Genomic DNA, 57,671 nt, shown 5'->3' with positions numbered 1-57,671 from the left:
CTAAAGACATAACCGAAACATCAACACCGACACCAACCCCAGCATGACCACCTAATGATATTAGATCTCCACTGGCAGTAATATCAATTGACGATGTTCCATATGAATCATCATGCCAAACGTCATATAATAATTCATATAAATTATACAGACCTAAAGGATCGATTAGCATAACGGGATTTAACGTATATCTGTACAAATTCCATCCCCCCCTCAACCTAATAGGATCCTGCGTAATATACCTTCCCTGCTTAGGGTTATAATATTTGTGACGGTTATAATACAGCCCCGTCTCCTCATCATACTGCTGTCCCGGAAGTCGAATGAGCTGCACCATATTGTGCGGGTTATTTTCACGGAGCACATTTCCCCACGCATCATATTCCGCTTCCCAGTCAATGGTCCCGTCCTGGCTGTCCAGTGCCAGCCATGGTCATAGCCGGGAGCTGGCTCATCTCTTATTCAATCCTTTTATTCAGGGATATCGACATTCTGTTTGAGATTTGTAGGTATCATCTTCAATTGGTGAAGAGCGGTATTTTTGACTATATTCCGCAGCCAATATTGTTGCATCTTTCATTTCTTCACTACTCATTTTACGAGTAAGCAAGTTAAGTTTATTTTCAGCATTTAGCGAACCATTAATAAAAGCAATATAATACCATGCATAGGCTTTTTTATAATCGACCGGTGCCTCTCCGTCGTTTTCCGTATAAAATGAACCAAGATTATTCTGTGCAGGAATATACCCCTGACATGCTGATGCTTCAACTAGTTGTAAAGCTTTCTTCTGATCGTCAGGATGTCGTCCCAAACCTCTGCCATAAAAAGCTCCCAGTGAATTTCTTGCACTCATAGAGCCGAGATTAACGGCTTTCATATACCAATCTTCGGCTCGTTTATTATCAGTTGGGATGCCATTTCCATCACTATATATATTCCCCAAGTTATTCATTGCTGCAGTGTTGTTATATTTTGCTGCCTTTGTATACCACTCTATGGCTTTATTGGTGTCTATCGGTACACCTTGCCCATTTATATACATGTTGCCAAGAATAACCTGTGCCCTTATAATATTTTGCTCGGCTGCTTTGTGATACCACTCGACTGCCTTTTGATAATTCAGGGTTACTCCTCTGCCATGCCTGTATGCATTACCAATATTAAACTGTGCGATGCCATATCCTTGTTTTGCTGACTCACTGTAAAGAGCAAATGATTTCTCATAGCTTTTGCTTACACCTTGCCCCGTTTCGTAGCAAAAGCCTAGTTCAGAAAGTGCAGATGGCTTACCTTGTTTAGCTTGCTTTTCGAGTTCTCTAATATTCTGGCAATTAAATAAGTTGTCTGTTTTTTTATCTTCGTGAGTTGATTTATAATTCGTATTAATGAAGTGATACATTATCAGTATAAATGCTGTGATGCCGAAGACCACTAGATACAATAGGGTGTGTTTTTTCATTATATGGCTCTTATATATGACTCATTGTTTTTGGCTGTAGGAAGATAAACTATCGATAAGAAAATCTGATATTTTTCCTTGAAAAAAACCAGAGTTTTTATTTAAAAAAGCTTTTGTGCATGTCAAAGTTAAATTTTTCATATCAGTTTCTTTCTCAACAATCAGAGCACTAGCTACATCATTGACACAGGCTGCACTTCTTTCCACAACTTCGATTGATGAGGCGGTTCCAAGCTCTAAAGCACTCATGCTAATAAGAGGGGCGCCTACGCTTACCCCAAATACAAACTCAGATAATGGACTATAAACATTATGCATTGTTTCCATATTATGTCTGACATTTTCTGCATCTCCTGGAGATAGATGAGCCACAGCTGAATTTATAGCGCCACAGTAATCAGCGTACCCTTTACCAAAAGATTCAATCCCCTGTAAGCCTAATGGGTCTGTGTTTGTAACAGGATTTAAAGGATATTGATATAAATTCCATCCCCCTCTCAACCCAATAGGATCCTGCGTAATATACCTTCCCTGTTTAGGGTCATAATATCTGTGACGGTTATAATACAGTCCGGTCTCTTCATCGAACTGCTGTCCCGGCAGGCGGATGAGCTGCGCCAGATTATGCGGGTTATTTTCACGGAGCACATTTCCCCACGCATCATATTCCGCTTCCCAGTCAATGGTCCCGTCCTGGCTGACCAGTGCCAGCGGCAGACCCCGGTGGTCGCAGTGGTACAGATGCATTTTTCTCTCTGGTGTATATTCCGGTTCTATCTGGTTTTGTATCTGCTCAGGCGTCAGCCCGCACTGCGCCAGCCATGCCCGGTTTGCGTCGCCGAGCTCTCCGCGCTGAAGCTCCGATTCCATGTTATCCACCTGTGCCACCAGCTCCGGCGGGAAGGTCACGTTCGCTTCCTGCTGAAACTTATCTGCCAGCGTGCGGCGTGCCGTTTTAGCCAGTTCAGCACACTGTGTTTCCACCCGGACGAGCGGTGTGAAACTGCCCGGCAGATATATGGTCTGGATGCGCTGAGCATTCGTCTGTGTGGCGGCCAGTCTGTCGCCGTCCCAGCCGTACCACGTTACCTCCGGGGTATTACACTCTTCTCCTGCCCAGACCCGTTTACCGAGGCGGCGCCCCATCGGGTCACAGACATAACGACTTTCCCGTAACACTGTTCCCTGTTGTTCACAACGGTAATGCACCAGCCGGTGCTGGTTATCGTAGCGATAGTGGTGACTGTAGCTGCCGCCGTCGCGGATGCAGCGCTCATCTTTTTCCGTCAGTCTGCCGTGTTCGTCATGATGGTAAAAGAACTCTGCGTCTTCACTGATGCGGTTACCCTGCCACCGTGCGGGCAGAGACGGATATTGTTCCCGGTCAGTCACCCGGTTGCCCGCCGGGTCGGTCATGAAGCCTTCGTTGGTGTCTGCGGGAGTTAAATGCACTCGGATCAGCCGTCCGGCGGCATCATACCGGTAGTGGTGTTGCTGAAGGGGACCGATGATGCGGACCAGCAGCCCGCTGTCGCTGTAAGCGTAGTCCCGGCTCAGTGCCGGCAGGTTCAGCATGTGGTGCTGTAACTGCCCGGCAGGGCTGTATGCCGTGGTCTGTTCGTAAGTCCCGAACGTGCGCTGCGTCTCCCGGTGCAGCCGGTCGCGGGTGAAATCGACCAGCGGCGTGTCACCGAGTTTCAGCCCGGCAATATAGCCGGAGCCGTAGGTGAGCCACTCCACTGGCGGGAGAGTGTCGGGGGTGGTCCGGGTTGCCACCCCTCCTGAATAATCGTGTCCGGTGACATGCTGCCACAGCAGCGCCCCCGTTCCGGGATGCTGCACCGTCTGGCGCTCAAGAGTTATCCGGCCCTGTTTGTCATACTCATACTGTACGGCGACACGGTGCCCGTCACTGAGGTGGCTGACTTCTGTCAGCCAGCCACGTTCACTGTACTGCCACTGCTCTGCCTCCGCATCGTTCACGGTGCGGTGCGTCAGATGGTCCGATTCATCGTAGTGCCACAGGGTGACGAGACGTTCATCCTCACTGCGGACAAGCTGTCCGTTGATGCTGTAGTGATAACGCTGCGTCCTGCCGTCAAAGCCTGTTTCCTGCGTCAGCCTGTCCATCAGGTCGTAATGAAAGGTGGTACTGGCCCCGTTCTCATTAACAAGCCGGATGGTACGCCCGGCTGTGTCGTATTCCATCCGCCGTGTCAGTCCGCCTTCGGTGGTGCTGACCGGACGTCCGGCCGCATCGTACTCTGTGGTTTGTCTGCTGCCGTCCGGGTGAATCACGGCCGTGAGGTCGCCCGCCAGGCTGTACTCGTATCGCGTTTCATGACCCTGAGCATTTTGCCGGCGAATAAGCCTGCCCCGCTCATCGTAAACGCGGTGCTGACTGAGGCCTTCTTCCTGATAAATGGCAGTCATCTGCCCGAACCGGTTATATTCATACCGGGTCTGGTAGCCGGAACAGTCGGTCAGGGTCAGCAGTTGCCCGTATCGACTCCAGGTCATGTGCTTTTTACTGCCGGTGTCATCTTCAACCGCAGAGGGCATTTCACTGTGCGGATCATCATAAAAATAACGGGTGATATCTCCGCTGCGGGACTTTTCCTGCATCAGTCTTCCGGCGTCGTCGTATTTCTGTTCGCTCTCCCGTCCGTCAGGCCAGACTGTGGACGTTAGCTGCCTCTGGTTACTGTAATAAAATTGTATGGTTCTGCCATCGGGACTCACAATGGTATCCACATTGCCGGAGCCCACATTCAGCCGGTATTCGGTCTGGCGACAGGCAGCATCAGTCGTCGCCACCATGCGTCCCGCGTGGTCAAATTCCCGCGAAATCATACTGCCGTCGGCTTTTTCTTCCCGGACGATCCGCTTTAATCCGCCCTGGCCTTCGGTGTGCAGCACCTCGCGACGATTCAGACAGTCAGTAATGACGACGGCATGTTTTTTATATTCGTAGCGATAGCTCAGGCCTGCCGGGTTGTGTTGCTCCACCACCAGGCCGGAGGCGTCATAGCCGTAGGTGATCTGTGGGCGACCGGCGTGCTGGTGCGCGGTCATGCGCCCGGGGTGATTATCGTCGTAGATAAAACTGCGCACCTGTGTGCCTGAGTGGTCGTACACCGCCGACAACTCGCCACGCGGGGTGTAGGTATAGCGGGCCAGGGGTAACGCCGGGAGATTCTCCGGGTATTCCGGATCGAGCGTCAGCCACACTGCTTCAAGGCGAATACCGTTGTCTTCGCCATAGCCGGAGAGTGGCATTGTCTGTGGATAATCCGGGCTGCTGACGCCGGAAGAATCCGTCTGTTTATGCGCGGTTGCCGCCCTCTGCGCCTGTGAGGTCAGCGTCAGCCGGAAACGCCTGCCTGCGCCATCGGTAACGGCGGTGATGTTGCCGGTAAATATCCCGTCCAGGTCGCGGTGAAACGCAAGCGTGCGACCGAAGCAGTCCGCCAGCCCGGTCAGTATCCGGTATGGCGGGAGTGGGGCCGGCAGGGGTTCACCCGCTTCCGGTATGCGTTCAGGCCAGCCGAGTATCCACCACGGCCCCTGCGCGCTGTTGGTTGCCAGGTAAAGGTGCTGACTTAACCGCAGGTTTTCCGGCAGAGCCTGCCACAACACGTGCAACGTATTGCTTTCATGCAGTCTGGCCACGCCGCCACGCGCCAGCCAGAGGGACTCACTGCGGCTGAAGGCAGTTTCTCCGGGCAGCAGCGGTTCAAAGTGAATACTTCGCCCGCCATTGTCGTTGAGGATTAGCTCTTCATCACATATCTGTAAGCGGATATCGAAAGGGGCTTTCCAGCCGGGGCCGAGGATACCCACCGGCGCGGGTGTCCTGGTCTGATAGCTGCTGTATGAGCGGGAAAAAATAAACGGCAGGGGCCCCGGCAGGGCGATATCGGTTTCACCGGGCTGCACTTTGGCTCCCAGCAGCGGATTCACCGGGTTGCCGGAAGTTCTGCCGCCGGGGCAGACCGAGCAGGCCACTCCGGTGGGGGCACCTATCATCACGCCCAGGGAGCCCTGCACAACCGGGCCGCCGTACTTCGTCATATCTCCCATCCGGGCTGCCGGTTTTCCGCTCATTTTCAGTTCCTTCTGTTACTTTTATTCCGGTGTTTTGGGCCAGATAAACAGCATCTGCTATTTTGTCTCAACGCGGGTTATGGCGTTTATTACTCAGGTGCTTTGGGGGGACTCTTGCTGACACCGCAGTTCCAGTTAACTACCGGCCCGTCGCCGCTGATGGTCTGCGCACCCTGAAGGTTTATCGCCGTACCGTTCAGGAAGATGCTGCCATCCTGCGTCAGTACCAGCCTGGCCTGACCGCAAACCAGCTCAAGGTGTTCCCCGGCGCTGTAGACCGCCACTTTCCCGGTGCTTTCCCGGCGGGTTTTCCCCACCGAAAAGGTGACGTTCTCTCCCACGCTGACGTCATACCCTTTTCCAACCAGAAGGGATTTCTGAATACCCACCTGCGAGGACTGCATCAGTGCCACGGAGGTATTCATCACCCCACCCACGGTGGTCTGGTATGCCACCCCAACTGACAGCGCACGAACAATGCCTACCGTTTCGGCCTGATTAAGTCCGACGGTGACAGACTGGTTCTGTCCGATGGTTTCCTGCTGATTCTGCACCACCGTCTGCAACTGATTCTGTTTAACGGTAATGACCTGATTGGCGCCGATGGTTTCCGTGTGGTCCACTTTCACGTCGGTGGTGCGGTTGTTCAGCACCTCAGTGTCCATGTTCTTCTGCGCATGGATATACACCTGCTCGTTGCCCGTCGCATCCTCAAAGCGCAGTTCGTTAAACCCGCCGCCTTTGTAGGTTTTCGAGCGGATGGTCATCTGTGTTTTCGTCCCCGGCAGGCTGCCCGGTGAGCGGTTATCCTGATGATAGGTGCGCCCCATAATGATGGGCTGGTCCGGGTCACCGTTGAGGAAGTCGACAATCACCTCCTGGCCCACGCGCGGAATGGCCAGATTGCCGAATCCCGCACCGGCCCACGCCTGTGACACCCGTATCCAGCAGGAGCTGTCTTCGTTTCCCGGGCAGTAGCGGTCCCAGTGAAAACGCACCCGGACACGGCCGTGTTCGTCACAGAAGATTTCTTCTCCCGCAGGACCGGTGACGATGGCGCTCTGCGGACCATCGACGACGGGTTTGGGGGGCGGGAAGGGACGCCAGGTCCGGTCAGCCGGTATCACGTCGAAGGCATTGCTGAGCGTGGTGCCTTCCCCCTGGTGGCCGTGCTGTGCCTGTGGCTGCTTCCCTTCCAGTACCGAGCCGGTGACCTGCCATTCCCGGTTCAGTGCCAGTGAAGGGTGGCCGGTCAGGGTGAAGCGTTTTCCGGGCCACAGCTTCGGGGAGTTGCTGATGCAGGTCGCCGTTTCAGCATCATGCCGGTGGCCTTCAGCCTGATAGCGGGCAAAGTCCTGTCCGTGCTGCACATCCTTGAAGCGTCCCGGGTAATCGAAGATTTCATACTGGCTGCGCTGGCCATTCAGGTTCCGGGCGTGGTGGCTGAAGTAACCGGGCCATCCCGGGGTTTTGAAGGTGTAATCCTGGTTTTCCACCGATGAAGGGCGTATCTGCGCCTGGTAGCGGAACGCACTGATGCATTCGGTGGAGGCTTCGCGGATGTTCGGGTTAAAGGGCAGGGAGCCGAGGGTGGAGACACCGGCGACATCATCACAGAGCACCAGCGTCTGGCCGGGCCCGGTCGGATGGAGCCAGTCGAAGAAGAAAATGCCCTCTTCGGCCCACAGGCGGGTCAGAAAACCGAGGTCGGTCTCTCCGTACTGCACGCAGAACTCCCGCGCCGGATGGGATTCATAAAAGGAAGGTACCCAGTCAGTGACGCCGTTTTCCGCGAGCAGGGCGGAGGTGATGGTCTGAATATCCTGCTGCTGAAAGATGCGGAAATTCTGACGCAGGCCGCAGCGCCAGAGCGGGGAGGAAAGGGTCAGGTGATAATTCATCTGCCAGTCATTGTTTTCCCCGGTCTGCATTCCGGTGATGATACCGTGGAGGTAGCGTTGTGGAGCGGTGCCCTGCCAGACGGTAAGGGTGGCGTGCTTTTCAAGGAAATCCGCTGCGGAGAGGTCAGGCTGGTCGCCGGCAATATCGACACTGAGTGAAAAGGGGATGGAGAGGCTATGGTAAAGGGTGAAGCTGACAACGGCGGTTGCAGTTTCCGGCAGGCCGTCCACCTCCAGCGTAAAGCGCAGTCCCTTCAGCGACATAATGGCTTCTCCATAATATAAACAGGGAAAACCTTAGCGCTGAATCTGATGGGGAAAAAGTGATTATCCGGATAAAACCCAAAACCAGGAATTTATAAAGGAATGTATAAACTGAGTTAATGAAATGAGGTGATACATTGAACATTATGGTGGTGACGATGTGGAGGCAGATAAGGCTGTGATCTTCTTGCTGAAAACAGTGCCATCAAAACTGAAACCAGCATTTGCATCGGGAACGCGAGAAAATTAACTGCACAACTACGCACTAAAACATACAATAAAAACCCGCATTAACAGGCAGTTAATGCGGGTTAGTGAACGTTCACGGACGAGGATGGACTAAAACTTACTTACCAATACAGAAACTGGAGAAAATCCGTCCCAGCAGATCGTCCGACGTAAACTCCCCGGTGATCTCACTCAGATTTTGCTGCGCCAGGCGCAGCTCTTCCGCCAGCAGTTCACCCGCCCATGCACCGATCAGCTGCGCTTTACCCTGAACAAGGTGGTTCGCCGCCTCTTCCAGGGCCTGTAAATGACGACGACGCGCCAGGAAGCCGCCTTCCATGCTGGTGTCGAAGCCCATACTCTGTTTGAGATGGTTACGCAGGTCGTCCACGCCTTCGCCGGTACGGGCCGACAGGCGGATCAGTGAGTGACCATTCACATCGCTGATGCCCAGCGTTTCGCCTGTCACATCCGCTTTGTTGCGCACCACTGTGATGGGTAGTTTTGCTGGCAGACGGGCGATAAAGTCAGGCCAGATCTCCGCCGGGTCAACGGCAGCAGTGGTTGTGCCATCCACCATAAACAGGACGCGATCGGCTTGCTCGATTTCCTGCCAGGCACGTTCAATACCGATACGCTCCACTTCATCACTCGCATCGCGTAACCCGGCGGTATCGATGATGTGCAGCGGCATCCCGTCGATATGGATATGCTCGCGCAGCACGTCACGCGTAGTCCCGGCAATATCGGTCACGATCGCCGCTTCACGGCCCGCCAGGGCGTTCAGCAGGCTCGATTTCCCGGCGTTAGGGCGACCGGCGATAACGACCTTCATCCCTTCGCGCAGCAGGCTTCCCTGGCGTGCTTCGGCGCGTACTGCGTCGAGGTCTGCCATCACGCTGTTAAGCTGCGCTTCGATTTTGCCGTCCGAAAGGAAGTCAATTTCTTCGTCAGGGAAGTCGATAGCGGCTTCGACGTAGATCCGAAGGTGAGTAAGTGCTTCCACAAGGTGGTTCACTCGTGCGGAAAATGCACCCTGGAGCGAGTTCAGCGCAGAGCGCGCAGCTTGCTCAGAGCTGGCGTCGATCAGGTCGGCAATTGCCTCGGCTTGCGCCAGATCGAGCTTATCGTTCAGAAACGCACGCTCTGAAAACTCACCCGGCTTTGCAATACGCAGACCCGGCAGGGTCAGAATGCGTTTTAACAGCAGATCGAGGATAACCGGACCACCGTGACCCTGTAGTTCCAGCACGTCTTCACCGGTAAAGGAGTTCGGGCCGGGGAACCACAGCGCAATGCCCTGGTCCAGCGCAGTACCGTCGGCATCTTTAAACGGCAGATAGTCGGCATAGCGTGGTTTTGGCAGTTTGCCCAGCACGGCTTCGGCAACTTCACGTGCCTTGAGGCCGGAGATGCGCAAAATACCTACACCACCGCGTCCCGGTGGGGTTGCCTGGGCGACGATAGTGTCGTTATGGCTCATGGTTTGTCTCTTTGTAAATGTGAAAAAGGCGGTCTAATGACCGCCTTCTCTGGCATAACTCTACCGTGAATACTCGAAATAATTCAAGTTGCAGGAAGGCGGCAAGTTTGTGCGCCCCAGGAGCTTACTGAAGTAAGTGACTGGGGCAATCAAACGCAGCCAACGCGCCTGCGGCTTGAAGAATGAAGAGTATTAGGACTTTTTCTTTTCGCGGCTATGCAGGCCACGTTTTTCCAGACCACGGTAAATCAGCTGCTGCTGAATAATGGTTACCAGGTTGCTGACGATATAGTACAGCACCAGACCTGACGGGAACCACAGGAAGAACACGGTGAAGATGACCGGCATAAAGGTCATGATCTTCTGCTGCATCGGGTCGGTCACAGTGGTAGGCGACATCTTCTGGATGAAGAACATCGTGATACCCATCAGGATCGGCAGGATGTAGTACGGGTCCTGTGCAGACAAGTCATGGATCCACAGTGCGAACGGTGCGTGGCGCAGTTCAACGGAGCCCATCAGCATGTAGTACAGCGCAAGGAAGATTGGCATCTGAATCAGCAGCGGGAAGCAACCACCCAACGGGTTCACTTTCTCTGCTTTATACAGGGCCATCATTTCCTGGCTTTGACGCTGTTTGTCATCGCCCAGACGCTCACGCATTGCCGCAATCTTCGGCTGCAGCATACGCATCTTCGCCATGGAGGTGTACTGCGCTTTAGTCAGCGGGTACATGATGCCACGAACGATAAAGGTGATAACGATGATGGAGAAGCCCCAGTTACCCAGGAAGCTGTGGATGAACTTCAGCAGCTTAAACAGCGGCTGAGAGATGAACCACAACCAACCGTAATCTACGGTCAGATCCAGGTGCGGTGCGACAGCGGCCATTTTGTCCTGGATTTCCGGGCCGACCCACAGGGTGCTGCCCAGGTTAGCGGTTTGACCCGGCTGAACCAGTACAGGCTCGGATTTGTAACCGATAGCTGCAATGCCGTTGCCCAGGTTAGCGGTATAGAAGTTGTTAGTGCCTTCGTTACGCGGAACCCATGCAGTCGCAAAATACTGTTGCAGCATCGCAACCCAACCGCCTTTAGCGCTAACGTTCAGGTTTTCGTTATCGGCGATGGTGTCGAATTTGTATTTCTCGTACTTCGCATCAGGCGTGGAGTATGCCGCGCCACGGAAGGTATGCAGCGCAAAGTTGCTGCTTCCGGTATCGCGATGTGTAGGCAGATTGATGGACTGCTTCAGCTGGCCAAAGGTCGCGAGTTCCAGTGGTTTTTCACCGGTGTTCTGCACGCTATAGCCCACGTTCACTGAATATTCACCGCGTTTCAGGGTGAAGGATTTGGTGAAGGTGTTGCCCGCAGCATCAGTGTAAGTCAACGGGATCACGAGTTCGTTTTGGCCATCAGCCAGAACAAACGTATCTTTATCGACGTTATACAGCGGACGCGGACCGTTCGCCGGGTTATCTGGGCCGTCACGACCGGTCAGGCCGCTCTGAGCCTGGTAGATAAACTCAGGCGTGGTTTCAAGTAACTGGAACGGTTCGTTAGATTTCAGTTCTTTTGGGTAGGTTAACAGCAGCGCCTGCTCAACATCACCACCACGGGTGTTGATAGTCAGCTCAAGCACATCGGTCTTAACCGTAATCTGTTTCCCCTGGCCACTGGCCGGCACGCCCTGGTCGGCGGCGCTACCCGCTGCTGTGGTCGTTGTCTGCGTGACCTGCTGTTGTGGTTGAGGATTTTTATCCTGCTCCCACGCCTGCCAGATCATGAAAGACACGAACAACAAAGCGATGATAAGAAGATTGCGTTGCGAATCCATCGTTAGTGTTCTCTGGTATCAAATGGCCCTGGGGGGACGGGATCGTCTCCACCTGGGTGTAAAGGGTGGCATTTTAATACGCGTTTCACCGTCAACCAACTGCCTTTTATCACACCAAACCTGCGCAATGCCTCAATTCCGTAGCTTGAGCATGTTGGTGTGAAACGACAGTGCGGCCCGAGTAGCGGACTAATCAGGCGTTGATAGACCCGAATGAGGGCTATCAGGACCCGTGAGCCAGGCGACAGTGGCGGCGCCATAATTTTTCCAACGCTTCCGAGAGAGCACGGTTATCGAGGTCGGCAACCCCTTTTTTTGCCACCACCACGAAATCCATAGACGGGAGTTCATGCTGACGTAAACGGAAGCTCTCACGCGTCAGACGTTTAATCCGATTGCGTTCGTGCGCGCGCTTAACGTTTTTCTTGGCGACAGTTAGACCGATGCGGGGATGCCCCAGCGAATTTTGGCGGCCGAGGATGGTGATTTGCGGCGTGCCAGCCCGTTGTGGCTGCTGGAAGACGAAAGTGAAATGAGTGGGAGTTAACAAACGTAACTCCCTGGGAAATGCTAGCTTAACCACTCAGGGGTTAGCTTTATTACTTGGAAACGGTCAGACGAGCGCGGCCTTTAGCACGACGACGTGCCAGAACCTGACGACCATTTTTAGTAGCCATACGAGCACGGAAGCCGTGAGAACGGTTGCGCTTCAGTACAGACGGTTGAAAAGTGCGTTTCATGGCGATTTCTACCTAAACTTGAATAAATTCACTGACTTTTGCGTTTACCCGAACGAGTTTCGAACGACTAACGCCTCAGCGTGGGTGATTAAAGAGGCCGGATTGTAATAATTGTACACTCCGGAGTCAATTCTCTTTCCTTAATTCCCGCGTATTTTCGCACGTTTTCGCGTGGAAAATGAACAGCGTTCAACGCGGGGAAGCCGAGCTTTACGCGACGGGTGGGGGATTATACGACCTCCCCGGTAAAGCGCAAGGATCGTCCAGGATCTTCGTTAGATCATTTAAGCAAAAAATTGTCTGTACTCATTAATTTTTCCAATATGCGGGCTAAATCGTGGGGCACTCCCGTCAGGATCGATTACACTTACCCGGTTTCGGATCTTCCTGTGGATAAATCGGGAAGAATCTGTGAGAAACAGAAGATCTCTGGCTCAGTTTAGGCTATGATCCGCGGTCCCGATCGCGATCCCAGGATCCTGGTCTGGATAAAATTGCAGATAGCAATTCGCACATCACCCTTTTGCACAGGGTCTTGTCGATGTGTGCCAACAATCATGAATATTCAATAGTTTTCTTTATATTGTTCGAGTGGAGTCCGCCGTGTCACTTTCGCTTTGGCAGCAGTGTCTTGCCCGATTGCAGGATGAGTTACCAGCCACAGAATTCAGTATGTGGATCCGCCCATTGCAGGCGGAACTGAGCGATAACACGCTGGCTTTGTATGCGCCAAACCGTTTTGTGCTCGATTGGGTAAGGGACAAATACCTCAATAACATCAATGGACTGTTAAATGATTTCTGCGGATCAGATGCTCCGCAGCTGCGCTTTGAAGTGGGAACAAAGCCAGTCACGCAAACCGTTCGTGAAACGGTAAATGTGGCGGTACCTGCGCAAGCGGCGCCAGCTCCTGCTCCTCGTGTTGCCCCTGCGGCGCGTCCGGGCTGGGATAACGTTCCTGCTCCGGCAGAGCCAACCTACCGTTCTAACGTCAACGTTAAGCATACGTTCGATAACTTCGTTGAAGGTAAATCGAACCAGCTGGCGCGTGCTGCGGCTCGCCAGGTTGCTGATAACCCAGGCGGCGCGTATAACCCTCTGTTCCTGTATGGCGGCACGGGCCTGGGTAAAACCCACCTTTTGCACGCTGTCGGCAACGGCATCATGGCGCGCAAACCGAATGCGAAAGTGGTGTATATGCACTCCGAACGCTTCGTTCAGGACATGGTGAAAGCCCTCCAGAACAATGCGATCGAAGAGTTTAAACGCTACTATCGTTCCGTTGACGCACTGCTTATCGATGACATTCAGTTCTTTGCGAATAAAGAACGTTCACAAGAAGAGTTTTTCCACACCTTTAATGCGCTGCTGGAAGGTAATCAGCAGATCATTTTGACCTCGGATCGCTATCCAAAAGAGATCAACGGTGTTGAAGATCGTCTGAAATCCCGTTTTGGCTGGGGCCTGACCGTGGCGATCGAGCCACCGGAGCTGGAAACCCGCGTTGCGATCCTGATGAAAAAAGCCGATGAGAACGACATTCGCCTGCCGGGTGAAGTGGCGTTCTTCATTGCCAAGCGTCTGCGTTCCAACGTACGTGAGCTGGAAGGGGCACTGAACCGCGTCATCGCCAATGCCAACTTTACCGGCCGCGCGATCACTATCGATTTCGTGCGTGAAGCGCTGCGCGATTTGCTGGCGTTGCAGGAAAAATTAGTCACCATCGACAATATTCAAAAGACGGTGGCTGAGTACTACAAAATCAAAGTGGCAGATTTGCTGTCTAAACGTCGTTCCCGCTCGGTGGCGCGCCCGCGTCAGATGGCGATGGCTCTGGCAAAAGAGTTAACCAACCACAGTCTGCCGGAGATCGGCGATGCGTTTGGTGGCCGTGACCATACGACCGTGCTGCACGCTTGTCGTAAGATTGAGCAGTTACGCGAAGAAAGCCACGACATAAAAGAAGATTTTTCCAATTTAATCAGAACATTATCATCGTGACGCTATGAAATTTACCGTTGAACGTGAACATTTATTAAAACCGCTGCAACAGGTGAGTGGCCCATTAGGCGGCCGCCCAACGCTGCCTATTCTTGGAAACCTGCTGCTTCAGGTTGCGGATGGTACGCTGTCGCTGACCGGCACAGACCTGGAAATGGAAATGATCGCGCGCGTTACGCTGACTCAGCCGCACGACGCGGGCGCGACCACTGTTCCGGCACGTAAATTCTTTGATATCTGCCGCGGGTTGCCGGAAGGCGCAGAAATCGCTGTACAGCTGGAAGGCGACCGGATGCTGGTACGCTCTGGCCGCAGCCGTTTTTCGCTCTCTACGCTGCCTGCCGCAGACTTCCCGAACCTGGACGACTGGCAAAGTGAAGTTGAATTCACTCTGCCTCAGGCGACGATGAAGCGTCTGATCGAAGCGACCCAGTTTTCGATGGCGCATCAGGATGTGCGTTATTACTTAAACGGCATGTTGTTCGAAACCGAAGGCGAAGAGCTGCGTACAGTCGCGACCGACGGTCACCGCCTGGCGGTGTGTTCGATGCCGATTGGCGATTCCCTGCCAAACCATTCGGTGATCGTGCCGCGTAAAGGCGTGATTGAGCTGATGCGTATGCTCGACGGCGGCGAAACTCCGCTGCGCGTGCAGATTGGCAGCAACAATATTCGTGCCCATGTCGGCGATTTTGTCTTCACATCCAAGCTGGTTGACGGTCGTTTCCCTGACTATCGCCGCGTATTGCCGAAAAATCCGGACAAAACGCTGGAAGCGGGTTGCGATATCCTCAAGCAGGCCTTTGCCCGTGCGGCCATTCTCTCTAACGAGAAATTCCGTGGCGTGCGCCTGTATGTGAGTGAAAACCAGATCAAAATCACCGCGAACAACCCGGAACAGGAAGAAGCAGAAGAGATTCTGGACGTCACCTATGCCGGGACCGAGATGGAAATCGGCTTTAACGTCAGCTACGTACTGGATGTGCTAAATGCACTGAAATGCGAGAATGTACGCATTCTGCTGACCGACTCCGTTTCAAGCGTACAGATTGAAGATGCAGCCAGCCAAAGCGCGGCGTATGTTGTCATGCCAATGAGACTGTAATGTCGCTCACCCGTCTGTTGATCCGCGACTTTCGCAATATCGAAAGCGCGGATCTCGCTTTATCCCCTGGCTTTAACTTCCTGGTTGGCGCAAACGGCAGCGGCAAAACCAGCGTGCTGGAAGCCATCTATACGCTCGGCCATGGCCGGGCGTTTCGCAGTTTGCAAATCGGTCGCGTGATTCGCCACGAACAAGAGTCCTTCGTTCTGCATGGGCGTTTACAGGGCGAGGAGCGGGAAACCGCCATCGGCCTGACCAAAGACAAGCAGGGCGACAGCAAGGTTCGTATCGACGGCACCGACGGCCACAAAGTGGCTGAACTGGCGTTGCTGATGCCGATGCAGCTGATTACGCCGGAGGGGTTTACTTTACTCAACGGCGGCCCCAAATACAGAAGAGCGTTCCTTGACTGGGGATGCTTTCACAACGAAGCCGGTTTTTTTAATGCCTGGAGCAACCTGAAGCGTCTGCTCAAGCAGCGTAACGCCGCGTTGCGCCAGGTCACGCGTTACGCGCAGCTGCGCCCGTGGGATATGGAATTGATCCCGCTGGCGGAACAAATCAGCCGCTGGCGTGCCGAATACAGTGCAGGGATCGCCGAAGATATGGCGGACACCTGCAAACAGTTTTTACCTGAATTTTCTCTCACCTTCTCCTTCCAGCGCGGCTGGGAGAAAGAGACGGATTATGCGGAAGTGTTAGAGAGAAACTTCGAGCGCGATCGCATGTTGACCTACACCGCACACGGCCCGCACAAGGCGGATTTCCGCATTCGTGCAGACGGTGCGCCGGTCGAAGATACCTTGTCGCGCGGGCAGCTCAAGCTCCTGATGTGCGCGCTACGTCTGGCGCAGGGGGAGTTTTTAACCCGCGAGAGCGGGCGACGCTGCCTGTATCTGATAGATGATTTTGCCTCGGAACTTGATGACGCGCGGCGCGGGCTGCTTGCCAGCCGCTTAAAAGCCACGCAGTCGCAGGTTTTCGTCAGCGCCATTAGCGCTGAACACGTTATGGACATGTCGGACGAAAATTCGAAGATGTTTACCGTGGAAAAGGGTAAAATAACGGATTAACCCAAGATTAAATGAGCGAGAAACGTTGATGTCGAATTCTTATGACTCCTCCAGTATCAAAGTCCTGAAAGGACTGGATGCGGTGCGTAAGCGCCCGGGTATGTATATCGGCGATACGGATGACGGCACCGGTCTGCACCACATGGTATTCGAGGTTGTGGATAACGCTATCGACGAAGCGCTCGCGGGTCACTGTAAAGACATCGTGGTGACTATCCATGCGGACAACTCTGTCTCTGTCACCGATGATGGCCGTGGCATCCCGACCGGTATTCACCCGGAAGAGGGCGTATCCGCTGCGGAAGTGATCATGACCGTCCTGCACGCAGGCGGTAAATTCGATGATAACTCCTATAAAGTTTCCGGCGGCCTGCACGGCGTAGGCGTATCTGTGGTTAACGCCCTGTCGCAGAAACTGGAGCTGGTTATCCAGCGTGAAGGTAAAGTTCACCGTCAGCTGTATACCCATGGCGTGCCGCAGGCACCGCTGGCCGTTACTGGCGACACGGATAAAACCGGTACGCTGGTCCGTTTCTGGCCGAGCCTCGAAACCTTCACTAACGTGACCGAATTCGAATACGACATTCTGGCAAAACGCCTGCGTGAACTGTCGTTCCTGAACTCAGGCGTATCTATTCGCCTGAAAGACAAGCGTGACGGAAAAGAAGACCACTTCCATTACGAAGGCGGTATCAAGGCGTTCGTTGAGTATCTGAATAAGAACAAAACGCCAATTCACCCGAATATCTTCTACTTCTCCACCGAAAAAGACGGTATCGGCGTAGAAGTGGCATTGCAGTGGAACGATGGTTTCCAGGAAAACATCTACTGCTTTACCAACAACATTCCACAGCGTGACGGCGGTACTCACCTGGCGGGCTTCCGCGCAGCGATGACCCGTACCCTGAACGCCTACATGGACAAAGAAGGCTACAGCAAAAAAGCGAAAGTCAGTGCCACCGGTGACGATGCCCGTGAAGGCCTGATTGCTGTTGTCTCCGTGAAGGTGCCGGATCCGAAGTTCTCCTCACAGACCAAAGACAAACTGGTTTCTTCTGAGGTGAAATCGGCGGTTGAACAGCAGATGAACGAACTGCTGAGCGAATACCTGCTGGAAAACCCGTCTGACGCGAAAATCGTGGTGGGTAAAATTATCGACGCGGCACGTGCGCGTGAAGCGGCGCGTAAAGCCCGTGAAATGACCCGCCGTAAAGGCGCGCTGGACTTAGCAGGCCTGCCAGGCAAACTGGCGGACTGCCAGGAACGCGACCCGGCGCTGTCTGAACTGTACCTTGTGGAAGGGGACTCAGCGGGCGGTTCTGCGAAGCAGGGCCGTAACCGTAAGAACCAGGCGATTCTGCCGTTGAAGGGTAAGATCCTCAACGTAGAAAAAGCGCGTTTCGACAAGATGCTCTCTTCTCAGGAAGTGGCAACGCTGATTACCGCGCTGGGCTGCGGCATCGGTCGTGACGAGTACAACCCGGATAAACTGCGTTATCACAGCATCATCATCATGACCGATGCGGACGTCGACGGCTCGCACATCCGTACGCTGCTGTTGACCTTCTTCTATCGTCAGATGCCGGAAATCGTTGAACGTGGCCACGTCTACATTGCACAGCCACCGCTGTATAAAGTGAAGAAAGGCAAACAGGAACAGTACATCAAAGACGACGAAGCGATGGACCAGTACCAGATCGCAATCGCCCTTGATGGTGCAACGCTGCACGCGAACTCCAGCGCACCAGCACTGGCAGGCGAGCCGCTGGAGCGCCTGGTGTCCGAGTTCAACGCGACCCAGAAAATGATCGGTCGTATGGAGCGACGTTATCCAAAAGCGCTGCTGAAAGAGCTGGTGTATCAGCCAACCCTGACCGAAGCCGACCTGAGCAACGAACAGACCGTCACCCGTTGGGTAAACACCCTGGTGAGCGAGCTGAACGAGAAAGAGCAGCACGGTAGCCAGTGGAAGTTTGATATCCAGCAGAACGCTGAACAGCAGTTTGAGCCGGTTATTCGCGTGCGTACCCACGGCGTTGACACCGACTACCCGCTGGAGCACGAGTTTGTGACTGGCCCGGAATATCGTCGTATCTGCACGCTCGGCGAGAAGCTGCGCGGTCTGATCGAAGACGATGCCTTCATCGAACGTGGCGAACGTCGTCAGCCGGTTGCCAGCTTCGAGCAGGCGCTGGACTGGCTGGTGAAAGAGTCCCGTCGTGGCCTGTCTATTCAGCGTTATAAAGGTCTGGGCGAAATGAACCCTGATCAGCTGTGGGAAACCACCATGGATCCTGAAAGCCGCCGCATGCTGCGTGTGACCGTGAAGGATGCGATTGCTGCTGACCAGCTGTTCACCACCCTGATGGGCGATGCGGTTGAACCGCGTCGTGCCTTTATCGAAGAAAACGCCCTGAAAGCGGCGAATATCGATATTTAAGCCGTTATACCCCTCACCCTCTCCCTCAAGGGGAGAGGGGATGCCGTCTTGTCTCCCTCGCCCCTATGGGGAGAGGGCGGGGTGAGGGGAAATCATTTTGCGCATAAAAGAGGAATCCCCTTTCTCTATCTCATCCCCCTTTATCCCCGACTCTGTTACTGTTTTTTGAGCGGAATCGAGTTAGCATGAGCAAAGACTCACATAACCCGGGGATCTCATGGCCATCAAACTCATTGCAATCGATATGGACGGCACGCTGCTGCTGCCAGACCACACAATTTCTCCTGCCGTTAAAAATGCGATTGCCGCTGCACGTGAAAAAGGCGTGAACGTGGTACTGACCACTGGCCGTCCGTATGCCGGTGTACACAGCTACCTGAAAGAACTGCATATGAATCAACCGGGTGATTATTGCATCACGTACAACGGTGCTCTGGTGCAAAAAGCCGCTGACGGCAGCACCGTGGCGCAAACCGCGCTGAACTATGACGATTACCTGTTCCTGGAAAAACTCTCGCGCGAGGTGGGCTCCCATTTCCACGCGCTTGATCGCAACACGCTCTATACCGCGAACCGCGACATCAGTTACTACACCGTGCATGAATCCTTTGTCGCCACCATTCCGCTGGTGTTCTGCGAAGCAGAGAAGATGGATCCAAATACTCAGTTCCTGAAAGTGATGATGATCGACGAACCCGAAATCCTGGACAAAGCCATTGCGCGTATCCCGGCGGACGTAAAAGAGAAGTACACCGTGCTTAAAAGTGCGCCTTACTTCCTCGAAATCCTCGATAAACGCGTTAATAAAGGCACAGGTGTGAAATCACTCGCCGATGCGCTGGGCATCAAACCTGAAGAGATCATGGCGCTGGGCGATCAGGAAAATGACATCGCAATGATTGAATACGCTGGCATGGGTGTCGCGATGGATAACGCGATCCCGTCGGTGAAAGAAGTGGCCAACTTTGTCACCAAATCCAACCTGGAAGACGGCGTTGCCTGGGCAATCGAGAAGTTTGTCCTCAATTAATATGTGATGCGTAATTTCCCTGTGATGCCTGAAAGGTGTCACAGGGCTTGTGATGGAAATGAACAGGAGGCGGTGATGTTAAATAAAGACACACAACTATGCATTTCTCTATCAGGAAGACCCAGTAACATTGGCACGCGTTTTCATAACTACCTGTATCAAAAGCTCGACCTCGATTTTATCTACAAAGCCTTCAGCACAACGGACATCGAACACGCGGTAAAAGGCGTGAAAGCGCTGGGCATTCGCGGTTGCTCTGTCTCGATGCCGTTCAAAGAAACCTGCATTCCGTTTATTGATACCCTGTCCGACTCCGTACTGGCGATTGATTCAGTCAATACCATCGTCAACGATAAGGGGCATCTGACGGCCTACAACACGGACTACATTGCGGTTAAAAACCTCATTCAGGATAATTTTAACGATACGCAAATGTCGGTCTTCGTGAAAGGCAGTGGCGGGATGGCGAAAGCGGTTGTTGCGGCATTTCGCGATAGCGGGTTTACCCGTGTCACCATTGTGGCGCGCAATCAGCAGCAGGGGCAGGCACTCGCCGAAAAATATGGCTATCAGTGGCGTCAGGATACGGCAGGTCAGCAGGCTGATATCCTCGTCAATGTCACCCCGATTGGCATGAGCGGCGGTGTGGAAGAAAATAGCCTGGCCTTCGAAAAAGAGGCGGTGAGTACGGCACGCTGGGTGTTTGATGTGGTTGCTTTTCCTTCCGAGACGCCACTTATCCGGCTGGCAAAACAGCTCGGAAAACCGGTCGTGACCGGGGCTGAAGTGATAGCTTTGCAGGCGCTCGAGCAATTTGCGCTCTATACCGGCGTCCGCCCGGATGAGCAACTTATGCGTGAGGCATCGGCTTTCTCTCGCCTGTGATGGTCTTCGCGCGGAGATAAGCGGTACTATGTCGCCTGGTCCTTTGCCCGGATAACGACATGAAACAAATCACCTTCGCTTCGCGCCATCATCAACTGACAAATACCAACACCTGGACGCCTGACAGCCGCTGGCTTGTCTTCGATGTGCGTCCTTCTGGTGCCTCTTTTACTGGTGAAACCATTGAGCGGGTGAACGTTAACTCGGGAGAAGTTGACGTCATTTATCGCGCCACCCACGGCGCGCATGTCGGGGTGGTGACCGTTCATCCCGCAGAAGATAAGTATGTCTTTATCCACGGCCCGGAAAACCCGGATGCCGGCTGGCATTATGATTTCCACCATCGTCAGGGCGTGATTGCCCACAACGGGCAGATAAGCCGCCTCGACGCAATGGACATTACCGCGCCCTATACTGCCGGGGCATTGCGTGGCGGCAGCCATGTCCACGTATTTAGCCCGGACGGGCAGTACGTGAGCTTTACCTACAACGACCATGTCCTGCACGAGCGCGATCCAAAGCTCGATTTACGCAATGTGGGCGTGGCCGTACCCTATGGCCCGGTAACGCCACAGGGTGTTCACCCGCGTGAATATGCCGGTACGTTCTGGAGTGTGCTGGTGAGCCGAACCACGCCCACGCCTGAGCCGGGAAGCGATGACATCAACCGTGCCTATGAAGAGGGCTGGGTTGGTAACGACAGGCTGGCGTTTATCGGCGACACCGTGTCTGTTCACGGCGATAAAGTACCGGAACTGTTTATTGTCGATTTACCGAAGAATGAGCAGGGCTGGAAACGTGCGGGTGATACGCCATTACAGGGAACGCCGGATACCATGCCTGCGCCACCTGCGGGGGTGATACAGCGTCGTTTAACCTTTACCCACCAAAAGGCGTTCCCGGGGCTGGTGAATGTTCCGCGCCACTGGGTACGCAGCAATCCGCAAGCAACGCAAATCGCGTTCCTGATGCGCGACGATAACGGCATTGTGCAACTCTGGCTTATCTCACCTGAGGGCGGCGAGCCGCGACAGTTAACCCGCAATGAGAGCGATATTCAGTCGGCGTTCAACTGGCATCCATCCGGGAACATGCTTGGATTTGTGCTCGAAAACAGGATAGCCCAGTGCGATGCGGCCACAGGAGAGGTGACGTTTTTGACGTCCGATCACGGCAACCCGCCGTCCGGGGACGCCATTGTGTTTTCTCCGGATGGGGATCGGGTTGCCTGGATGGAAGAGACCGCGGGTTTCCGTCAGATTTGGATCACGGAAACCGCGTAATGTTAGTGTGAGGGCATCGCCGCGGGCGGGATAACGGAGTTTGTCGCCAGGTTTTCCTGCTCGCTTTTCTCGACGCGCGAACGCACGGAGTTGTCGGTACGCAACATATCCCACGGTAGCAGGAGCGTATCGGCGACTGCCGTCAGCGGCATATCCAGTATCACCAGGGATTTAGTGCCCCAGTTTGTGTCGTCATCCGAGATCATCGCGGCGCTCGCACGAGTGCCCGGGTATGTTCCTTCTTTACCGCCAGTGTGAGACATCACGCTCGAACACCCGCAAAGTAATACCACTCCGCTGAACGTTGTCAGCTTAATCAGAACATTTTTCATCATCTGTAATCATCGTTAATGGCACGGCTCAAACCTGCAATGGGGTTTATAGCGGGCCATGTTCGAAATGAATAGTCGAAAAGCGCCGCTCTGTGGCGGCCATCGCAATTTAACCCTTTGTGCTGTAGTCCCAGTCTATGCAAGTACCAGCAAAGTGCAAAAAAATCTCACGATCTGTGGCTTGAAATCCCCGTTTCCAGACCCATTTTAAGAATGTGCCCCGATAACAGATACGCCTGATGGGTATTTGGGGGGTACAGAAGCCTGTCCATGGTGGAAGGCTAAAAATTCTCGCTGATTTCAGGAGCTTTTATTTATGCGTAACTTCGATCTTTCCCCGTTATACCGTTCTGCCATTGGTTTTGACCGCCTGTTTAACCATTTAGAAAATAATCAAAGCCAGAGCAACGGCTACCCTCCTTACAATGTTGAGCTGGTGGATGAAAACCACTATCGCATCGCCATTGCCGTCGCCGGTTTTGCAGAGAACGAACTGGAGATCACCGCCCAGGATAACCTGCTGCTGGTGAAAGGTTCCCACACGGCGGAGCAGAAAGAACGTACCTACCTGTATCAGGGCATCGCCGAGCGCAACTTTGAACGCAAGTTCCAGTTAGCCGAGAACATTCACGTTAAAGGCGCGAACCTGGTCAACGGCCTGCTGTTTGTCGAACTGGAACGCATCATTCCAGAAGAGAAAAAACCGCGCCGTATCGAAATTAACTGATTTAGCGGGTCGCCTTCGCGGCCCAAACCGAATTGCTTGCCGAACCGGGAGCATATGCGAATCCATAAGGATTTGCAGGAACAACTGCGCACAAAATTAAACTGTGCCGAACTCGCTTCTCAGAAGGAGATTTAGTATGCGTAATTACGATTTATCCCCCCTGCTGCGTCAGTGGATTGGTTTTGACAAACTGGCTAACGCCCTGCAAAGCACCACCGAGCAACAGACATTTCCGCCGTACAACATCGAAAAGAGCGATGATAACCACTATCGCATCACGCTGGCGCTGGCTGGCTTCCGTCAGGAAGATCTGGATATTCAGCTTGAAGGCACCCGCCTGAGCGTAAAAGGGACGCCGGAAAAACAAGAGACCGAAACCAAATGGCTGCATCAGGGGCTGGTGACTCAGCCGTTTAGCCTGAGCTTTACCCTGGCCGACCATATGGAAGTTTCTGGCGCCACGTTCACTAACGGGTTGCTGCATATCGACCTGACCCGCAACGTGCCGGACGCCATTGCACCGCAGCGTATCGCCATTAGCGACCGACCAGCGTTGAATAGCTAATACACTTTTTTGCCGGGTGGCGGCTACGCCTTACCCGGCCTACAAATCCTGCCGGTCATGTAGGTTGGGTAAGGCGTAGCCGCCACCCGACACCGCTCACAGACCGCATAACGCCCCGCCCTGGCGGGGCTTTTTTGTGCGCCATCGCCCATACAACCGAGTCTGGCTCTGAGAGAATCCTCGTAATAACTAAGGTTATGCACAGGAAGTGGATCATGAGTGATATCGCGTTAACTGTTAGCGTGTTGGCCCTGGTCGCGGTAGTTGGCCTGTGGATTGGCAATATTAAAATCCGTGGCGTCGGGTTTGGTATTGGCGGGGTGTTGTTCGGCGGAATTTTTGTCGGACATTTTGCTGACCAGCTTGGGCTTGTGCTCAGCGCTGAGATGCTGCACTTCATCCAGGAATTCGGTCTGATCCTCTTCGTCTATACCATTGGTATCCAGGTCGGGCCGGGCTTTTTCGCTTCTCTTCGTGTTTCTGGCTTGCGCCTCAATCTGTTTGCGCTTGGTATTGTCGTGATGGGCGGGCTGGTCACCGCCATTCTGCATAAACTCTTTGATATTCCGCTCCCTGTGGTGCTGGGTATTTTCTCTGGCGCGGTCACCAACACGCCTGCGCTGGGTGCCGGGCAGCAAATTCTGCGCGATCTGGGCATCTCGCCAGACATTGTTGACCAGATGGGGATGAGCTATGCCATGGCTTACCCGTTCGGTATTTGCGGCATCCTGCTCTCGATGTGGCTGATGCGCGTGCTGTTTCGCATCAATGTTGAGAAAGAGGCGCAGGAGCATGAGTCCACGCTGACGAACGGCCATGCACTGATCAAAACCATCAATATTCGGGTTGATAACCCCAACCTCGACAAAATGGCGATTCAGGACGTACCGATCCTGAACAGCGTCAACATCATCTGCTCACGGCTTAAACGCGACGACATGCTGATGGTGCCATCGCCCGGCACCATTATTCAGATGGGGGATTTACTGCACCTGGTCGGGCAGCCGGGGGATCTGCATAACGCGCGGCTGGTGATTGGTCAGGAGGTGGATACCTCGCTCTCCACACGCGGAACCGACATGCGTGTTGAGCGTGTTGTGGTCACCAACGAGCAGGTTCTGGGTAAGAAAATCCGCGATTTGCAGGTAAAAGAGCGTTATGACGTGGTGATCTCGCGGCTTAACCGTGCAGGGGTCGAACTGGTTGCCAGCCCGGAAGCCAGCCTGCAATTTGGCGATATCCTCAATCTGGTTGGCCGGCCCTCGTCTATTGATGCCGTGGCGGACATGGTCGGCAACGCGCAGCAAAAATTGCAGCAGGTGCAGATGCTGCCGGTGTTTATCGGTATCGGCCTGGGCGTGCTGCTCGGCTCCATTCCACTGTATGTGCCGGGCTTCCCGGTGGCGCTCAAGCTGGGGCTGGCGGGTGGCCCGCTGATTATGGCGCTGATCCTCGGGCGTATCGGCTGTATCGGTAAGCTGTACTGGTTTATGCCGCCGAGCGCCAACCTGGCGCTGCGTGAGCTGGGAATTGTGCTATTTCTGGCGGTTGTCGGCCTGAAGTCCGGCGGTGATTTTGTAGATACCCTGGTCAGGGGCGAAGGGATGAGCTGGGTAGGCTACGGGATATTTATTACCGCGATCCCGCTGCTGACGATGGGCATTCTGGCGCGGATGTTCGCCAAAATGAACTATCTGACACTCTGCGGGATGCTCGCGGGCTCCATGACCGACCCGCCCGCGCTCGCCTTTGCCAATAACCTGCACGCCACCAGCGGTGCGGCGGCGCTCTCTTACGCCACGGTTTATCCGCTGGTGATGTTCCTGCGCATCATTACGCCACAGCTACTGGCGGTGGTTTTCTGGGGGATGAGCTAGTAACTCTTCCGGGTGGATGCGCCGTAAATGGTAGTCCACCTGGTAATCGCTGGTATTACGGAACATCACGGAATAATTGAGGAACTCGCCGCTGTCGCTGTAAGAGAGAGAGGTAATACGCAGCAGCGGCGTTTGTTCCGGCAGGTTCAGGTACTGCGCCAGCTGTTTGTCTGCCAGAACGGGTGTCAGGCTCTCGTAGTTCCCGCTGATGGTTATCCCACACTCCTTTTCGATGTAATCAAACTTCGACCCTTCAAGATGCGCCAGCGACAGGTTGCGAAACAGCTTCACCGGCATAAAGCTGTCTTCCAGCATCAGCGGTTTACCTTCTACGTAGCGCACCCGGCGCGAAAAGTAGATCCGCTCATCAATCTGAATACGTAACTGGCTGGCAATGGCAGGCGGTGCGGGCATCACTTCAAACTGTAACACCTTGCTTTGCACCTCTTTTCCCTGCTGACGAAGCACTTCCACCAGCCCGGTCAGGTTCGTGGTCTCATGATGGACGTCTTTACGCGCCACAAAGGTGCCGCTGCCGTGACGGCGTTCAACCAGCCCCCAGCTCACCAGTAAATCGAGCGCTTTACGGATGGTCATTCGCGCCACGCCAAACTCCAGCGCCAGCGCTTTCTCACCCGGTAACGGGCTACCGACATTGTAATCCGATGAATTCAGCCGTAACCGCAGTCTGTCGGCAATGGATTTGTAGATCACCTGTAGACCTCTCTGTGCGTATCAGGGGGGAGAGTTGGGTATGAAGATGTCCATATTTATAACCAAAAGTAGACCTGAGTGACCAAATTAAAACCATGAATGCGATCACGGAACGCAGCGGCACGTCATGTTTGCTCATCCGTAAATTCTTATGCTCATTTCAGGCCAGTAAAAAACCATAAAGGCCTCTACCCCCTACAGGTTGTTACATGAGGATTTAAAAATGCTCAGTCAAATACAACGTTTTGGCGGTGCCATGTTTACCCCGGTGTTGTTGTTTCCGTTTGCCGGGATAGTGGTTGGGATCGCCATCATGCTGCGCAACCCGCTTTTCGTGGGTGAAGCGCTCACTGCTCCGGATAATTTATTTGCGCAAATCGTTCACATCATTGAAGAAGGCGGCTGGGCGGTGTTTCGCAACATGCCGCTGATTTTCGCCGTAGGTTTACCCATTGGGCTGGCAAAACAGGCGCAAGGTCGTGCTTGTCTTGCGGTGCTGATTAGCTTCCTGACCTGGAACTATTTCATCAATGCGATGGGGATGACCTGGGGCCATTTCTTTGGCGTCGATTTCTCCGCTGAACCCACCGCGGGCAGCGGGCTGGCAATGATTGCCGGGATCAAAACCCTGGATACCAGCATTATCGGGGCGATTGTTATTTCGGGCATCGTCACCGCCATCCATAACCGCTATTTCGACAAACCCCTGCCAGTGTTTCTGGGGATTTTCCAGGGTACATCGTTTGTCGTCATCCTCGCATTTTTCGTGATGATCCCCTGCGCCTGGCTGACGCTGTTAGGCTGGCCAAAAGTGCAGATGGGCATTGAATCCTTACAGGCCTTTTTACGCTCTGCCGGGGCGCTGGGCGTGTGGGTTTATACCTTTCTGGAACGCATTCTGATCCCAACCGGCCTGCACCACTTTGTCTACGGACCGTTTATCTTCGGCCCAGCGGCGGTGGAAGGCGGCATTCAGGTGTACTGGGCGCAGCATTTACAGGAATTCAGTCAGAGCACGCTGCCACTGAAAACCCTGTTCCCGGAAGGCGGCTTCGCGCTGCACGGCAACTCGAAAGTGTTCGGCTCCGTCGGGATTGCGCTGGCGCTCTGGTACACCGCCTCGCCTGAAAACCGCGTCAAGGTGGCAGGGCTGCTGATCCCGGCAACGCTTACCGCCATGCTGGTGGGCATTACCGAACCGCTTGAGTTCACCTTCCTGTTTATTTCGCCGCTGCTGTTTGCCGTCCACGCCGTGCTGGCGGCAACGATGGCGACGGTGATGTACGTCTTTGGTGTGGTGGGCAACATGGGGGGCGGGCTGCTTGACCAGTTCTTGCCGCAAAACTGGATCCCGATGTTCCACAACCACGCATCCACGATGTTCACCCAGATAGGCATTGGTATCTGCTTCACCGGTATCTACTTCGTGGTCTTCAAAACGTTGATTGAGCGGCTGAACCTCAAAACCCCGGGCCGCGAAGAGAGCGAAATCAAACTCTACAGCAAGGCCGATTACCAGGCCGCTCGCGGGCAAACCACCGCACCGGCAGCGGCAAGCCAGCAGGTTGGGCAGGCAGCCGGGTTCCTGCAAGCGCTCGGCGGCGCCGGCAATATCGAAAGCGTGAATAACTGCGCCACCCGCTTACGTATCACGCTGGTGGATATGGCACAGACCCAAAGCGACGACGTCTTTAAAGCCCTGGGCGCACACGGTGTGGTGCGACGCGGCAACGGCATTCAGGTGATTGTCGGACTGCACGTTCCCCAGGTGCGCGACCAGCTTGAATCGCTGATGAAAACCCCTTTAACGAACGAACAAACCACCCTGACGGAGGCTGTATCATGAAAAAATTCTCAGTTGTCATTGCAGGCGGCGGCAGTACCTTTACCCCGGGTATCGTCCTGATGTTGTTAGCCAACCGTGACCGTTTCCCGCTGCGCGCCCTGAAGTTCTATGACAACGACGGCGCACGCCAGGAAACCATCGCTGAGGCGTGCAAAATTATCCTCAAAGAGCAGGCCCCGGACATCGAATTTAGCTACACCACCGATCCAAAAGCGGCCTTTACCGATGTGGATTTCGTGATGGCACATATCCGCGTGGGTAAATACCCGATGCGCGAAAAAGACGAGAAAATCCCGCTGCGCCACGGCGTGCTGGGTCAGGAAACCTGCGGCCCGGGCGGGATCTCTTACGGGATGCGCTCTATCGGCGGTGTGCTGGAGCTGGTGGATTACATGCAACAGTACTCGCCAAATGCGTGGATGCTGAACTACTCCAACCCGGCAGCAATTGTGGCGGAAGCGACCCGTCGCCTGCGTCCGAACGCCAAAATCCTCAACATCTGCGATATGCCGATCGGTATTGAAGGGCGCATGGCGCAGATTGTTGGCCTGAAAGACCGCAAAGAGATGCGTGTGCGTTACTACGGCCTGAACCACTTCGGCTGGTGGACATCGATTGAAGATTTGAACGGCAACGATCTGATGCCAAAACTGCGCGAATATGTGGCGAAAAACGGATATGTTCCGCCTTCTGAGGACGCGCATACCGAAGCAAGCTGGAACGATACCTTTGCCAAAGCGAAAGACGTGCAGGCGCTGGATCCCGACACCATGCCGAACACCTACCTGAAGTATTACTTATTCCCGGATTACGTGGTAGCGCACTCCAACCCGGAACGCACCCGCGCGAATGAGGTGATGGATCATCGCGAGAAGCATGTGTTCAGCTCCTGCCGGGCGATTATTGAAGCCGGTAAATCTTCCGCCGGGGAGCTGGAAATCGACGAACACGCGTCTTACATCGTCGATCTGGCGACCGCGATTGCGTTTAACACCCAGGAGCGCATGTTGCTGATTGTGCCGAACAACGGCGCAATCCATAACTTTGATGCCGATGCGATGGTAGAAATTCCTTGCCTGGTGGGGCATAACGGCCCTGAACCGCTGACCGTAGGCGACATTCCGCACTTCCAGAAAGGGTTAATGAGCCAGCAGGTAGCGGTAGAAAAACTGGTGGTGGATGCCTGGGAGCAGCGCTCGTATCAGAAACTCTGGCAGGCGATCACCTTGTCGAAAACCGTGCCGAGCGCATCGGTCGCCAAAGCGATCCTCGATGACCTGATTGAGGCCAACAAAGAGTACTGGCCAGAGCTGCATTAATCTTCCTGACCGGCATCATCCGATGCCGGTTTTCTTGTCCTTGTCGATTTACGCTATGCTGAAGCCTGCCTGGAGCACGACAAGGAACCTTCATGAAAATTTCTCGCCTCGGCGAAGCCCCGGACTACCGCTTCTCGCTGGCCAATGAACGTACATTTTTAGCGTGGATACGTACTGCACTGGGCTTTCTCGCTGCGGGTGTCGGCCTTGACCAGCTGGCCCCGGATTTTGCGACCCCGTTGATCCGCGAAGTGTTGGCCCTGCTGCTGTGCCTGTTTGCGGGCGTGCTGGCGATTTACGGCTACCTGCGCTGGTTACGTAACGAAAAGGCGATGCGCCTGAAGCAGGATCTGCCCTACACGCGCGGGTTATTAATTATCAGCGCGATACTGTTGACGGTGGCAGGAGTGGTGATGGTGCTGGTGTTCTATGGCGGATAGCCGCAAAGCGCGCCGCGAAGCCGATCCCGGCTTGCAGCCGGAACGAACCTCGCTGGCCTGGCTACGTACGCTACTGGGATATGGCGCGCTGATCGCGCTGGCTATTAAACACAACTGGCATCGCACAGGCGCGCCGTTCTGGGTTTCTCTTGTTGTGCTGGCGTTGGTGGCGATCATTTTGTGGCGTTATACCCGCAGCCGTAACCTGATGGATGTTGCTCAGGACGACTTTGTACAACCAAAAGCGGTGCGGGATAAGTTTCTGATCGCGCTGGCCGTGTTGTCACTGGCTTTGCTGTTTGCCGTCACCCATATTCAGCAGATCCTGAATCTGTAAAAAAAATCGATCCCTCTCCCACAGGAGAGGGATACACAAAACCCCTTAACGGCCCTTCGCCAGATACTTCGCCATTTCGTCTTCCGGCACCATACCGCCGCCGGTCGCCCATACGAGGTGGGTGGCGTTGGCCTGGACGCGCACCGGCCCGGCCATACCCGCCAGCGCCGAGGGCTCCAGACGAATACCTTCTTCCTGCGCCAGCCAGCCGAGCATGTCATACATGCTCTGATCGCTTAAGGTATAGAATCCGTCGAGCAAGCGCTCCATCGCCCGGCCTACGAAACCAGACGCACGACCTACCGCCAGCCCATCGGCTGCCGTTACGTTGTCGATCCCCAGATCCTGCACCGCAATCTCGTCGTGCAGGCCCGTGTAGACGCCCAACAGCATACAAGGGGAGTGGGTTGGCTCGGCAAAGAAACAGTGAACGTTGTCGCCGAAGGCCAGCTTCAGACCAAACGCCACACCGCCAGGACCACCGCCCACACCACATGGCAGGTAGACGTACAGCGGGTGCTGCGCATCCACCACACGGCCCTGTGCGGCAAACTGTGCTTTCAGACGTTCGCCCGCCACCGCGTAACCCAGGAACAGCGTGCGGGAGTTTTCATCGTCGATGAAGAAGCAGTTCGGATCGCTCTCCGCTGCTTTGCGCCCTTGCTCCACCGCCACGCCGTAATCCTGCTCGTATTCGACGACAATCACGCCGTGGCTGCGCAGTTTGGCTTTTTTCCATTCACGGGCGTCGGCAGACATATGCACCGTGACCTTAAAACCGATCCGCGCACTCATGATCCCGATAGACATCCCCAGGTTGCCGGTCGACCCTACCGCAATGCTGTACTGACTGAAAAAGTCCTTAAAGCGTGGCTCCAGCAGGATACTGTAATCGTCATCAACGCTGAGCAGGCCCGCCGCCAGCGCCAGTTTTTCCGCGTGAGTCAGCACCTCATAGATACCGCCGCGCGCTTTAATCGAGCCGGAAATTGGCAGGTGGCTGTCTTTTTTCAGCAACAGCGTGCCGGGGATCGTGGTGCCGAACTCTTTCTCCAGCCGCTTGTGCATGGCCGGAATGGCCACCAGTTCAGATTCAATAATCCCGTGGGTGGCGGCCGTTTCCGGGAATGCTTTCGCCAGATACGGCGCGAAGCGGTTTAGCCGTGCATGAGCGTCGTCCACGTCGGCTTTGGTCAGCCCGACATACGGCAACCCTTCTTCAAGCGAGGTGGTACGCGGGTTAAACCAGGTGGTTTCTTTCAGGGCAACCAGATCCTCAACCAGAGGGAACTGTGCGATTAGCGTGGTGATAGTTGCGTTTTCCATAATAAATCTCTTCGCGCTCAGATAATGAAAGAAAGCAGGAATGTGCCGCCAAGTGCAAGCACCGAGGCGATAAAGGTCGCCGTCGTATAGTATTTGAACGTCTCATTCAGGGTCGCGCCGCAGTATTGCTTCACAAGCCAGAAGAGGGAATCGGTCACGATCGTGCAGCCAATGGCGCCAGAGCCGATGGCAATGGTAATGATTTCCGGGCTGACGTTCGGATACAGCGGTAGCATCGGGGCCACGATGGCAGTTGCGCCCATCATCGCGACGGTGGCTGAGCCTACCGCAGCGTGCAGAACTAACGCCACCAGCCAGGCGAGCAGGATCGGATGCATATGCAGGTTCGACAGGATTTGCGCCAGCGTATCGGCCAGCCCGCTGGTTTTGAGGATAGCGTTAAACGCCCCGCCCGCACCGATGATCAGCAGAATGTTAGCGATAGAGCCAAAGCCGTGTTCAGTATGGGTGAGCATAGTGCCCATCCCCATATGCTGGCGCAGCCCAAGCAGGTAGTAGGCAACAAACACGGCGATAAACATCGCGGTGATCGGGTTGCCAATAAATTCCAGTACCGTGTACAGCGTGCCTGTTTTCGCCATGTTCAGCTCGGCGATGGTTTTCACCAGCATCAGGCCAATGGGCAGTAGCACCGTGAACAGCGTTGCCCCAAGTGACGGCAGCGTGTGTTCTTCCCGAACTTTCAGGTCAGAGAACTCTGCCGGAACCGGTTTGAACGGCAGGCGATTACCGAGCAGTTTCAGAAACAGCGGGCCGCCTACCAGCGAGGCCATCAGGCCAACCAGTAAGCCGTAAACGATAACTGTCCCTACATCGGCACCCAGTTTGTTGGTGACGAACAGCGCCGCCGGGTGCGGAGGCACCACGCAGTGCACGGCCATCAGCGCAGTACAGAGTGGGATCGCCAGCTTCAGTAACGAGGTCTGGGTTTTTTTGGCAATCGAGAAAGCCAGCGGGATCAGTAATACCACACCCACTTCCACAAACAGCGTGATGCCACAAATCATCCCCACCAGCACCATAATCACATCAGCAGATAACCAGCGGCAGCGCTGAAGCGTGATGCCGATACGCTCCGCCGCGCCGGACACTTCCATCATCTTGCCGAGGATTGTCCCCAGGCCAATCACCGCAGCCAGGAAGCCCAGCGTGCCGCCAATCCCGCTCTCAATGGCATTCACCATATCCAGCGGGCCCATCCCCATCATGGCACCGACGAAAAAGCTCGCCAGCAGTAGCGCCAGGAACGGGTGAAACTTCAGTTTTACGATGGTTAATACAATCAACACGATGCTGATGAGCAGCGTCGCCACAACCCAGACCTGAGATCCCATATCTCACCTCACCCTTAAGTAATCTGCGGGTATTGGACGAAAAAACGGCATGGGCTGACAAACGATATAAATTGCCTTTCAGATGAGTCAGATTGAATCAAGTAAGTGACTAATCTCTAAAAAGCACACTTATTTTGTGTTTGGTTCACATAAATTCATCTCTGAAAGGTATTCTGGGCACATAAAACGAGAGTGAGAATGGCGATGAATGATGCAAATGAGGCCAGAAACCGCCTGTTAAATGGCTGGCAGTTGTCAAAAATGTACACCTTTGAAGTGGCGGCACGGCACGAATCCTTTGCGCTGGCGGCGGAGGAACTCTCGCTCAGTCCCAGTGCGGTCAGTCACCGCATCAACCTGCTGGAAGAGGAGTTGGGCATTCAGCTGTTTGTGCGCTCGCACCGCAAAGTGGAGCTGACCCAGGAAGGGAAACGCGTGTACTGGACGTTAAAATCGTCGCTGGACACCCTGAATCAGGAGATCCTGGATATTAAAAACCAGGAACTGTCCGGCACCCTGACGGTTTACTCTCGTCCGTCGATTGCCCAGTGCTGGCTGGTGCCGATGCTGGGGGACTTCACCCGCCGGTATCCGTCGATCTCGCTGACCATTCTGACCGGCAATGATTATGTAAATATGCAGCGAACGGGTGTCGATCTGGCGCTCTATTTCGACGATACGCCGCCAAATCATCTGTCTCACCACTTTCTGATGGATGAGGCTATCCTGCCGGTGTGTTCCCCGGAATATGCTCAACAACATGCGCTACTTCAGAACCCGGATAACCTTCGACACTGCACTTTGCTGCACGACCGCCAGGCCTGGAGCAATGACTCCGGCACCGACGAGTGGTTTAGCTGGGCGCAGCACTTTGCAGTCAATATGCCGCCATCATCGGGAATTGGCTTCGATCGTTCTGACTTAGCCATTATTGCCGCCATGAATCACGTGGGGGTGGCAATGGGGCGTAAACGGCTGGTGCAAAAGCGCCTTGAACGCGGAGAGCTGATAGCCCCCTTTGGCGAGAAAACGCTGAAATGCCATCAGCACTATTATGTTTCCACCCCGTCCGGGCGGCAGTGGCCAAAAATTGATGCCTTTATCAGCTGGCTGAAGGCGATGGCACAGTGAAGATTTATTACGCTTTGGCTCTACACGAAATGTGAAAAAGCGTGCTAAATACAAGTTATTGCTTTTGATTTCTCGCAAGGTACAACGTGTTTAAGCCTCTCATTGCCACTGCGTTATTGCTAACTTCCGGCTGGGCCATCGCCGCTGAGCCGCCGCTGACGGCTGCACTTTACGCGCAGCAGCTTGGCGTGGGTATTGATGTCGACTGGGCGCGCACCGAACGCGGCATCCGGGAATTCGATCCACTGGTGGTTCGTGATTTTCGCGCCAAAGGGTTAACGCATGTGCGTATTCGCGTGGCGGATGAACCCACCGAAGCGCGGCTCATTCATCTGCGTAAACTGGTAGAGGCGTGCGAGCAATACGGGGTGATCCCCATCATCTCTTATCAGGCTGACGAATATAAAAACGACCCGAAAGCGGATAATGAAAAAGAGGTGATCAACTGGTGGATTGCGGTGGCGCACTATTTTGGCCAAAGCTCACCGCTACTTGGGTTTGATCTGATCTATGAGCCTGCGGATAAGCTTAACCATAACCAGGCTTCGCTGAACCGGGTGTACGAGAAAACGATCAAAGTCATTCACAGCATTGATGCGAATCGCATGATTTTTATCGCGCCACGTCTGCGCGCCGCGCCGGAAGATTTATCCAGCATGAAGCTGCCTGCACATAGCCAAAACTATCTGCTGGCCGAGTGGCATATCTTCCCGTGGGGGCCGCTGAAAAATAACGGCAAATACCCGTGGACGTCCGGTACGGCGGCCGAAAAAGCGGCCATTCACAACCGGATTAACATCGCGCTGCACTGGCAGCAAAAAACCGGACATGTCAGCTGGGTGGGCGGATGGGGAGTGGGCGAATCAAGCCGGTTGACGCCAACGGCGTCGCAGCTGGCGTTTGCCACGTTTATGGCCTGTGAACTGCAAAAGGCGAAAATCCCGTATGCCATTAACGCCGATTTCCAGTTTTATGACGGGGAAGAAGGGGCCTGGCGGCCTGCGCCAGAGCCCTTATTGCAGACCATGATTACACCTGAGTGTGAAAAGCCCGTCGAAAAGCCGGGCCATCATGCGGTTAAACCGGTTGCTCATGATGCGGGACACGGGACGCCAGCGGCAGCCAGCACAGTAAAATCAGCAGCCCCATCAGCGTCATCAGCAAACCCAAACTAGCCTGACCGGTTTGTGGCAACAGCGCAGAAAGCCAGGCCAGCGCCCCGGAACCGATATTCTGCAAACCACCCACCAGTGCGCCCGCCGTGCCTGCGAGGAACGGGAACGGCTCCATTGCGCCACTGGTGGCGAGCGGGAACAGCATCCCTGCACCGAAGAAGAACAGCGCCGCCGGGATAAGCAGCGTCCAGACGGTCATCACGCCGAACAACCCTGGGATCCACATCATCACGCCCGCCAGCAGGCAGCTAATCACTGACTGCCACATCAGCGTGGAGAAACGTTTGTTCGGGCGCCCGGCAAACCATGCGCCGAAAAACGCCGCCGGAATAGGCAGGATAAACAGGATACTCACCACCATACTGCTGAGGCCAAGCCCTGCGCCTAACAGCACGCCGGAGCAGGCTTCAAACACGGCAATCCCCGCCAGGCCGCCGATCAACATCAACAGGTAGCAGGTGAACGCCCCGTTGCCGAACAGCGTTTTATAGCTGGTGATAAGTTTGGTGCGCGGTGCATCGGTAGGGCGCGTTTCCGGCATCCAGCGCGCCATGCTGAAGGTCACAATCACACACAGCACCAGCAGGAAGGCGTAGCAGGCACGCCACGACCACATCGTATCCAGCAGGCCGCCAATCAGCGGGGCCAGCAGCGGACTCACCAGAATGCCCATATTCAGCAGACTGTTGGCATGGCGAAGCTGGGTGCCCTGATACAGGTCGCGTGGCAAGGTACGCGCCATCACCCCGCCAACGCCGGTCCCAACGCCTTGCAGAGCGCTGGCGGCAATTAGTACCGTCAGGCTATGGGTGGTAATGGCAATCACCGTTGCCGCCATGAAAATACACATCCCCACCAGAATCACCGGGCGACGCCCGACGCGATCGGACAGCGGGCCGTAGAACAGCTGAGAGACGCCATAGGTCAGCAGATAAGCGGCCATAACGCTCTGCACTGCGCCCTCGCGGACGTTCAGTTCCTTTGCCATGTCGGCGATCGCCGGAATGTAGATGGTTTGCGCCATCTGACCGACGGCCACCAGTAACACCAGCATCAACAATAAGTTAACGTTCCTTTGTTTTTTCATGTCGCTGAATACTTTTGCCAAAAGAGAGAAATAAAGAATAAGTGACTACGCATTCCCATAAATGCGCGAGGAATCTACCACAATGAGATGACAAATTAAGCATTGCTGTGATGAATGGAAGAAGACACTTAGGCAGGTTTTGTAAACAAGATTGGCAACTAATGTTGCCAGCGATTTAGGCCAGTCGAAGCAGGATCGCCCCGCCGGCAATACCCAGCGCCGCGGCAATGCGCAGGCCAGCAACGTTTTCTTTTAGAAGGAGAAACGCGATCAGTGCACCAAAGAGAATGGAGGTTTCCCGTAGTGCTGCCACCACGGCCAATGGTGCTTGAGTCATCGCCCATAATGCCAGGCCGTAAGAACCCATCGTCCCGATGCCACCGAGCAGGCCTTTTTTCCAGTGCAGGCGCAGATAGCTGGAAGCTTCGCGACGGCGCGCCACCATTGCCCAGCTCAGCAGGCAAAAACCGTTCATAAAGAATGTCCACAGCGTATAACCCAGCGCCGTTTCCGATAAACGCACCCCGGTGCCGTCCACGAGGGTATACCCCGCGATAAAGCAGGCGTTCAATAGCGCAAACGTGATCCCCTTGCGTGATTGCATCCGCCCGTTCATCGCCATTGCCAGAATCGAAAGGCAGATCACGCCGATGCCGGACCAGGCCATCCAGGAGAGTGTATCCCCCAGAGCCAGAACGCTGACCAGCGCGACCAAAAGCGGTGCTGTGCCGCGCATCAGTGGATAGGTTTGGCTCATGTCAGAAATCTGATAGGTTTTTGCCACCAGCACCGTATACACCACCTGTAATGCACAGGAGACAATCAAAAATGGCCAACTGGCGGCAGAAGGCTGTGGTGAGAATGGCAGTAAGATCAGCGCAATAAGCGTGGCGGAGCCGCTGACGCTGATCGCAGAATAGAGTTTGTCCGTTCCGGCTTTGACAATGGCATTCCAGCTGGCATGTAGCAGTGCGGCGAACAGCAAAATGCAGAAAACGGTGATGGTCATGGTTTATCGGATGGTGAATTGTCATTCAACTGTAACATTCACCTTTTCATGCTGCCAGCCCGTTACACCGCGCAAAAAAGACGGTGCGTGACCCGTGGCTCGTCGGAAACCCGCGTAAACCCGGCATGATGGTAGAACGCATAGGCCGTTTCCGGTGCATGGGTATTGAGAAAATCAAACCAGATGCTGGCATCCACCATCACCACGGCCAGCAGCTGTTTGCCGATACCCTGACCGCGACACTTTTCGCTGATATAGAGATGGCGAATGCGTCCGGCCCGCGGCTGCTGGCTAAACGGATCGCGGTTAAGGCCGCATACGCCCACCAGTTTGCCGTTCAGAAACGCCCCCAGCAGTTTTTCACCCGGTGCGTTAAAGCGGTTTTCACCGCGCTGCCAGTTCTCTTCCAGCCTGCGTAGCATGTTGAAATTCAGCGTGATGCTTTCAGTTTTCAGGGCAATATACCCGGGTTCTTCAGGTGTAATGGGTTCAATTAACAGACGCGACATAGCATTCCCTCGTTATTAAAGAGGGGCGGTTGCCCGCCCCTCTCAGGTGCGACTTGAACCTGAATCACCGCAGGTATTTCAGGACGGCATCAAGCAGTTGCAGTGCAGCAACAATGAGTTTGAGGATAAGAACTACCATATCCACGATGCTCATACGCGTCTCCTTTTGGTAAAAAAGGAGCACGATGCTGGCGTACCTTTCCGCCGCCTGTTGCCAGCACCTGGATTGACGTAACACAGTGTGCTCACTTCAGGGGTTAAGGCACTGACGGCACCACCCGTTTCAGCCAGGACTTTATTGCGCCGGTAAAACAGCGGCCCCCTCGCGCACTGCGAACACCCTCAGTATAGATAAATACTGTATGCATGAACAGTATTTTATGGACAAAAATTACCAGAGGGTACATACTCAGATACGTCAAAATCCGTGCCTTAAATTGCGCGTTCGTCGCCGATCGCGTATACTTTTTGCGTTGACGTAACACAGTGTGTTCTGCGGTTACCAGCCGCAAACCCTGAAAAAAACCTCGCTCCGGCGGGGTTTTTTGTTTTCTGCATCAAGTGATTCGCTGCGGCGACGTTACTTTGCCAGCGTCTTGTTTGGGCATACTGTTGGCTTCTCCATTTGCACGCGTTCTTTGATGGGGTAATCCGGGTTTCCGTAGGCGGCACAGCTGGTGGTGACCTTCACCTGGTCGCAGGGCAGGAAATGCACGGTGATGCCGCAGGTTTTCTGGCCGGTGTAGTCGGGCAGGGGAATGAGCCGGGTATGTTTTTTACTGTAGGCTTTAATCTTTTCATACCACTCGTGATATTTATCGGAATATGCCTGCGCTAATTTGTATCTTTCTTCCCGGCTTTTACCTGTTAAAACAGGCCTTTCAGGCTCAGGAATTTCCGGTACATTGCTGGCAAAGGCGACACCTGTTTCCCAGTCAATCTGCACGGTCATACCGGGCTGCCAGGGGCCTTTTACGCCAAAGCAGCAACCCCCGCCGCCGCCGGAATAGGGGTTGATAATATCGAGGCCGGACTGTCCGTTAACGCTGAAGCGGTTAATGGCCCAGCTGGTGTGGTTAATGGCTTCGATGGTGCCGCCCCCGCCGGGCGGTGCGGGCTCTGTTTTTACGGGCTTGTCGCAGGCCGTCAGCAGGGAGACTGCTGCCAGACATAAAAAGGGCAAACATTTCATCGGGCATTCCTTGTCTGTGGTCATCCGCTGCGCTCAGCGTTTGTTACTGAAAAGAGATAAAACCCGGGCCTTCTGCTGCTCAACAGCCATTTCATGCACTCTCTGGCATTCAGCGAGCGCCGTTGCCGGGTAGTTAACGCACGGAATTTGCCGCGTTTTATCCTGCAGAACGCCCAGCGGATAGCCTGTTCCGGCATCTACCAGGGAAATCTTCTGTTCGACAGAAGCGGGTTCTCCGGGTGTACGGGGTTTCTCAATCATCTCAATGAGGAAATTAATCTGGTGCGTTGAGATGGGGTAGCCCAGGCCTGCCACATACCCCAGCATCGCGAGAGGCTTAACCTGCTTGCTGGTGGCCTCCCCGAAGTAAATCATGCGGTACAGAAAATAGCTTCCCCAGGGTTCGCGTGCGCCAAGCGCGCTGTGCATAAACCAGGCGCGGGAGTCATGCACCTGGTCATCAAACAGCGCTCTCACCAGCCCGGAGGGTTCACTGGCATTGTGGCGTTCACCCTGTAATGGGAACAGCGTGGCCAGATGCGCCTCTCCAGCCGCTTTGATTTTTTTATATTCAACGGGCACATCATCCTGATTAAAGGCGTACACAAATCCCCTGAAGTAATCGAGCGTGGCATAGGTAAAGCTTTTTGTATGAGTGCGGGGGATCTGCTGATAATCCTCTTTAAATTCAATGGCAGCCTCTGAAAGCTGCGTTTGTCCAAGACGGGCATCGAAGTCTTTCGGGCCTGTCGATTGCAGTACAAACTCGCCCCTCTGTTTTTTGCTGATCTCATGAATACGCACCCGCTCAATGTCTTTTTGCGTTTTGGCACGCTCCCGCTCCCGTTCGGCCCTGACGGCGGGATCGCGATCTTTATCCTGATCGTTGGCGGCGGCGTCGCGGTAAAAGTTTTGTTCACGGAAGGTGCCGTGAGCGTAGCGGCCGATTCGCCATGCGGTGATCCAGCCCGTTTGTCGCTCCAGCGCTTCAATAACGTTGATATCTGCGCGAACGGGGGAGTAGTGGGTGGTCTGTTCATCGGGAATGCCGGTTTCGCTGGGCGGCAGGTTAAGGGTGAGCTGCCGCCAGGCGTTGAAGCGCTGGATGACGGATGGGTCAACGTTAAATTCGTCGATGAGGGCTTCCGGCATAACCCTCCACCTGTCCTTTTTTAAATCATCCAGGAGTGATTTTTCTTGTATCTTAAGTGGCGCCCCAGCAGCAAAAGCGGCAGCAAACATTTCGTTTAAGCAAATCTGGGACATCAGAAAATCATCAATACCAGCATTTGCTTTTCCCTGATCGCCTGGCGGATATCCCCCGCCCACATCCGAATGCATGCCGGGATAAACCACTTCAACGGCATATTCCGGATACCGTCCGTCTGTGCGGCAGATGGAATCAAGCGGAAAGCACAGCCGCTGCTCGTGGGAGGAGACCAGGTGCACGCAGCGTTTAATCAGGGTGTTATCCGGCAGTTCCATCGTGCCGTCGGCCCAGCTCATATGGCCTTCGGCCACCGGGGCGATGTGGGCGATGCCGACGGAGGCCACCGTATCCAGCAGCCCGAGAAACTCGATGCTGACGGGGATTTCGCCGTGCTCAGTGGCCAGGCAGAAGGGAAGCAGTGCACCTGCGCCGGACGGGGAAAGCAGCTGGTTCAGCCAGTTCACAAAGGCCCGGGCAGACGCTGCGCCGCGGGAAAACCCGTAGACATACAGCTTGATGCCCAGCAGCTTTGGTTTGCCGGGCTCGGGCTGGGTTAACGCGACGTGCAGCGTCTTACCTAACCCGTTGAGCAGCCGGAAAAACGCGGTATGGCGGCGGTATTCGCCCGACACTTTTGCTTCGGTATAGGTGGTGGCCATGGACTGGACGGCGAGCCAGTTTTCGTTATCACTCAGTTTATTCAGACCGAGAGTCTGGCGCAGGGCATCAATGAGGCGCAGCAGCGCCCAGTTAATGCGCTCTTCACCACCAGTGGCATACTTGAGCCCCTCATCGCTGAAATCGAGATCCATCACCTCCGGAAAGGGCGTGCCCACGCCGGGCATATAATATTTGTAATACTGGTTGCCCGCCGAGCCCTCTTGATCAACCAGCTCCGCGGTATGGGCTCGCGAGCCGCCAGCGTAGCCCTGCCCGATGGTGGCGCGAAACAGGCGGGCGATATTGGTGGGATGGGGTGGGGTGGATTCAAAGAGGTCATGGTTCAGGTTATTGCCCGTACCGTCAAAGAACAGGCTGATATGCAGGGTCTTACAGCAGGGGTGTGCAACCCGGCGGTTAGCTGCCGCGCACAGTGCATCATGGTGCTGTATGTCCAGGCTGTCATGCTGTTTGCAGTTTTTGCCGATTATGGATTTATCCTTTGGAAGTCTTCCCCTGTCGGGAAATTCAGGGGGGAACCAGACGCTGGCAGGATTTAATTTGGACATACTGTCGGCTTCTCCATTTGCACGCGTTCTTTGATGGGGTAGTCCGGGCTGCCGTAGGCGGCACAGCTGGTGGTGACCTTTACCTGGTCGCAGGGCAGGAAATGCACGGTGATGCCGCAGGTTTTCTGGCTGGTGTAGTCGGGCAGGGGGACATTTAAAGAATGTTGTTTATTCCTCGCTTTAATGATTTTGCGCCATTCACGGCGTCGCTCGGTATATGCCTGCCATGCATTGTGTCGTTCATTGCGGTTCATTCCGGTTGTATCTGGTTCATCAGGCTCAGGAATTTCCGGCACATCGCTGGCGAAGGCGACGCCGGTTTCCCAGTCAACCTGCACGGTCATTCCGGGCTGCCAGGGGCCTTTTACGCCAAAGCAGCAACCCCCGCCGCCGCCGGAATAGGGGTTGATAATATCGAGGCCGGACTGTCCGTTAACGCTGAAGCGGTTAATGGCCCAGCTGGTGTGGTTAATGGCTTCGATGGTGCCGCCCCCGCCGGGCGGTGCGGGCTCTGTTTTGACAGGCTTGTCGCACCCGGCCAGCACCAGAATGGCTGCCAGAAGGATAATTGAGTTCATTGAGGACATACTGTCGGCTTCTCCATTTGCACGCGTTCTTTGATGGGGTAATCCGGGCTGCCGTAGGCGGCACAGCTGGTGGTGACCTTCACCTGGTCGCAGGGCAGGAAATGCACGGTGATGCCGCAGGTTTTCTGGCCGGTGTAGTCGGGCAGGGGAACGAGTCGGGTATGTTTTTTACTGAAGGCTTTAAGCTTCTCGTACCATTCTTCCTTTTTATCGGAATATGCCTGCGCTAATTTGTCTGCCTCTTTCTCACTCACTCCGCTCAGGTCAGGCCTTTCAGGCTCAGGAATTTCCGGCACATCGCTGGCGAAGGCAACGCCGGTTTCCCAGTCAACCTGCACGGTCATGCCGGGCTGCCAGGGGCCTTTTACGCCAAAGCAGCAACCCCCGCCGCCGCCGGAATAGGGGTTGATAATATCGAGGCCGGACTGTCCGTTAACGCTGAAGCGGTTAATGGCCCAACTGGTGTGGTTGATGGCTTCGATGGTGCCGCCCCCGCCGGGCGGCGTGGGCTCGGTTTTGACAGGCTTGTCGCACCCGTTTAGCAGCGTGATTGTGGCAATAAAAGCGATGAAATAGATTTTCATCTGTTTTCCCTAACGTAAATCACCGTTTTGGTGAGCACAAAGAATAACCACTTCAGTATGAGGGTTAAATGATTTCCGTGGATTTTCAGACTTTGCCAACCGTTTGGTAATCTCTTAATTTGTCAGGGCTAAACCCTTTTCCCGTCACGATGAAATTCACCAAATTACTCAACAGCCGAAACGTGATCCCTGACGCATTTTTGCGCGCATGAAAATATTTCCATTGTCACGCTGAAAAACCTGTGTTTGTATAAATTCTATCAATGATTCCAAACACAGGTCCCCAATGACTACATCCATGAACACCGCGACCCTACTAAAAACTGCGCTACCAGCCGCAGTGGTCGTCGTGCGTGTGGTGGTGGTCGTCGGCAATGCGCCGTAGGGACTGGAACAACACACGATTCCAAAACCCCGCCGGCGCAAACCGGGCGGGGTTTTTCGTTTAAACGCCTCCCGGAAAGTCGGCCCAGAAGAAAAGGACTGGAGCATGGCAATTTCGGGCACAACATCCACCAGGACGCGTTTTACTGGCGCGCAGTTAATCGTTCATTTACTGGAACGACAGGGCATCACCACAGTTGCGGGTATCCCTGGCGGGACAGTGCTGCCGCTGTATGATGCGTTAAGCCAAAGCACGCAGATCCGTCACGTACTGGCACGCCACGAGCAGGGCGCAGGTTTTATCGCCCAGGGCATGGCGCGTACGCAGGGTAAACCGGCGGTCTGTATGGCCTGTAGTGGGCCGGGTGCGACCAACCTGGTGACCGCTATCGCCGATGCGCGCCTCGACTCCATTCCGCTGATCTGCATTACCGGCCAGGTGCCGTCGTCGATGATTGGTACGGATGCGTTCCAGGAAGTGGACACCTACGGCATCTCTATCCCCATCACCAAACATAACTATTTAGTTCGCGATATCGCCGAACTTCCACAGGTTATCAGCGATGCGTTCCGCATTGCCCAGTCTGGCCGTCCAGGCCCGGTGTGGATAGACATTCCTAAGGATGTGCAAACCGCAGAGATCGACATCGACGTGCTGCCTGAACCGGGCGACCGTGCCCCTGCGCCAGAATTCAGTGCTGACAGCGTGCGTGATGCTGCGGCGATGATTAACGCTGCCAAACGCCCGGTACTCTATCTGGGGGGCGGGGCGATCAACGCCTCAGAAGAGGTGCGCCAGTTCGCTGAAAAAGCCAACCTGCCCACCACCATGACCCTGATGGCACTCGGTATGTTGCCAAAAGCGCACCCGCTGTCACTGGGGATGCTGGGAATGCACGGCGCGCGTAGCACCAACTACATTCTGCAAGAGTCTGATTTACTGATTGTTCTTGGCGCGCGTTTTGATGACCGGGCGATTGGTAAAACCGAACAGTTCTGCCCGAACGCCAAAATCATTCACGTGGATATCGACCGCGCCGAGCTTGGCAAAATCAAACAGCCGCACGTCGCGATTCAGGGTGATGTTGCCGAGGTACTGTCACAGCTGATCCCACAAACTGACGCGACAGGCCGTGAAGACTGGCGTCAGTTGGTGGCAGACCTGCAAAAAGAGTTCCCGGGAGCCATCCCGACCGAAGGCGACCCGCTCAGCCACTACGGGCTGATTAACGCCGTTGCTGCCTGCGTGGACGACAGCGCCATCATCACCACCGACGTGGGCCAGCATCAGATGTGGACTGCCCAGGCGTATCCGCTGAACCGTCCGCGCCAGTGGCTGACCTCCGGCGGCCTGGGCACCATGGGCTTTGGCCTGCCTGCGGCGGTAGGTGCGGCGCTGGCTAACCCGGATCGCAAGGTTATCTGCTTCTCCGGCGACGGCAGCCTGATGATGAACATTCAGGAAATGGCGACCGCGGCCGAAAACCAGTTAGACGTGAAAATCATTCTGATGAACAACGAAGCGCTGGGGCTGGTGCATCAGCAGCAGAGCCTGTTCTACAAGCAGGGCGTGTTTGCGGCGACCTACCCCGGTATGATCAACTTTATGCAAATTGCCGCCGGTTTTGGCCTGCATACCTGCGATCTGAATGCAGAAGAAGACGCGCACGCGGCGTTGCAGGAGGCGATTTCTCGCCCGGGCCCGGCGCTGATCCACGTGCGTATCGACGCGCAACAAAAAGTGTATCCGATGGTGCCGCCGGGTGCGGCAAATACTGAGATGGTGGGGGAATAAGCCATGCAGAAACAACATGATAACGTCATTCTGGAACTCACCGTCCGTAACCACCCTGGCGTCATGACGCACGTTTGCGGGCTGTTTGCCCGCCGCGCGTTTAACGTAGAAGGCATCCTCTGTCTGCCGATTCAGGGCAGTGAACACAGCCGCATCTGGCTGCTTGTTAACGACGATCAACGTCTGGAACAGATGATGGCGCAGATCGATAAACTGGAAGATGTGACCAAAGTGGCGCGCAACCAGTCCGATCCCACCATGTTTAACAAAATTGCGGTGTTCTTCGAATAAATCGCTCATTGCTTGAACACCCACGCGCTTATCGTTAAGGTAAGCGCGTTTTTTTATCCGCCCGCCAGGAACGCGCCATGACCACCATCGCCCTTATCGACGACCACCTGATCGTCCGCTCCGGATTTGCCCAGCTTTTGAGCCTCGAACCTGATTTTCAGGTGGTGGCTGAGTTCGGTTCTGGCCGCGAGGCGTTGGCCGGTCTGCCCGGACGCGGGGTCCAGGTCTGTATCTGCGATATCTCAATGCCGGATCTCTCCGGGCTGGAGCTGTTAACCCAGTTGCCGAAAGGGATGTCGACCATCATGCTCTCGGTACACGACAGCCCGGCGCTGGTGGAACAGGCGCTTAACGCGGGAGCGCGTGGATTCCTTTCCAAACGCTGTAGCCCGGATGAACTGATTGCCGCCGTACGCACCGTGTCGACGGGGGGCTGTTACCTTACGCCGGATATTGCCATCAAGCTGGCGGCAGGACGCCAGGATCCGCTGACCCGACGCGAACGCCAGGTGGCGGAAAAACTCGCGCAGGGGATGGCGGTCAAAGAGATCGCCGCCGAACTGGGGTTGTCACCCAAAACCGTTCACGTTCACCGCGCCAACCTGATGGAAAAACTCGGTGTCAGCAATGATGTCGAGCTGGCGCGCCGCATGTTTGATACCTGGCAATGAGTCCCGTTTTCTCGCGGCTGATTGCCGTCATCGCCAGCTTTTTTATCTTCTCTGCCGCCTGGTTTTGCCTGTGGAGCATCAGCCTGCATCTGGTTGAACGCCCGGAACTGGCGGTGCTGCTGTTCCCGTTTGGCCTGCGTCTGGGATTGATGCTGCAATGCCCGCGTGGCTACTGGCCGGTGCTGCTCGGTGCCGAGTGGCTGATGCTGGTGTGGCTGGCGCAGGAAGTGTCTCTGGCGCATCTGCCATTATTGATGACCGGAAGCCTGCTTACGCTTCTCCCGGTTGCGCTTATCTCCCGCTACCGTCATCAGCGCGACTGGCGCACGCTGCTGCGTCAGGGGGCGGCGCTGATTGCTGCCGCGCTGCTCCAGTCCCTGCCGTGGGTGGGTGAAAAAGAGATGCTCAACGCGCTGCTGCTCACCCTCACCGGCGGCCTGACGCTCGCGCCAACCTGCCTGGTTATCTGGCATTACCTCACCAGCACCGTCTGGCAGCCGCTCGGCCCGGGGCTGGTGTCTCAGCCGGTAAACTGGCGTGCGCGGCATCTCATCTGGTATCTGCTGTTGTTCGTGGTGAGCCTGTGGTTGCAGCTTGGCCTGCCTGCGGAGCTTTCACGCTTTACACCGTTTTGTCTGGCGCTGCCGATCATTGCGCTTGCCTGGCATTACGGCTGGCAGGGGGCGCTGATCGCCACGCTGATGAACGCCATTGCGCTGATTGCCAGCCAGACCTGGCACGATCATCCGGTAGATTTACTCCTTTCTCTGCTGGCGCAAAGCCTGACCGGGCTGCTGCTCGGGGCGGGCATTCAGCGCCTGCGTGAGCTGAACCAGTCGTTGCAAACCGAGCTGGCGCGCAACCGTCGTCTGGCAGAACGCCTGCTGGAAACCGAAGAGTCAGTGCGCCAGGAGGTGGCGCGTGAGCTGCACGACGACATCGGCCAGACCATCACCGCCATCCGCACCCAGGCGGGTATTGTTCAGCGCCTGGCGGCAGAAAACACAGGCGTGAAGCAGGGCGGGGCCCATATCGAACAGCTTTCTCTCGGTGTGTATGACTCGGTACGCCGCCTGCTGGGGCGGCTGCGTCCACGCCAGCTGGACGACCTTTCCCTTGAGCAGGCGGTGCGTTCCCTGATGCGCGAGATGGAGCTGGAAAGCCGCGGGATTGTCAGCCATCTCGAGTGGCACATTGATGAACCGGGGCTGAGTGAAGGCCAGCGCGTCACGCTGTTCCGCGTCTGCCAGGAAGGGCTGAATAATATCGTTAAGCACGCCAGCGCCAGCGCGGTAACCCTACAGGGCTGGCAGCAGGACGAACGCCTGATGCTGGTAATTGAAGACGATGGCTGCGGTTTGCCTCCGGGTTCAGGTCAGCAGGGTTTTGGCCTGGCGGGAATGCGCGAACGCGTAACGGCCCTCGGCGGTACATTGACCATCTCCTGCACCCACGGCACCCGCGTTAGCGTCAGCTTGCCGCTGCGTTACGCTTAAGGATTCTCCATGTTTAAAACGCCTGCCAACGCCGCCCCGATAAGCGATAAAGCGGAAATCGACGCCCGCTACCGCTACTGGCGACGCCATATCCTGGCAACCATCTGGCTCGGCTACGCGCTGTTCTACTTCACCCGCAAAAGTTTTAACGCCGCCGCACCCGAAATCCTGGCCAGTGGCGTGATGGTACGCACCGATATCGGCCTGCTAGCGACGCTGTTTTACATCACCTACGGCCTGTCGAAGTTCTTCTCCGGTATCGTCAGCGACCACTCTAACGCCCGCTATTTTATGGGCTTCGGGCTGATTGCCACCGGGGTGGTGAATATTCTGTTTGGTTTTTCCACCTCGCTGTGGGCCTTCGCGCTGCTGTGGGCGCTGAACGCCTTTTTCCAGGGCTGGGGCGCGCCGGTCTGTGCCCGCCTGCTCACCACCTGGTATTCACGCAACGAACGTGGCGGCTGGTGGGCAATCTGGAATACCGCGCATAACGTTGGCGGCGCGCTGATCCCGATCGTGGTGGGTGCCGCGGCACTGCACTACGGCTGGCGGGCAGGAATGATGATTGCGGGCGGCCTGGCAATACTTGCCGGGGTGTTCTTGTGCTGGCGCTTGCGCGACCGGCCGCAGACCGTGGGGTTACCTGCGGTGGGCGACTGGCGGCACGACGAAATGGAAATTGCCCAACAGCAGGAAGGCGCGGGCCTGACCCGCAAAGAGATCCTCACCAAATACGTGCTGAAAAACCCCTACATCTGGCTGCTGTCGCTGTGTTACGTGCTGGTCTACGTGGTGCGTGCGGCGATCAACGACTGGGGCAATCTGTACATGTCCGAGACGCTTGGCGTGGATCTGGTGACGGCTAACTCGGCTGTGACCATGTTCGAGCTGGGCGGGTTTATTGGCGCGCTGGTAGCGGGCTGGGGGTCGGACAAGCTGTTTAACGGCAACCGTGGCCCGATGAACCTGATTTTCGCCGCCGGAATTTTGCTCTCGGTGGGCTCGCTGTGGCTGATGCCATTTGCCAGCTACGTGATGCAGGCCGCGTGCTTCTTCACCACCGGTTTCTTCGTGTTTGGCCCGCAGATGCTGATCGGTATGGCCGCGGCGGAGTGCTCGCACAAAGAGGCGGCAGGCGCGGCGACGGGCTTTGTCGGGCTGTTTGCTTATCTGGGGGCATCACTTTCCGGCTGGCCGCTGGCGCGGGTGATCGACATCTGGCACTGGAGCGGTTTTTTTGCGGTGATCGCTATCGCAGCGGGGATTTCTGCCCTGCTGTTGCTGCCATTTTTAAACGCTCAGGCCCCACGCGAAACCAGTGTGATGTGATGCGCCTCACCTTTTCGCCCCGAGTGGGGCAAAACTAGGAAATTTTCCCGGTTTCACCTGGACGCTGTCTCAGGCGTCTCTCCCGACTGATTTTTACAATGCCTGCCATTCGCAGGTATAAAAATCAGCTCAGGAGCAAACCATGCTGGCCTTCTTAAACCAGGTACGTAAGCCGACCCTGGATCTGCCGCTCGATGTGCGGCGTAAAATGTGGTTCAAACCCTTCATGCAGTCCTACCTGGTGGTCTTTATTGGCTACCTGACCATGTACCTGATCCGCAAGAACTTTAACATCGCGCAGAACGACATGATCTCGACCTACGGGCTGAGCATGACGCAGCTGGGGATGATTGGCCTGGGCTTCTCCATCACCTACGGCGTGGGTAAAACGCTGGTTTCCTATTACGCCGACGGCAAAAATACCAAGCAGTTCCTGCCGTTTATGCTGATCCTCTCCGCCATCTGTATGCTCGGCTTCAGCGCCAGCATGGGCGCGGGCTCGGTCAGCTTGTTCCTGATGATTGCCTTCTACGCCCTGAGCGGTTTCTTCCAGAGTACCGGCGGGTCTTGCAGCTATTCCACCATCACCAAATGGACGCCGCGCCGTAAGCGTGGGTCGTATCTTGGCATGTGGAACATCTCCCACAACCTCGGTGGTGCGGGTGCGGCCGGCGTGGCGCTGTTCGGTGCTAACTATCTGTTCGACGGCCACGTGATCGGTATGTTTATCTTCCCGTCGATTATCGCCCTGATCGTTGGTTTTATCGGCCTGCGCTTTGGTAGCGACTCCCCGGAATCTTACGGTCTGGGCAAAGCTGAGGAGCTGTTTGGCGAGGAGATCAGCGAAGAGGACAAAGAAACCGAAGAAAACGAGATGACCAAATGGCAGATCTTTGTTGAGTACGTGCTGAAAAACAAAGTGATCTGGCTGTTATGTTTCTCGAACATCTTCCTGTACGTGGTGCGTATCGGCATCGACCAGTGGTCTACCGTGTATGCCTTCCAGGAGCTGAAGCTGTCCAAAGAAGTCGCGATCCAGGGCTTCACCCTGTTTGAAGTGGGCGCGCTGGTCGGCACGCTGCTGTGGGGCTGGCTTTCTGACCTTGCCAACGGACGTCGTGCGCTGGTGGCCTGCGTGGCGCTGGCCCTGATCATTGCGACCCTCGGTGTTTATCAACATGCCAGCAACCAGTACGTTTACCTCGCCTCGCTGTTCGCGCTTGGTTTCCTGGTGTTTGGCCCGCAGCTGCTGATCGGCGTAGCCGCCGTGGGCTTCGTACCGAAAAAAGCGATCGGCGCTGCCGATGGGATTAAGGGCACCTTCGCGTATCTGATTGGTGACAGCTTCGCCAAGCTCGGTCTGGGGATGATCGCCGACGGCACACCGATTTTCGGCCTCACCGGCTGGGCTGGCACCTTCGCCGCGCTGGATGCCGCAGCCATCGGCTGTATCGTCCTGATGGCGATGGTCGCGGTGCTGGAAGAACGTAAAATTCGCCGCGAAAACCGCGCGCAGAAGCAGAAATTGAAAGCAGCCTGAGTGTGCAGGTAACTTTTTGCCCGGTGTGATGCCGGGCTTTTTTTATTCACATAGTTATGTTCTAACCAAGAACATAAACATCCCCTGTGGATGGAGTGATTGCTTCCGGCAACCATAAATTGCCCCATTTCCCTGTACAATGGCAGCCCATTATTTTATCGGGTTTCAGGTCGTGCAAAAACTGCCTGATAGCCCAGAGCTTCCGGGGTGAGGCGCTACGCAGGTGAAAACCACCGAACAGAGCGTGAACATGATGAATGCCGGTTATTCTCTGGCAGTGACGCACAATATCACTCAGCCCTCGATGCCCACAGCCGATAAAAATGACCAACCCACGGTCAGATTTATAGATTAAAACCCCTTCGTCTTTTACATAATCCACTGTCGTATTTTTATCACCGATAACACCATATGCGTGTGGCCTGGCTACTGGGATCTCGCCTGACCACATAAAGCGTTCTCCAATTCGAAGCGGAGTGCTGCTGTATTCCATGTGATAACGGGAATAGTCATTATTCAGAGACAATTTTTTTATTCTGGCGGTATACCCTGAAAACCTTATTGCCGAGTAGCGCTCGCTGGTCACGAGGGGGTGACATACGATCCGACATTTTTCAGGCAGCCACGGAACACCACCACAGTGGTCATAGTGGCCGTGAGAAAGCACGGCTGCGGTCAGGTTGGTTAAATCGATCCCCATCAGCGCCGCGTTATGGCGGAAACTATCATCAGGCCCGGTATCAAATAAAATGGAATCATTCTCATCCTGTATAAACAGGCTCAGCCCTGCTTTAGCGTGCAGTAATTTTTTAGTGCTGTAGCTAAGACGATTTTCCAGCAGGACGCTGATAGTTATGGACATATTCGCTCCTTCCCTGACATGAATATTCGCGATCGGCGGGCATGATTTTCATCGACAATACACCATTGATATGCGGCTTTCCGCCTCGCGCCTCAACGTTCAGACATATGGATGATCCTGGGTATTCCCATGTGGTACGGGTGGTTGGTTTACGCCCGACCGCTCGTCTCCAGCAACAACTCCCTCAGCCACACCTGCGCCGGGTTACGGTGCGTGCGTCCATGCCAGGCCATGCTTTTGGTAAACCCTTGCACCGGAACTGGCGTGTCACACACAAACATATCCACCCGGTTTTCGGCCATGCGCTGTGGTACGACGGCGATCATATCGCTGATGGCCAGCACCTCCGGCAGCACCAAAAAGCTGCTCACCGATAATCCCACGCGTCGCTCGCGCCCGGCCTTTGCCAGCGCATCGTCGGTCACACCGTGGAAGCTTTCGCCCTCGTAAGACACCAGCACATGCTCCAGAGTACAAAAGCGCTCAAGTGAAAGCGGTTTGCCTGCATCCGGGTGATCGGCACGCATCATGCAGACGTACCGTTCATCATAAAGCGCGCGGCTGTGGAGCTCATCCGGTGTGGTGTGCGGCGTCAGCAGGGCGAGGTCGATTTTCCCCTGCTCAAGCTGGGTGACGAGTCGATCTGGCTCTACCGGCACCACGCGCACGCGGATGTGAGGGGCTTGCACTTTCAGGGCGGCGATAAACGGTACGATCACCGCGCGCAGCGCGTAATCCGTGGCGGCGAGGGTAAAGGTCTGTCTGGCGGTGAGCGGATCAAAGGCGATAGGCTGCAACAGCACATCGATATCCGCAAGAATGCGCTTGATGGGGGCGGCCAGCGCTTCCGCGCGAGTGGTTGGCACAATGCCGTGTGGGGCGCGGATAAATAACGGGTCGTCGAAGTAATCCCGCAGACGGTTCAGCATCCCACTCACCGCAGGTTGCGTAAGGGCAAGACGTGCTGCGGCGCGGGTGACGCTACGTTCATCCAGCAGGGCATCCAGCGTTTTCAACAGGTTGAGATCCAGGGCGCGCAGATCCGCTTTCATGAGGTTATTCCACCTTTTTTCAGTTCACTATTATGGCGCTGCCTGCTGTTGACGCTGCGCGTTTCCCGATATGATGAGCGGCTAATTTAAGGAGAACGCATGGTCTGGATAATGCTGGCAACCCTCGTGGTGGTGTTCGTGGTCGGATTTCGGATCCTGACCTCTGATTCCCGCCGCGCGATCAAACGATTAAGCGAGCGTCTGGGTATCACTCTGGTGCCGGTAGAATCGATGATCGATCAGTTTGGTAAAACGCCCGGCAATGAGTTTATCCGCTACCTTGAGCGCCCCGACGAAGCGCATCTGCAAAATGCGGCGCAGGTGCTGCTGATCTGGCAGGTCTGTATCGTCAACGGCAGCGAAGAGAACCTGCACACCTGGCATCGGCTGCTGCGTAAAGCCCGCCTGGCGGCACCGATCACCGATGCGCAAATCCGTCTTACACTTGGCTTTATGCGCGAGATGGAGCCAGATCCGCAGGAACTTAATGCCTTCCAGCTGCGTTATAACCAGCTTTTCTTGCCGCAAGAGGGCGTGTTTTATCTGCACTGATATCACGAACCGTGATGAAGAGTATAAAACATCATCATTAGATTTATACCACCCGTGAGCGCAACATCACCTCATCAACAACATGACGAGGTGAACCATGAAACAATCCGCGATTATCTGGCCGAACGACTATCTGCCAGGCACCACTGATAACTTTGCATCTAACGAAATCATCGTTGCCGGGCTGAGCGCCAAAGAGATTTGGGCGCAGCTCAACGACACGACTCTGTGGCCGGGCTACTACAGCAACGCTGAGGATATTCGTTTCCACGACGGCAGCGGCCCTGAACTGAGTGCCAACGCCCGTTTCCGCTTCACCACCTTTGGCTTCCCGGTTGAAGCGCAGGTGACGGAATATGTTCCGCCGGTTGACGGTGAAGCGGCGCGTATCGCCTGGCACGGCTGGGTGGAAGGCGAGGCGAACTCGCGTCTGGACGTGATCCACGCGTGGCTGTTTGAAGACCTGCCCGGCAACCGCGTACGCATTCTGACTCAGGAGTCGCAGAAAGGCGTTCCGGCGCAGGAATTAGCGCGTACCGTGCCGAACCCGATGATAAACGGACACCAGGAGTGGATCGTCGGATTAGCCAGTGCCGCCCTTAAGGCTCGCGGGTAATTTTGCCCGGTGTCGCTTTGCTTACCGGGCCTACAAACCCCGTAGGCCGGTGCAAGCGCAGCGCCGCCCGGCAAAAAAAGCTGCAAAAGTTGTCAAAACGTTAAATTCGTCACACTTTTGATGATAAACTGCGCGACTTTTCCGCACATTTATCTTCAGGTGACGCCATGACCGAACATATCCAGACCACGACCAGACCGCAGACCAAAGAGGTTTCACGCCCGAACTGGTCGGCGGTTTTCTCCGTGGCATTCTGCGTGGCCTGCCTGATTACCGTCGAGTTTCTACCGGTCAGCCTGCTGACGCCAATGGCACAGGATCTGGGTATTTCCGAAGGCGTAGCGGGGCAGTCTGTTACTGTGACCGCGTTTGTGGCGATGTTCGCCAGCCTGTTTATCACCCAGGTGATTGGCACGATCGACCGTCGCAAAGTGGTTATCCTTTTCAGCGTGCTGCTGACGCTCTCCTGCCTGCTGGTCTCTTTTGCCAATAACTTTACCCTGCTGCTGCTTGGGCGCGCCTGTCTGGGATTAGGGCTGGGCGGATTCTGGGCGATGTCGGCATCCCTCACCATGCGCCTGGTGCCCGCACGCACGGTGCCAAAAGCCTTGTCCGTTATCTTTGGCGCCGTGTCTATCGCACTGGTGATCGCCGCGCCGCTGGGCAGTTTCCTTGGCGGGATTATCGGCTGGCGAAATGTGTTTAACGCAGCGGCTGTCATGGGGTTGCTGTGCATTATCTGGGTGTGGAAAGCGTTGCCGTCCCTGCCGGGTGAAGCGGCACATCACAAACAGAATATGTTCAGCCTGCTGAAACGCCCGGGCGTGCTGGCGGGGATGAGCGCCATCTTTATGGCCTTTGCCGGGCAGTTTGCCTTCTTTACCTACATCCGCCCAGTGTTTATGACCATGGCCGGTTTTGATGTGGATGGCCTGACGCTGGTGCTGTTGAGCTTCGGCATTGCCAGCTTTATCGGCACGTCTCTGTCGTCACAGTTTCTGAAACGCTCCCTGAAAGTGGCGCTGGCGGGTGCTCCGCTGGTGCTGGCGATAAGCGCGGCGGTGCTGGTGCTGTGGGGTAGCGATAAATGGGTCGCGTCGGCGATTGCGATTATCTGGGGCTTTGCCTTTGCGCTGGTACCGGTGGGCTGGTCAACGTGGATCACCCGCTCTCTGGCCGATCAGGCCGAAAAAGCCGGGTCGATTCAGGTAGCGGTGATTCAGCTGGCGAATACTTGTGGCGCGGCGGTGGCGGCATTGCGCTTGACCATATCGGGTTGACGTCGCCGCTGGTGATTTCCGGCACGCTGATGCTACTGACGGCGCTGCTGGTGGCAGGGAAAGTTAAGGCGAAATAGTTAAAATGTCCCCCTTCTCCCGCACAGGGGAAAAGGGGGAAAAGATTACGGACGTTCGCCCTTTGCCAGGCGAGCGTTGATATCGGCAATGACTTCCGGCAGCGCTGCCAGTGAATCCACCACGTAGTGCGCCCCTGCGGCATACAGCTTCGCGGCTGCCCCCTCACGGCGGGTGGCGATCTCTTGCGGCGACATCGATTGATACTCTTCCCAGGTTGCACCAAACTCGTTGCCGGAAACCGCCAGCCCCACGCTCCACATCCCGGCATGAATGCCTTCTTCAATCCCCGGAGCCGCATCGTCTACCTTGACGCAGTGCGCCACATCGTCGATACCCAGGGTGATAACATTTTGCAGCGCCATCCACGGCCCAGGGCGACCGCCAGGTGCAAGATCGTCAGTGGCGACCCAGCAGTCAGGTGCATAACCCTGCGCGGCTGCGGCTGGCATCAGCTTTTCCATCACGGCACGCGGGTAGCCCGAGCAGGAGCCAATCTTTATCTGTTGAGCGCGCAGAGTAGCGATCGTGTCGACAACACCGTCAATAGGTGCCGCAAAATCGACAACTTTGGCGATTTGCAGCGGCATAAAGGTGGCGTAGATTTTATCGATGTCGCCTGCCGTCATTGCACGGCCAAATTTTGCCTGCCAGCGGGCATCCACGGAAGGTAATTTCCCTAAGGCCTCAATGTGTTGCCATTTTCCCAGCCCCATCGGGACGCGCGCTTCGGCAAGCGTAACGTCCACATCAAATGCCCGACGAAACGCTTCCACAAAAATCTGCGTGGGTGCGAAGGAGCCAAAGTCGACGGTAGTCCCCGCCCAGTCGAGAATAACGGCGTTAATACGTTTCATGGTGGCTCCTTATTTTTTCCAGTACATCGCGTGTTTGATGGCGTTCAGCAGGGAGATGATATCGCGCTCGTACACCTCGCCAATGTTGCCGATACGGAAGCAGTCGCTTTGGGATACTTTCCCCGGGTAGATGACAAAACCTTGTTCTTTCAGGCGCGAATAGAACTCTTTGAAACGGTATTGCGCATCATCCGGTGAGTAAAATGCGGTGATGATCGGGGAGTGAAATACATCGTCCAGCAGAGTCCTGAAGCCCAGCTCGCGCATCCCGCTAACCAGTGCTTGCTGATTCTGAAGGTAGCGTCGGTAGCGTGCCGCCACGCCGCCTTCTTCGGCCAGCTCCGCCAGCGCCTGGGCAAACGCCAGCACCGTATGCGTCGGAGAGGTAAAACGCCATTTGCCGTGATTGTCCTCCATGCAGCGCCACTGGGCGTAGAGATCGAGCGACAGTGAGCGGGAATGGCCTGCACAGGCTTCCAGCTTCGCGGTGCGGGCAATCACAAAAGCAAACCCCGGCACGCCCTGAATACACTTGTTGGCGGAGCTGATCAGGAAATCAATGTTGAGTTCGGCCACATCCAGCGGGATGCCGCCGAAGCTGCTCATGGCATCGACGATATAGGTTTTAGCATACTGGCGCGCCAGTACGCCCACTTCGGCAATCGGGTTCAGGATCCCGGTGGTCGTTTCGCAATGCACCATCGCAATATGGCTGATGGCGGTATCCTCTTTCAGGATCGCTTCCAGGGTTTGTACCTCCGGGCGGGCGACTTCACCGCAGTCGTATACGCGGTGGGCGATACCCATCAGATCCGCCATTTCTGCCATTCGCGCACCGTATGCACCGTTGCTGACGATCAGCACTTTATTGTCTGCACCGATGGCACTGCCGAGCACGGCTTCAACCGCGTAGCTGCCGCTGCCCTGTAGCAGGACAGAGGTGTAACCCTCCGCTCGGGTGGCGAGGGCGGTGAGCTGTTGACGGATTTTCTCGACCACGCCGAGATTGTAGTCATCATCCCAGGTGCAGCTGTCGAACAGCATTGCCTCTTTCACGCTGCGGGAGGTGGTCAGTGGGCCGGGGGTCAGCAGCAGATAGTTACGCGAAGTCATGTTTTTCACCTATTGGTCTATACCAGATTTGGCGTTATGATGGCGATAATCCCGCCAACCGGTCAACGGGAAAAGGGTGTTGCAACAAAAAATTCATCAACGTCTGTATAATGTCGCCAGGAAAACGCGACGGCGAGTGAGCATGAAATCAATACCCGGTGATATCCCACAATACCTGTTAATCAAGGCGCAGTTGCAGGCACGTATTCAGAGCGGTGCGCTGAAAAGTGGCGATAAGCTGCCTTCTGAGCGTGAACTGTGCGCGATCTTCAACACCACGCGTATCACCATTCGCGAAAGCCTGTCGCAGCTGGAAGCCAGCGGCGCCATCTACCGCGCCGACCGCCGCGGCTGGTTTGTGACGCCAGAACGCTTGTGGCTTGATCCCACCCAGAACACGAACTTCCATAAGCTCTGCCACGAGCAGGGACGCGAGCCGAAAACGGTGCTGCTTAACGGCGTACTGACCACGGTGCCGGTGGAGGTGATGGGGCCGTTGCAGCTCCAGCCTTTTGACCAGATTTACCTGCTGACGCGCCTACGCTATGCCGATGGCCGCGCCATCTGCTACAGCGAAAACCACTGTCTGCCTGCCCGCGTGCCGGAGCTGCTGCACCACGATCTCAACGGCAGCCTGACTGAGGTCTACGAAGCCGAGTACAACCTTGTCTATACCAGCATGCATCTGTCGTTCTACCCTACGGCTATGCCTTCTCAGGCTGCGCAGGCTCTGGGAGTGATGGAAGGGCGTCCGGCCTTATTGCTGAAGCGTCTCAACTATGACCAGCACGGGCGCGTGCTCGATTTCGATATCGAATACTGGCGTCACGATAGTCTGCGAATTGAAGTTGATACCCACTAAATAAATCTTTCATCGTTTTGTCACATTAGCCGTTTAGCGTTTAAAGCAAATCTGGTATAGGCCAGAAAACATAAACGACTCCATGAGGCTTTAACGATGAAACTCTCCCGACTCGCTCTGATCTCTGCCTTTGCCCTCGCCAGCACCCCGGTGTGGGCAGATTCCGTTGTCACGGTCTACTCCATTGACGGTCTGCATGATGGTGATAACAGCTGGTATCAGGCGCAGTTCGATGCCTTTACCAAAGCCACCGGCATTACCGTGCGTTACGTGGAAGGTGGTGGCGGCGTGGTGGTAGAGCGTCTGGCGAAAGAGCGTACGAATCCGCAGGCGGATGTGCTGGTTACTGCACCGCCGTTCATTCAGCGTGCAGCGGCCGACAAACTGCTGGCCAGCTTTAAAGCGGACTCTGCTGCTGCCATTCCTGGTTCGACCGATTTCTATTCACCGCTGGTGAAGAACTACCTGAGCTTTATCTACAACGGCAGCGTGCTGAAAGCGGCCCCG

At 55.3% G+C, this 57,671-nt stretch carries 50 protein-coding genes, 4 pseudogenes and 1 other annotated feature (2 of these 55 only partly in view); of the genes and pseudogenes, 28 read left to right on the top strand and 26 right to left on the bottom strand.

What is annotated here, in order from left to right; genetic code table 11:
• From F3J30_RS19005 to rpmH, 10 genes and pseudogenes are all read right to left on the bottom strand, one after another.
• Window positions 1–433: pseudogene (locus F3J30_RS19005) on the bottom strand (RHS repeat-associated core domain-containing protein) (its annotated part extends 35 nt beyond the left edge of the window); the annotation flags it as partial.
• 42 nt (window positions 434–475) lie between these two features.
• Window positions 476–1,462: a tetratricopeptide repeat protein gene (locus F3J30_RS19000; RefSeq protein WP_166718218.1), complete on the bottom strand. Its 987-nt coding sequence runs from the start codon at window positions 1,460–1,462 to the stop codon at window positions 476–478.
• 432 nt (window positions 1,463–1,894) lie between these two features.
• A pseudogene (locus F3J30_RS18995) lies at window positions 1,895–4,678 on the bottom strand (RHS repeat domain-containing protein); the annotation flags it as partial.
• A gap of 582 nt (window positions 4,679–5,260) precedes the next feature.
• Window positions 5,261–5,491 (bottom strand): annotated as a pseudogene (locus F3J30_RS22740) (DUF6531 domain-containing protein); the annotation flags it as partial.
• A gap of 167 nt (window positions 5,492–5,658) precedes the next feature.
• A complete protein-coding gene (gene tssI, locus F3J30_RS18990; RefSeq protein WP_166718216.1) occupies window positions 5,659–7,734 on the bottom strand; it encodes a type VI secretion system tip protein VgrG in 2,076 nt (691 codons plus the stop codon).
• Between the two features lie 346 nt (window positions 7,735–8,080).
• Window positions 8,081–9,445 carry a tRNA uridine-5-carboxymethylaminomethyl(34) synthesis GTPase MnmE gene (gene mnmE / locus F3J30_RS18985; RefSeq protein WP_166718215.1) on the bottom strand — a complete coding sequence of 455 codons (1,365 nt, stop codon included), beginning with the start codon at window positions 9,443–9,445 and terminating at the stop codon, window positions 8,081–8,083.
• A 192-nt stretch (window positions 9,446–9,637) separates the two neighbouring features.
• On the bottom strand, window positions 9,638–11,281 hold the full coding sequence (gene yidC / locus F3J30_RS18980; RefSeq protein ID WP_166718214.1) for a membrane protein insertase YidC: 1,644 nt from the start codon (window positions 11,279–11,281) through the stop codon (window positions 9,638–9,640).
• 2 nt (window positions 11,282–11,283) lie between these two features.
• On the bottom strand, window positions 11,284–11,541 hold the full coding sequence (gene yidD, locus F3J30_RS18975) for a membrane protein insertion efficiency factor YidD (RefSeq protein WP_001307474.1): 258 nt from the start codon (window positions 11,539–11,541) through the stop codon (window positions 11,284–11,286).
• Window positions 11,505–11,864, bottom strand: a complete 360-nt coding sequence (gene rnpA, locus F3J30_RS18970; RefSeq protein WP_014072458.1) for a ribonuclease P protein component — start codon at window positions 11,862–11,864, stop codon at window positions 11,505–11,507. Before rnpA ends, yidD begins: the two co-directional genes overlap by 37 nt.
• Window positions 11,865–11,880: 16 nt before the next feature.
• Entirely contained in the window at window positions 11,881–12,021 is a 141-nt protein-coding gene (gene rpmH, locus F3J30_RS18965) for a 50S ribosomal protein L34 (protein WP_000831330.1), read from the bottom strand.
• A gap of 603 nt (window positions 12,022–12,624) precedes the next feature.
• Between rpmH and dnaA the strand changes: the two genes are divergently transcribed.
• The 7 genes from dnaA (at window position 12,625) to F3J30_RS18930 (ending at window position 21,838) form a co-directional block, all read left to right on the top strand.
• A complete protein-coding gene (gene dnaA, locus F3J30_RS18960; RefSeq protein WP_014068246.1) occupies window positions 12,625–14,022 on the top strand; it encodes a chromosomal replication initiator protein DnaA in 1,398 nt (465 codons plus the stop codon).
• A 4-nt stretch (window positions 14,023–14,026) separates the two neighbouring features.
• The gene (gene dnaN / locus F3J30_RS18955; protein ID WP_014068247.1) at window positions 14,027–15,127 is read left to right on the top strand and encodes a DNA polymerase III subunit beta; all 1,101 of its coding nucleotides are present in this window, start codon (window positions 14,027–14,029) and stop codon (window positions 15,125–15,127) included.
• On the top strand, window positions 15,127–16,200 hold the full coding sequence (gene recF, locus F3J30_RS18950) for a DNA replication/repair protein RecF (RefSeq protein ID WP_013094779.1): 1,074 nt from the start codon (window positions 15,127–15,129) through the stop codon (window positions 16,198–16,200). Before dnaN ends, recF begins: the two co-directional genes overlap by 1 nt.
• Window positions 16,201–16,228: 28 nt before the next feature.
• Window positions 16,229–18,640 (top strand): DNA topoisomerase (ATP-hydrolyzing) subunit B, encoded by a 2,412-nt coding sequence (gene gyrB, locus F3J30_RS18945; RefSeq protein WP_014068249.1) that lies wholly within the window; start codon window positions 16,229–16,231, stop codon window positions 18,638–18,640.
• A gap of 217 nt (window positions 18,641–18,857) precedes the next feature.
• On the top strand, window positions 18,858–19,670 hold the full coding sequence (gene yidA / locus F3J30_RS18940) for a sugar-phosphatase (RefSeq protein ID WP_014068250.1): 813 nt from the start codon (window positions 18,858–18,860) through the stop codon (window positions 19,668–19,670).
• Between the two features lie 75 nt (window positions 19,671–19,745).
• The gene (locus F3J30_RS18935; RefSeq protein WP_166718213.1) at window positions 19,746–20,555 is read left to right on the top strand and encodes a shikimate 5-dehydrogenase; all 810 of its coding nucleotides are present in this window, start codon (window positions 19,746–19,748) and stop codon (window positions 20,553–20,555) included.
• Between the two features lie 59 nt (window positions 20,556–20,614).
• The gene (locus F3J30_RS18930) at window positions 20,615–21,838 is read left to right on the top strand and encodes a DUF3748 domain-containing protein (RefSeq protein WP_166718212.1); all 1,224 of its coding nucleotides are present in this window, start codon (window positions 20,615–20,617) and stop codon (window positions 21,836–21,838) included.
• Between the two features lie 2 nt (window positions 21,839–21,840).
• On the opposite strand, the gene F3J30_RS18925 is transcribed toward F3J30_RS18930, so the two are convergent.
• Window positions 21,841–22,173, bottom strand: coding sequence for a YceK/YidQ family lipoprotein (locus F3J30_RS18925; protein ID WP_014068253.1), 333 nt, complete (start codon window positions 22,171–22,173; stop codon window positions 21,841–21,843).
• A 246-nt stretch (window positions 22,174–22,419) separates the two neighbouring features.
• Window positions 22,420–22,493 (top strand) — a sequence feature (ROSE (Repression Of Heat Shock gene Expression) occurs in the 5'-region of heat shock genes and acts as an RNA thermometer to modulate expression.).
• Between F3J30_RS18925 and ibpA the strand changes: the two genes are divergently transcribed.
• From ibpA to F3J30_RS18910, 3 genes are all read left to right on the top strand, one after another.
• Window positions 22,487–22,897: a small heat shock chaperone IbpA gene (gene ibpA / locus F3J30_RS18920; protein WP_014068254.1), complete on the top strand. Its 411-nt coding sequence runs from the start codon at window positions 22,487–22,489 to the stop codon at window positions 22,895–22,897. (Overlaps the previous feature by 7 nt.)
• A 136-nt stretch (window positions 22,898–23,033) precedes the next feature.
• Window positions 23,034–23,462 (top strand): small heat shock chaperone IbpB, encoded by a 429-nt coding sequence (ibpB, locus tag F3J30_RS18915; RefSeq protein WP_166718211.1) that lies wholly within the window; start codon window positions 23,034–23,036, stop codon window positions 23,460–23,462.
• A 215-nt stretch (window positions 23,463–23,677) separates the two neighbouring features.
• Complete coding sequence (locus tag F3J30_RS18910; RefSeq protein WP_166718210.1) at window positions 23,678–25,339, top strand: putative transporter; 1,662 nt, start codon at window positions 23,678–23,680, stop codon at window positions 25,337–25,339.
• On the opposite strand, the gene F3J30_RS18905 is transcribed toward F3J30_RS18910, so the two are convergent.
• Window positions 25,307–26,053 (bottom strand): GntR family transcriptional regulator, encoded by a 747-nt coding sequence (locus F3J30_RS18905; protein WP_014068257.1) that lies wholly within the window; start codon window positions 26,051–26,053, stop codon window positions 25,307–25,309. The genes F3J30_RS18910 and F3J30_RS18905 overlap by 33 nt on opposite strands.
• Before the next feature lie 223 nt (window positions 26,054–26,276).
• Between F3J30_RS18905 and F3J30_RS18900 the strand changes: the two genes are divergently transcribed.
• The 4 genes from F3J30_RS18900 (at window position 26,277) to F3J30_RS18885 (ending at window position 29,995) form a co-directional block, all read left to right on the top strand.
• Window positions 26,277–27,899, top strand: a complete 1,623-nt coding sequence (locus F3J30_RS18900; RefSeq protein ID WP_166718209.1) for an alpha-glucoside-specific PTS transporter subunit IIBC — start codon at window positions 26,277–26,279, stop codon at window positions 27,897–27,899.
• Window positions 27,896–29,218 carry a 6-phospho-alpha-glucosidase gene (locus F3J30_RS18895; RefSeq protein WP_166718208.1) on the top strand — a complete coding sequence of 441 codons (1,323 nt, stop codon included), beginning with the start codon at window positions 27,896–27,898 and terminating at the stop codon, window positions 29,216–29,218. The genes F3J30_RS18900 and F3J30_RS18895 overlap by 4 nt, the downstream gene beginning before the upstream one ends.
• A gap of 92 nt (window positions 29,219–29,310) precedes the next feature.
• Window positions 29,311–29,658, top strand: coding sequence for a YidH family protein (locus tag F3J30_RS18890; protein ID WP_014068263.1), 348 nt, complete (start codon window positions 29,311–29,313; stop codon window positions 29,656–29,658).
• The gene (locus F3J30_RS18885) at window positions 29,648–29,995 is read left to right on the top strand and encodes a DUF202 domain-containing protein (RefSeq protein WP_166718207.1); all 348 of its coding nucleotides are present in this window, start codon (window positions 29,648–29,650) and stop codon (window positions 29,993–29,995) included. Before F3J30_RS18890 ends, F3J30_RS18885 begins: the two co-directional genes overlap by 11 nt.
• A 45-nt stretch (window positions 29,996–30,040) precedes the next feature.
• Here F3J30_RS18885 and dsdA read toward each other — a convergent pair whose 3' ends face one another.
• Together dsdA and dsdX are read right to left on the bottom strand one after the other, a co-directional pair.
• On the bottom strand, window positions 30,041–31,321 hold the full coding sequence (dsdA, locus tag F3J30_RS18880; protein WP_166718206.1) for a D-serine ammonia-lyase: 1,281 nt from the start codon (window positions 31,319–31,321) through the stop codon (window positions 30,041–30,043).
• Between the two features lie 17 nt (window positions 31,322–31,338).
• Window positions 31,339–32,676 (bottom strand): D-serine transporter DsdX, encoded by a 1,338-nt coding sequence (gene dsdX / locus F3J30_RS18875; RefSeq protein WP_166718205.1) that lies wholly within the window; start codon window positions 32,674–32,676, stop codon window positions 31,339–31,341.
• A 204-nt stretch (window positions 32,677–32,880) separates the two neighbouring features.
• Between dsdX and dsdC the strand changes: the two genes are divergently transcribed.
• Window positions 32,881–33,807, top strand: a complete 927-nt coding sequence (gene dsdC, locus F3J30_RS18870) for a DNA-binding transcriptional regulator DsdC (RefSeq protein ID WP_166718238.1) — start codon at window positions 32,881–32,883, stop codon at window positions 33,805–33,807.
• A gap of 86 nt (window positions 33,808–33,893) precedes the next feature.
• Complete coding sequence (locus F3J30_RS18865; RefSeq protein WP_166718204.1) at window positions 33,894–34,982, top strand: cellulase family glycosylhydrolase; 1,089 nt, start codon at window positions 33,894–33,896, stop codon at window positions 34,980–34,982.
• Here the strand turns inward: F3J30_RS18865 and emrD are convergent.
• The 8 genes from emrD to F3J30_RS18825 form a co-directional block, all read right to left on the bottom strand.
• On the bottom strand, window positions 34,885–36,069 hold the full coding sequence (gene emrD, locus F3J30_RS18860) for a multidrug efflux MFS transporter EmrD (RefSeq protein WP_166718203.1): 1,185 nt from the start codon (window positions 36,067–36,069) through the stop codon (window positions 34,885–34,887). The genes F3J30_RS18865 and emrD overlap by 98 nt on opposite strands.
• A gap of 175 nt (window positions 36,070–36,244) precedes the next feature.
• On the bottom strand, window positions 36,245–37,078 hold the full coding sequence (locus F3J30_RS18855; protein WP_166718202.1) for an EamA family transporter: 834 nt from the start codon (window positions 37,076–37,078) through the stop codon (window positions 36,245–36,247).
• Window positions 37,079–37,140: 62 nt separating this feature from the next.
• The gene (locus F3J30_RS18850) at window positions 37,141–37,587 is read right to left on the bottom strand and encodes a GNAT family N-acetyltransferase (RefSeq protein WP_166718201.1); all 447 of its coding nucleotides are present in this window, start codon (window positions 37,585–37,587) and stop codon (window positions 37,141–37,143) included.
• A gap of 64 nt (window positions 37,588–37,651) precedes the next feature.
• Entirely contained in the window at window positions 37,652–37,741 is a 90-nt protein-coding gene (gene tisB / locus F3J30_RS18845; RefSeq protein WP_166718200.1) for a type I toxin-antitoxin system toxin TisB, read from the bottom strand.
• Window positions 37,742–38,167: 426 nt separating this feature from the next.
• Window positions 38,168–38,779, bottom strand: coding sequence for a DUF3304 domain-containing protein (locus F3J30_RS18840; RefSeq protein ID WP_166718199.1), 612 nt, complete (start codon window positions 38,777–38,779; stop codon window positions 38,168–38,170).
• Between the two features lie 33 nt (window positions 38,780–38,812).
• Entirely contained in the window at window positions 38,813–41,218 is a 2,406-nt protein-coding gene (locus tag F3J30_RS18835; protein WP_166718198.1) for a DUF2235 domain-containing protein, read from the bottom strand.
• Window positions 41,206–41,805: a DUF3304 domain-containing protein gene (locus F3J30_RS18830; RefSeq protein WP_166718197.1), complete on the bottom strand. Its 600-nt coding sequence runs from the start codon at window positions 41,803–41,805 to the stop codon at window positions 41,206–41,208. Before F3J30_RS18830 ends, F3J30_RS18835 begins: the two co-directional genes overlap by 13 nt.
• Window positions 41,793–42,389 (bottom strand): DUF3304 domain-containing protein, encoded by a 597-nt coding sequence (locus tag F3J30_RS18825; protein WP_166718196.1) that lies wholly within the window; start codon window positions 42,387–42,389, stop codon window positions 41,793–41,795. Before F3J30_RS18825 ends, F3J30_RS18830 begins: the two co-directional genes overlap by 13 nt.
• A 286-nt stretch (window positions 42,390–42,675) precedes the next feature.
• Here F3J30_RS18825 and ivbL point away from each other — a divergent pair, with 286 nt between their 5' ends.
• The 7 genes from ivbL to uhpT all read left to right on the top strand — a co-directional run bounded on the left by ivbL (window position 42,676) and on the right by uhpT (window position 49,895).
• On the top strand, window positions 42,676–42,774 hold the full coding sequence (ivbL, locus tag F3J30_RS18820; RefSeq protein ID WP_166718195.1) for an ilvB operon leader peptide IvbL: 99 nt from the start codon (window positions 42,676–42,678) through the stop codon (window positions 42,772–42,774).
• 105 nt (window positions 42,775–42,879) lie between these two features.
• Window positions 42,880–44,568, top strand: a complete 1,689-nt coding sequence (ilvB, locus tag F3J30_RS18815) for an acetolactate synthase large subunit (protein ID WP_166718194.1) — start codon at window positions 42,880–42,882, stop codon at window positions 44,566–44,568.
• A gap of 3 nt (window positions 44,569–44,571) precedes the next feature.
• Window positions 44,572–44,859, top strand: a complete 288-nt coding sequence (gene ilvN, locus F3J30_RS18810) for an acetolactate synthase small subunit (RefSeq protein ID WP_010426528.1) — start codon at window positions 44,572–44,574, stop codon at window positions 44,857–44,859.
• Between the two features lie 77 nt (window positions 44,860–44,936).
• Window positions 44,937–45,530: a transcriptional regulator UhpA gene (uhpA, locus tag F3J30_RS18805; RefSeq protein ID WP_014068278.1), complete on the top strand. Its 594-nt coding sequence runs from the start codon at window positions 44,937–44,939 to the stop codon at window positions 45,528–45,530.
• On the top strand, window positions 45,527–47,026 hold the full coding sequence (uhpB, locus tag F3J30_RS18800; RefSeq protein WP_014068279.1) for a signal transduction histidine-protein kinase/phosphatase UhpB: 1,500 nt from the start codon (window positions 45,527–45,529) through the stop codon (window positions 47,024–47,026). Before uhpA ends, uhpB begins: the two co-directional genes overlap by 4 nt.
• Before the next feature lie 9 nt (window positions 47,027–47,035).
• Entirely contained in the window at window positions 47,036–48,355 is a 1,320-nt protein-coding gene (locus tag F3J30_RS18795) for an MFS transporter (RefSeq protein WP_166718193.1), read from the top strand.
• Window positions 48,356–48,497: 142 nt separating this feature from the next.
• Entirely contained in the window at window positions 48,498–49,895 is a 1,398-nt protein-coding gene (gene uhpT / locus F3J30_RS18790) for a hexose-6-phosphate:phosphate antiporter (RefSeq protein WP_014068281.1), read from the top strand.
• Between the two features lie 61 nt (window positions 49,896–49,956).
• Here the strand turns inward: uhpT and F3J30_RS18785 are convergent, their stop codons facing one another.
• Window positions 49,957–50,757, bottom strand: coding sequence for an MBL fold metallo-hydrolase (locus tag F3J30_RS18785; protein WP_166718192.1), 801 nt, complete (start codon window positions 50,755–50,757; stop codon window positions 49,957–49,959).
• Window positions 50,758–50,906: 149 nt separating this feature from the next.
• Entirely contained in the window at window positions 50,907–51,809 is a 903-nt protein-coding gene (locus F3J30_RS18780) for a LysR family transcriptional regulator (protein WP_166718191.1), read from the bottom strand.
• Window positions 51,810–51,908: 99 nt separating this feature from the next.
• Here F3J30_RS18780 and F3J30_RS18775 point away from each other — a divergent pair, with 99 nt between their 5' ends.
• From F3J30_RS18775 to nepI, 3 genes and pseudogenes are all read left to right on the top strand, one after another.
• Window positions 51,909–52,361, top strand: coding sequence for a DUF1198 domain-containing protein (locus F3J30_RS18775; protein WP_166718190.1), 453 nt, complete (start codon window positions 51,909–51,911; stop codon window positions 52,359–52,361).
• Between the two features lie 97 nt (window positions 52,362–52,458).
• On the top strand, window positions 52,459–52,977 hold the full coding sequence (locus F3J30_RS18770) for an SRPBCC domain-containing protein (RefSeq protein ID WP_166718189.1): 519 nt from the start codon (window positions 52,459–52,461) through the stop codon (window positions 52,975–52,977).
• Between the two features lie 167 nt (window positions 52,978–53,144).
• Window positions 53,145–54,334: pseudogene (gene nepI / locus F3J30_RS18765) on the top strand (purine ribonucleoside efflux pump NepI).
• A gap of 45 nt (window positions 54,335–54,379) precedes the next feature.
• Here nepI and phnX read toward each other — a convergent pair.
• A complete protein-coding gene (gene phnX / locus F3J30_RS18760) occupies window positions 54,380–55,189 on the bottom strand; it encodes a phosphonoacetaldehyde hydrolase (RefSeq protein ID WP_166718188.1) in 810 nt (269 codons plus the stop codon).
• A 9-nt stretch (window positions 55,190–55,198) separates the two neighbouring features.
• Complete coding sequence (gene phnW / locus F3J30_RS18755) at window positions 55,199–56,302, bottom strand: 2-aminoethylphosphonate--pyruvate transaminase (RefSeq protein ID WP_166718187.1); 1,104 nt, start codon at window positions 56,300–56,302, stop codon at window positions 55,199–55,201.
• A 142-nt stretch (window positions 56,303–56,444) separates the two neighbouring features.
• Between phnW and phnR the strand changes: the two genes are divergently transcribed.
• Both phnR and phnS read left to right on the top strand, forming a co-directional pair.
• Window positions 56,445–57,164, top strand: coding sequence for a phosphonate utilization transcriptional regulator PhnR (phnR, locus tag F3J30_RS18750; protein WP_014068289.1), 720 nt, complete (start codon window positions 56,445–56,447; stop codon window positions 57,162–57,164).
• Window positions 57,165–57,260: 96 nt separating this feature from the next.
• Window positions 57,261–57,671, top strand: the start of a protein-coding gene (phnS, locus tag F3J30_RS18745; RefSeq protein WP_166718186.1) for a 2-aminoethylphosphonate ABC transporter substrate-binding protein. Its footprint extends 603 nt past the window's final position; only the first 411 of its 1,014 coding nucleotides appear in the window; its start codon is at window positions 57,261–57,263; the stop codon falls past the right edge of the window.

Origin of the sequence: Enterobacter sp. Tr-810 (genome assembly GCF_011752765.1) — a bacterium.
Lineage (GTDB): Bacteria > Pseudomonadota > Gammaproteobacteria > Enterobacterales > Enterobacteriaceae > Enterobacter > Enterobacter soli.
The sequence above is the reverse complement of the archived record's forward strand: the minus strand, read 5'-3'. Positions and strand labels throughout refer to the sequence as shown.

What these genes read in the sequence shown, in the direction of transcription:
- F3J30_RS19000 (WP_166718218.1), bottom strand. Translation starts at nt 1,462, where the DNA reads ATGAAAAAACACACCCTATTGTATCTAGTGGTCTTCGGCATCACAGCA.
- tssI (WP_166718216.1), bottom strand. Translation starts at nt 7,734, where the DNA reads ATGTCGCTGAAGGGACTGCGCTTTACGCTGGAGGTGGACGGCCTGCCG.
- mnmE (WP_166718215.1), bottom strand. Translation starts at nt 9,445, where the DNA reads ATGAGCCATAACGACACTATCGTCGCCCAGGCAACCCCACCGGGACGC.
- yidC (WP_166718214.1), bottom strand. Translation starts at nt 11,281, where the DNA reads ATGGATTCGCAACGCAATCTTCTTATCATCGCTTTGTTGTTCGTGTCT.
- yidD (WP_001307474.1), bottom strand. Translation starts at nt 11,541, where the DNA reads ATGGCGCCGCCACTGTCGCCTGGCTCACGGGTCCTGATAGCCCTCATT.
- rpmH (WP_000831330.1), bottom strand. Translation starts at nt 12,021, where the DNA reads ATGAAACGCACTTTTCAACCGTCTGTACTGAAGCGCAACCGTTCTCAC.
- dnaN (WP_014068247.1), top strand. Translation starts at nt 14,027, where the DNA reads ATGAAATTTACCGTTGAACGTGAACATTTATTAAAACCGCTGCAACAG.
- recF (WP_013094779.1), top strand. Translation starts at nt 15,127, where the DNA reads ATGTCGCTCACCCGTCTGTTGATCCGCGACTTTCGCAATATCGAAAGC.
- gyrB (WP_014068249.1), top strand. Translation starts at nt 16,229, where the DNA reads ATGTCGAATTCTTATGACTCCTCCAGTATCAAAGTCCTGAAAGGACTG.
- yidA (WP_014068250.1), top strand. Translation starts at nt 18,858, where the DNA reads ATGGCCATCAAACTCATTGCAATCGATATGGACGGCACGCTGCTGCTG.
- F3J30_RS18935 (WP_166718213.1), top strand. Translation starts at nt 19,746, where the DNA reads ATGTTAAATAAAGACACACAACTATGCATTTCTCTATCAGGAAGACCC.
- F3J30_RS18930 (WP_166718212.1), top strand. Translation starts at nt 20,615, where the DNA reads ATGAAACAAATCACCTTCGCTTCGCGCCATCATCAACTGACAAATACC.
- F3J30_RS18925 (WP_014068253.1), bottom strand. Translation starts at nt 22,173, where the DNA reads ATGATGAAAAATGTTCTGATTAAGCTGACAACGTTCAGCGGAGTGGTA.
- ibpA (WP_014068254.1), top strand. Translation starts at nt 22,487, where the DNA reads ATGCGTAACTTCGATCTTTCCCCGTTATACCGTTCTGCCATTGGTTTT.
- ibpB (WP_166718211.1), top strand. Translation starts at nt 23,034, where the DNA reads ATGCGTAATTACGATTTATCCCCCCTGCTGCGTCAGTGGATTGGTTTT.
- F3J30_RS18910 (WP_166718210.1), top strand. Translation starts at nt 23,678, where the DNA reads ATGAGTGATATCGCGTTAACTGTTAGCGTGTTGGCCCTGGTCGCGGTA.
- F3J30_RS18900 (WP_166718209.1), top strand. Translation starts at nt 26,277, where the DNA reads ATGCTCAGTCAAATACAACGTTTTGGCGGTGCCATGTTTACCCCGGTG.
- F3J30_RS18895 (WP_166718208.1), top strand. Translation starts at nt 27,896, where the DNA reads ATGAAAAAATTCTCAGTTGTCATTGCAGGCGGCGGCAGTACCTTTACC.
- F3J30_RS18890 (WP_014068263.1), top strand. Translation starts at nt 29,311, where the DNA reads ATGAAAATTTCTCGCCTCGGCGAAGCCCCGGACTACCGCTTCTCGCTG.
- F3J30_RS18885 (WP_166718207.1), top strand. Translation starts at nt 29,648, where the DNA reads ATGGCGGATAGCCGCAAAGCGCGCCGCGAAGCCGATCCCGGCTTGCAG.
- dsdA (WP_166718206.1), bottom strand. Translation starts at nt 31,321, where the DNA reads ATGGAAAACGCAACTATCACCACGCTAATCGCACAGTTCCCTCTGGTT.
- dsdX (WP_166718205.1), bottom strand. Translation starts at nt 32,676, where the DNA reads ATGGGATCTCAGGTCTGGGTTGTGGCGACGCTGCTCATCAGCATCGTG.
- dsdC (WP_166718238.1), top strand. Translation starts at nt 32,881, where the DNA reads ATGAATGATGCAAATGAGGCCAGAAACCGCCTGTTAAATGGCTGGCAG.
- emrD (WP_166718203.1), bottom strand. Translation starts at nt 36,069, where the DNA reads ATGAAAAAACAAAGGAACGTTAACTTATTGTTGATGCTGGTGTTACTG.
- F3J30_RS18855 (WP_166718202.1), bottom strand. Translation starts at nt 37,078, where the DNA reads ATGACCATCACCGTTTTCTGCATTTTGCTGTTCGCCGCACTGCTACAT.
- F3J30_RS18850 (WP_166718201.1), bottom strand. Translation starts at nt 37,587, where the DNA reads ATGTCGCGTCTGTTAATTGAACCCATTACACCTGAAGAACCCGGGTAT.
- tisB (WP_166718200.1), bottom strand. Translation starts at nt 37,741, where the DNA reads ATGAGCATCGTGGATATGGTAGTTCTTATCCTCAAACTCATTGTTGCT.
- F3J30_RS18840 (WP_166718199.1), bottom strand. Translation starts at nt 38,779, where the DNA reads ATGAAATGTTTGCCCTTTTTATGTCTGGCAGCAGTCTCCCTGCTGACG.
- F3J30_RS18835 (WP_166718198.1), bottom strand. Translation starts at nt 41,218, where the DNA reads ATGTCCAAATTAAATCCTGCCAGCGTCTGGTTCCCCCCTGAATTTCCC.
- F3J30_RS18830 (WP_166718197.1), bottom strand. Translation starts at nt 41,805, where the DNA reads ATGTCCTCAATGAACTCAATTATCCTTCTGGCAGCCATTCTGGTGCTG.
- F3J30_RS18825 (WP_166718196.1), bottom strand. Translation starts at nt 42,389, where the DNA reads ATGAAAATCTATTTCATCGCTTTTATTGCCACAATCACGCTGCTAAAC.
- ivbL (WP_166718195.1), top strand. Translation starts at nt 42,676, where the DNA reads ATGACTACATCCATGAACACCGCGACCCTACTAAAAACTGCGCTACCA.
- ilvB (WP_166718194.1), top strand. Translation starts at nt 42,880, where the DNA reads ATGGCAATTTCGGGCACAACATCCACCAGGACGCGTTTTACTGGCGCG.
- ilvN (WP_010426528.1), top strand. Translation starts at nt 44,572, where the DNA reads ATGCAGAAACAACATGATAACGTCATTCTGGAACTCACCGTCCGTAAC.
- uhpA (WP_014068278.1), top strand. Translation starts at nt 44,937, where the DNA reads ATGACCACCATCGCCCTTATCGACGACCACCTGATCGTCCGCTCCGGA.
- uhpB (WP_014068279.1), top strand. Translation starts at nt 45,527, where the DNA reads ATGAGTCCCGTTTTCTCGCGGCTGATTGCCGTCATCGCCAGCTTTTTT.
- F3J30_RS18795 (WP_166718193.1), top strand. Translation starts at nt 47,036, where the DNA reads ATGTTTAAAACGCCTGCCAACGCCGCCCCGATAAGCGATAAAGCGGAA.
- uhpT (WP_014068281.1), top strand. Translation starts at nt 48,498, where the DNA reads ATGCTGGCCTTCTTAAACCAGGTACGTAAGCCGACCCTGGATCTGCCG.
- F3J30_RS18785 (WP_166718192.1), bottom strand. Translation starts at nt 50,757, where the DNA reads ATGTCCATAACTATCAGCGTCCTGCTGGAAAATCGTCTTAGCTACAGC.
- F3J30_RS18780 (WP_166718191.1), bottom strand. Translation starts at nt 51,809, where the DNA reads ATGAAAGCGGATCTGCGCGCCCTGGATCTCAACCTGTTGAAAACGCTG.
- F3J30_RS18775 (WP_166718190.1), top strand. Translation starts at nt 51,909, where the DNA reads ATGGTCTGGATAATGCTGGCAACCCTCGTGGTGGTGTTCGTGGTCGGA.
- F3J30_RS18770 (WP_166718189.1), top strand. Translation starts at nt 52,459, where the DNA reads ATGAAACAATCCGCGATTATCTGGCCGAACGACTATCTGCCAGGCACC.
- phnX (WP_166718188.1), bottom strand. Translation starts at nt 55,189, where the DNA reads ATGAAACGTATTAACGCCGTTATTCTCGACTGGGCGGGGACTACCGTC.
- phnW (WP_166718187.1), bottom strand. Translation starts at nt 56,302, where the DNA reads ATGACTTCGCGTAACTATCTGCTGCTGACCCCCGGCCCACTGACCACC.
- phnR (WP_014068289.1), top strand. Translation starts at nt 56,445, where the DNA reads ATGAAATCAATACCCGGTGATATCCCACAATACCTGTTAATCAAGGCG.